Annotated in this window: 35 protein-coding genes (1 of these 35 running past the window's edge); 20 read left to right on the top strand and 15 right to left on the bottom strand. The window is 45.3% G+C overall.

Going from position 1 to position 57671, the window contains the following annotated elements:
* From L1D55_RS14600 to speA, 3 genes are all read right to left on the bottom strand, one after another.
* Positions 1-16218 carry the 5' portion of a retention module-containing protein gene (locus L1D55_RS14600; protein ID WP_239917932.1) on the bottom strand. The gene continues 1683 nt to the left of window position 1, outside the view, so the window shows 16218 of its 17901 coding nt (coding positions 1-16218); it begins with the start codon at positions 16216-16218; its stop codon lies off the left edge, out of view.
* A 655-nt stretch (positions 16219-16873) separates the two neighbouring features.
* A complete protein-coding gene (gene speB, locus L1D55_RS14595) occupies positions 16874-17803 on the bottom strand; it encodes an agmatinase (protein WP_239917931.1) in 930 nt (309 codons plus the stop codon).
* A complete protein-coding gene (gene speA / locus L1D55_RS14590) occupies positions 17803-19710 on the bottom strand; it encodes an arginine decarboxylase (protein WP_275665315.1) in 1908 nt (635 codons plus the stop codon). The genes speB and speA overlap by 1 nt, the downstream gene beginning before the upstream one ends.
* Before the next feature lie 424 nt (positions 19711-20134).
* Between speA and L1D55_RS14585 the strand changes: the two genes are divergently transcribed.
* The 5 genes from L1D55_RS14585 (at position 20135) to L1D55_RS14565 (ending at position 26513) form a co-directional block, all read left to right on the top strand.
* The gene (locus L1D55_RS14585) at positions 20135-20839 is read left to right on the top strand and encodes a class I SAM-dependent methyltransferase (RefSeq protein WP_239917930.1); all 705 of its coding nucleotides are present in this window, start codon (positions 20135-20137) and stop codon (positions 20837-20839) included.
* A 232-nt stretch (positions 20840-21071) separates the two neighbouring features.
* Positions 21072-22508 carry a coniferyl aldehyde dehydrogenase gene (locus tag L1D55_RS14580; RefSeq protein ID WP_239917929.1) on the top strand — a complete coding sequence of 479 codons (1437 nt, stop codon included), beginning with the start codon at positions 21072-21074 and terminating at the stop codon, positions 22506-22508.
* Positions 22505-23092, top strand: coding sequence for a TetR/AcrR family transcriptional regulator (locus tag L1D55_RS14575; RefSeq protein ID WP_239917928.1), 588 nt, complete (start codon positions 22505-22507; stop codon positions 23090-23092). Before L1D55_RS14580 ends, L1D55_RS14575 begins: the two co-directional genes overlap by 4 nt.
* A 492-nt stretch (positions 23093-23584) precedes the next feature.
* A complete protein-coding gene (locus L1D55_RS14570; RefSeq protein ID WP_239917927.1) occupies positions 23585-25159 on the top strand; it encodes an ATP-binding cassette domain-containing protein in 1575 nt (524 codons plus the stop codon).
* Positions 25160-25274: 115 nt separating this feature from the next.
* The gene (locus tag L1D55_RS14565; RefSeq protein WP_239917926.1) at positions 25275-26513 is read left to right on the top strand and encodes a leucine-rich repeat-containing protein kinase family protein; all 1239 of its coding nucleotides are present in this window, start codon (positions 25275-25277) and stop codon (positions 26511-26513) included.
* A gap of 185 nt (positions 26514-26698) precedes the next feature.
* Here L1D55_RS14565 and L1D55_RS14560 read toward each other — a convergent pair whose 3' ends face one another.
* From L1D55_RS14560 to thrS, 6 genes are all read right to left on the bottom strand, one after another.
* Entirely contained in the window at positions 26699-27148 is a 450-nt protein-coding gene (locus tag L1D55_RS14560; RefSeq protein WP_239917925.1) for a hypothetical protein, read from the bottom strand.
* Positions 27149-27198: 50 nt separating this feature from the next.
* Positions 27199-27513 (bottom strand): N(4)-acetylcytidine aminohydrolase, encoded by a 315-nt coding sequence (gene yqfB, locus L1D55_RS14555; protein ID WP_008224694.1) that lies wholly within the window; start codon positions 27511-27513, stop codon positions 27199-27201.
* A 207-nt stretch (positions 27514-27720) separates the two neighbouring features.
* Positions 27721-28074: a 50S ribosomal protein L20 gene (gene rplT / locus L1D55_RS14550; protein WP_004733517.1), complete on the bottom strand. Its 354-nt coding sequence runs from the start codon at positions 28072-28074 to the stop codon at positions 27721-27723.
* 42 nt (positions 28075-28116) lie between these two features.
* The gene (gene rpmI, locus L1D55_RS14545; RefSeq protein ID WP_004738430.1) at positions 28117-28311 is read right to left on the bottom strand and encodes a 50S ribosomal protein L35; all 195 of its coding nucleotides are present in this window, start codon (positions 28309-28311) and stop codon (positions 28117-28119) included.
* A gap of 104 nt (positions 28312-28415) precedes the next feature.
* The gene (infC, locus tag L1D55_RS14540; RefSeq protein ID WP_080566530.1) at positions 28416-28967 is read right to left on the bottom strand and encodes a translation initiation factor IF-3; all 552 of its coding nucleotides are present in this window, start codon (positions 28965-28967) and stop codon (positions 28416-28418) included.
* Positions 28968-28969: 2 nt separating this feature from the next.
* Positions 28970-30898 carry a threonine--tRNA ligase gene (gene thrS, locus L1D55_RS14535; RefSeq protein ID WP_239917924.1) on the bottom strand — a complete coding sequence of 643 codons (1929 nt, stop codon included), beginning with the start codon at positions 30896-30898 and terminating at the stop codon, positions 28970-28972.
* Between the two features lie 420 nt (positions 30899-31318).
* Here thrS and L1D55_RS14530 point away from each other — a divergent pair, with 420 nt between their 5' ends.
* Positions 31319-32251: a DUF3187 family protein gene (locus tag L1D55_RS14530; protein WP_128162611.1), complete on the top strand. Its 933-nt coding sequence runs from the start codon at positions 31319-31321 to the stop codon at positions 32249-32251.
* Between the two features lie 110 nt (positions 32252-32361).
* Here the strand turns inward: L1D55_RS14530 and L1D55_RS14525 are convergent, their stop codons facing one another.
* Positions 32362-33105 (bottom strand): sporulation protein, encoded by a 744-nt coding sequence (locus L1D55_RS14525; protein ID WP_004738449.1) that lies wholly within the window; start codon positions 33103-33105, stop codon positions 32362-32364.
* Between the two features lie 181 nt (positions 33106-33286).
* Between L1D55_RS14525 and hutC the strand changes: the two genes are divergently transcribed.
* The 6 genes from hutC (at position 33287) to L1D55_RS14495 (ending at position 40606) form a co-directional block, all read left to right on the top strand.
* Positions 33287-34000, top strand: coding sequence for a histidine utilization repressor (gene hutC / locus L1D55_RS14520; RefSeq protein ID WP_239917923.1), 714 nt, complete (start codon positions 33287-33289; stop codon positions 33998-34000).
* Positions 34001-34113: 113 nt separating this feature from the next.
* Positions 34114-35358: an imidazolonepropionase gene (gene hutI / locus L1D55_RS14515; RefSeq protein WP_239917922.1), complete on the top strand. Its 1245-nt coding sequence runs from the start codon at positions 34114-34116 to the stop codon at positions 35356-35358.
* Positions 35345-36370 (top strand): formimidoylglutamase, encoded by a 1026-nt coding sequence (hutG, locus tag L1D55_RS14510; RefSeq protein ID WP_239917921.1) that lies wholly within the window; start codon positions 35345-35347, stop codon positions 36368-36370. Before hutI ends, hutG begins: the two co-directional genes overlap by 14 nt.
* Positions 36371-36430: 60 nt before the next feature.
* Entirely contained in the window at positions 36431-38125 is a 1695-nt protein-coding gene (hutU, locus tag L1D55_RS14505; RefSeq protein ID WP_128160195.1) for a urocanate hydratase, read from the top strand.
* 14 nt (positions 38126-38139) lie between these two features.
* Positions 38140-39672 (top strand): histidine ammonia-lyase, encoded by a 1533-nt coding sequence (gene hutH / locus L1D55_RS14500; RefSeq protein WP_239917920.1) that lies wholly within the window; start codon positions 38140-38142, stop codon positions 39670-39672.
* A gap of 208 nt (positions 39673-39880) precedes the next feature.
* Positions 39881-40606: a DUF3581 domain-containing protein gene (locus L1D55_RS14495; RefSeq protein ID WP_239917919.1), complete on the top strand. Its 726-nt coding sequence runs from the start codon at positions 39881-39883 to the stop codon at positions 40604-40606.
* A 127-nt stretch (positions 40607-40733) separates the two neighbouring features.
* On the opposite strand, the gene L1D55_RS14490 is transcribed toward L1D55_RS14495, so the two are convergent.
* The 3 genes from L1D55_RS14490 to L1D55_RS14480 form a co-directional block, all read right to left on the bottom strand.
* On the bottom strand, positions 40734-42389 hold the full coding sequence (locus L1D55_RS14490; protein ID WP_239917918.1) for a trypsin-like serine protease: 1656 nt from the start codon (positions 42387-42389) through the stop codon (positions 40734-40736).
* Between the two features lie 145 nt (positions 42390-42534).
* Entirely contained in the window at positions 42535-42996 is a 462-nt protein-coding gene (locus tag L1D55_RS14485; RefSeq protein ID WP_239917917.1) for an isoprenylcysteine carboxylmethyltransferase family protein, read from the bottom strand.
* 67 nt (positions 42997-43063) lie between these two features.
* Positions 43064-46099, bottom strand: a complete 3036-nt coding sequence (locus L1D55_RS14480; protein WP_239917916.1) for an FAD-binding and (Fe-S)-binding domain-containing protein — start codon at positions 46097-46099, stop codon at positions 43064-43066.
* 222 nt (positions 46100-46321) lie between these two features.
* On the opposite strand from L1D55_RS14480, the gene L1D55_RS14475 reads away from it, so the two are divergent.
* From L1D55_RS14475 to L1D55_RS14445, 7 genes are all read left to right on the top strand, one after another.
* Positions 46322-47005: a DUF3334 family protein gene (locus tag L1D55_RS14475; RefSeq protein WP_128160185.1), complete on the top strand. Its 684-nt coding sequence runs from the start codon at positions 46322-46324 to the stop codon at positions 47003-47005.
* A 208-nt stretch (positions 47006-47213) separates the two neighbouring features.
* Entirely contained in the window at positions 47214-47903 is a 690-nt protein-coding gene (locus tag L1D55_RS14470; protein WP_239917915.1) for a DUF2786 domain-containing protein, read from the top strand.
* 116 nt (positions 47904-48019) lie between these two features.
* Positions 48020-48685, top strand: coding sequence for an OmpA family protein (locus L1D55_RS14465; RefSeq protein WP_061032747.1), 666 nt, complete (start codon positions 48020-48022; stop codon positions 48683-48685).
* 154 nt (positions 48686-48839) lie between these two features.
* Positions 48840-49913, top strand: a complete 1074-nt coding sequence (locus tag L1D55_RS14460) for a J domain-containing protein (RefSeq protein WP_239917914.1) — start codon at positions 48840-48842, stop codon at positions 49911-49913.
* A 165-nt stretch (positions 49914-50078) separates the two neighbouring features.
* Positions 50079-50267 (top strand): hypothetical protein, encoded by a 189-nt coding sequence (locus L1D55_RS14455; RefSeq protein WP_004738475.1) that lies wholly within the window; start codon positions 50079-50081, stop codon positions 50265-50267.
* A 377-nt stretch (positions 50268-50644) separates the two neighbouring features.
* Complete coding sequence (locus L1D55_RS14450) at positions 50645-51052, top strand: SulA-like leucine-rich domain-containing protein (protein WP_239917913.1); 408 nt, start codon at positions 50645-50647, stop codon at positions 51050-51052.
* Between the two features lie 237 nt (positions 51053-51289).
* On the top strand, positions 51290-52393 hold the full coding sequence (locus L1D55_RS14445) for a phosphoribosylaminoimidazolesuccinocarboxamide synthase (protein ID WP_102425879.1): 1104 nt from the start codon (positions 51290-51292) through the stop codon (positions 52391-52393).
* 110 nt (positions 52394-52503) lie between these two features.
* On the opposite strand, the gene L1D55_RS14440 is transcribed toward L1D55_RS14445, so the two are convergent.
* Together L1D55_RS14440 and L1D55_RS14435 are read right to left on the bottom strand one after the other, a co-directional pair.
* Positions 52504-52881, bottom strand: a complete 378-nt coding sequence (locus L1D55_RS14440; RefSeq protein ID WP_004738481.1) for a hypothetical protein — start codon at positions 52879-52881, stop codon at positions 52504-52506.
* Positions 52882-53084: 203 nt separating this feature from the next.
* Positions 53085-55481 carry a helicase-related protein gene (locus L1D55_RS14435; protein ID WP_239917912.1) on the bottom strand — a complete coding sequence of 799 codons (2397 nt, stop codon included), beginning with the start codon at positions 55479-55481 and terminating at the stop codon, positions 53085-53087.
* A gap of 184 nt (positions 55482-55665) precedes the next feature.
* On the opposite strand from L1D55_RS14435, the gene L1D55_RS14430 reads away from it, so the two are divergent.
* Positions 55666-57354 (top strand): NAD-dependent malic enzyme, encoded by a 1689-nt coding sequence (locus L1D55_RS14430; RefSeq protein ID WP_239917911.1) that lies wholly within the window; start codon positions 55666-55668, stop codon positions 57352-57354.
* The last annotated feature ends 317 nt before the right edge of the window (positions 57355-57671 follow it).

Here is a 57671-nt window from a genome sequence, read left to right as displayed (position 1 = left end):
GATTTCAGCACTGTCAGTTAAGAAATCATCGACACCGTTTGTCGTGCCGTCATCCTCAACGCTATAAGTGAATTTAACGTCGCCGTTATATTCATCCGCTGCGGTAAACACCCAATATGGGCCCGTAATCGTAGCATCATCAGCACCACCCACGTTTTCGAAGCGTTGCAGCGTTCCCTGGCCTTGATCGAGCACCAAACTGGTCACAGTAATTGCGTCATTGTCTGGGTCCGTGGTCGCCGCTATCAAGTCCTCTTCTTTGATGATCAATTGACCTTCTTCAAGCATTTTACCTAAGTCAATATCCGCCGCGACTGGCTGATCATTCACTTCGGTAACTTCAAGGCTAATTTCAGCACTGTCGGTTTTAAAATCATCCACGCCATTGGTTGTGCCATCATCGATAATGGAGTAATTGAATTTAACATCGCCGTTAAAATCGTTGTCAGCGACAAATAGCCAGAATGGACCGGTAATCGCTGCATTATCAGCGCCACCAGCATTTTCAAAGCGCGTTAACTGCCCCTGTCCCTGAGTCAGAGTGACGCCTGTTACCGTGAGATTATGGTTCTCAGGGTCAGAACTTGCTGCAATCAAATCACCTTCAACAATGACTATCTGACCATCCTCAGCAATCGAGCCTAAATCAACGTCTGTCGCGATAGGCGCGTCGTTTACTTCTGTCACCTTAATCGTGAAAGTCGTCTGGTTAGTCTGTGCAGTGTTCGGATCAGCTGGATCGATAAGACCATTGTTACCGCCGTCATCGAGCGTTGCGTTGATTGTTACCAGCCCACTCTGGTTGAGGTAGTTCTGGTCTGGGTCCGGCTTGAAGGTCACCGCACCATTGGCCAATGCCGTATTGATGTCAGCTTCTTTACCCGTGATGACCAGTGAACCGTCAGGTTGCAGAACAAAAGTCACATCTGGAGAGCTTGTAAACTCAAAGACGCCCTGTGCTCCTGGCAGTGTTTGGTCAATCTCCAACGTCAGCGTATACGGCGCATCTGGGTTATCAAAACTTGCGTCTACGTCGTAGATGCTGAAGTTGTTAATCGCGACACCAGCTGAGTCTTCTTGCGTTTCAATATTGGTAACGTTGACGAACGTTGGTTGATCGTTGATAGGATCAATCACTAAATCAACATCGAAGCTGGTTGGAGTACCCAGGTATTCAGTGTTGTCAGCATCAGTGTCCACAGAGCGAACCGTGATTTGCAATGGACCTGTAATACCCAGCGCATTACCTGTATCGCTATTGTGTTGACCAGAGTTGAATACGATCTTATCAAGTGACTGAGCAGGCACATCCAGCGTCCAAATCTGTGTCACTGGATCGTAGCTCGCCAAAGTCGTGCCGTCTGGATAGTAGATAGAGGCATCTTGAGGTACACCAGCCACCTCTACACGAAGTGTCTCTGGCGCATTTTCGGTATACGTGCCGCTGCCTGTTGCAGATAGCTCTTTATCCAAGATAGTCGCATTGATTTCGATATCAATGTTTTGGCCTTCATTGCCAGTAACAGAATCGGTTGGGTTGGTATCAACATCATCACCCACCGGCACCACGTGCAGCTTAAAGCTTGGCAGATTCGATGCTGCAGTTGGCACGCCTAACAAGGATTCTTGAGTAAAGACAGCAACGCCAAATTCCGCCGTACCACTGAAGTTTTTAGGCGGTAGGATCGAAATCTCACTCAAATCAAATGACAACCCTGATGCTTGAGGAAGCTGAACACTCCACTCACCACCACCATTGTTCTTCACTGTATATGCGGAACCCGGATCTGCACTCATTAAGAAGCCATCTGGCACACCAGTGAACTTAATCGAAACGAACTGCTCTGAGCCGTCTAGGTCAGTGAGCGCGATGGAGACAGGCCTTGTTCCAGATAGAGAAATAGCTTGATCTTCATTGCCCGTGATCTCAATGACATCAGGATCACTACCCGGCCCTGTTACAAGAACATCATCAACCACAGGGACAACTTCAAAGCTAACACTGGTATTGAACGTATCAGTATCGGTTGCCGTTCCGGCTGGAGACGAGGCGTCATTGTAGGTAGCAGTATCGGTTATTGTTCCGCTGACATTCACTTGTACTTGGTTAATGTCGTTACCCGTTGGGTAATTGGGAGCAGGACGGAACAATACATTGTCCAAAGCACCGGCATTAATTTCCGCTTCATTGAAGGTCACAGACGTACCAAGCGATACACCCGCACTTGTGTAAAACGCACCGACACTTGTGTCATCCAAAGTCAGCGTAATAGATGCGAATTTTTCGTCACCACCCTCAACTCCACTGACTTGGTCAGTAATGATTGTGCTGAAATCAAGCTGAATGTAAGTATCTTCGTAACCCACCGGATCTTGTCCAGGTTGACCATCAGTATCGACAGGATTAAACGAGTCATCGAGCGAACCTACAACCGTAACATCAATGTCCGGGTTACCTTCAACGTCAGGAGCGACTTTAATAACGACATCGGTCACCAAGGTTTTCTCATCACCAGACAGTGTATCTTTGGTTACTATTGTGATTGGTAACCTAAAGTCGCCAGAATAGTCTGCCGGCAGATTAAGTAGCAGGCCTGAGAAATCCGTTGGAACACCCTGATCGACGGTTGTTTCAAACACATACTTCCCGTTTACGAAGTCAACATCACTGCCTCCCCCTAAACTGATTGGGAAAGTTATTCCTGGCGGGATGGTCACAGAGTCATCAATAATGATAGTTACTTGGTCTGTTGAAGCGTCTTCACCGGAGAATGTGATCAGACTATTTAGAGCAGTTCCCAAGTCTAACTGTGTATCCTCTACAGCATCGACAACGCTATCTGGTGTCATCGTAATATCTGCAGCCACCTCGTTCCCACCAACAAGCACTTCTGGGAATGACAAGTTCACTTCACCTTCCCTCTGAACCGCAGCTGATGACTCAGTTTCAGCGCCATCACCTCGATCAATCACGGTACTGTAGATGGTCATCTTGATGTTATTGAAAACGCCTGGAGCGCCAGAAACTGGCGGAAACGCAAGACCGTTTGGTGCACTAATACTAAACAGGTCTTCATTGGTTACCACCCAACGGCCATTGCCTTCATAAGCGGCACCAATAACAAGTAACTGATTGAGGACAGCATCTGATAACGCCGAGTCGTCCAAATTGGTCAGTTGAATAACTAGCTGGTCAACTTCTTCGATAGCAGACGAAGCATCAGTTTCTTGGTATCGAATAACGAACTCATCCGTAACCGATGTGTTATCACTGTTGGTTGTGAATTTGAGAACACCAGTTAGAGCATCCGCGACCACTGTACCCAAGTCTGTAAGACCTGCGACCTCATCGACCACCAGTTTGTTGTTAGCATCTTCAGGCTCAACCACAGGTCGCACACGAACATCAATCGAGCCAGTGATTGTTGCTGTTGCAATACCCTGACCTGGGTCAGTTGCATCAATATATTCATGATCGCGTTCTTCAATCATGACAACCGTATTAAGCGTAAAGTCGGTGCTCGAATCTTGTTCCGGTGTTATCTGAATAAAATTATTGTTCAGTGCTATCTGGGTGAACGCTTCTGGAGTCTGCCCACTCTTAGGTGTGATGGTTAGCGTTCCGGCTACAGCATCGTAGTTCCAAATCACATCACCGTTTACAACCACACTTGCAACACCACTTGGAATACCACTGATAACGATTGAAGTGAAATGCTCATCATCGTCAATGTAATCAGTGCCCTCTGGGTGCCAATCAATGTTGATGGCCGTATCTTCATCCCCACGAGTCACCGTATTGTAGGTTGCAGAGGTATCTATCCTAGGCTCAACCAATACTCGAACTTCTTGGTCAAAGGTAAGCGTGTGACCATCATTTTCGGTCACGATAACTTTACCTTGGATATGGATGTTCTCTGTTGATGAATCAACAGGTCTAATACGGATACCTGAAGTTTTCCCCGCTTCAGTGATGTGCGCTTCGTAGATAGGTTTAGAGAGATCAGGGCTACCGCCCGGTCCCGTCTCATAACCAACAAAGTTCAAGTCAATCACGGTACCATCGCCATCTTCCAGAATAACGCCGTCAGGGATGCCAGAAAGAATAACCGTTATCGACTCTGAGCCATCGTCAGGTAATGGTGTTGTTCCGCTATCTGGTCTTCTCTCGCCAGACAATACAGTGAAGTCGAGTTCAGCGAAGCTATCGCCATTTTGACTCTCTTGAATTGTGGTTTGAACACCTGATGTTGTGCCATCGGTGATTGCTGTCCAAGCTGTACCGTTGATACCGCCATAAGGAATATCGGCAACACCTTTAACCTCAACGTTTACCGTTTTCGTACCTAAGATTTCTTCATCAACCTGAGGCCCAGAAGAAAGGTTCGCGGTATCTTTGACAACACCGGTAACCTCAAACGTGAAGTCAACATTGCTGTGTTTAGCCGGAACGATCTCTACATTGGCTAAATCGGAATACGCCACTTCCTGATAATCGACACCGTTGATGGTGATTGTAGGAACCGGTGTAGTGGTTCCTAGGAAATAAAGTACCGCACCTTCAGTTATATTGCTGATGCGAACAAACAACTCTTCGGAGCCATCAGTGTCCACCGAGCCATTCATGGTGATCACTTCATCCAACGTGAAGGCATCTTTGTTCGCTAGAGGACCTAAGTAGTCTGGATCATCAATATTGTCTTCATTAATACGAATTCGGTTAACGCTGAACGAGCCAGGGTCCGCATCGGCTGTCACATCAATGATAATATTTTGCTCTACAGAGCGAGCCGTTGTCTTATCATTTGCCCCTCCGTTGGCTGCGTCATCGTATGGATTACGCGTCTCTTCCGTAATCGCGGTTGCTTTGAACTCAATTTGCCCAGAGAAGTTATCGATTGGATTAACCACGGTGCTATTGATATCTGCGGCAGCAATCGTGTAGACACCATTGACTGGCGTTAACACATTGCCATTTTGATCCAACAGCTCAAACTTCCCGTCACCTTGAACGGCTTCTAGCTCATAGGTAATCGTCTCAGTATTACTGTTATCTTGCGACTCTGCATTCAGCTGAAGTGTCACATTGTCTTCATCTTCATTCACTTGATATTGATACGTACTATTCGCATCATCCCAAGTGGCAATATCCGCTACCGCTTCAATCTCAATTCTGAAGTTTGAATTTACTGTATGGTCAAGCGTACCGTTGTTATCAATTTCAAGCTCGTAGTTGATTCGCACACCATTGTCATTTGAACCGTAGTTTTGGTCTGGAACAAAGAACAAGTTATCGATCGTCGCGATGATGTCTAATGGCTGGTTCGTGCTTGGAGCAAAGCTCTGCTGCATTTGAGGCGGACCAAACAAGATATCACCGTTTGGTTCAGCCACTAACTTGTGATATTCCACGCCATCAAAGTAATAGAACGTCCCTCTGTGATTACCACTTTGAATCGTCAATTGGCCGATAGACTCGTTATTATCTTGGTCCTTCAGGTTAACCTGCAGCGCAATTTGTGCAGGAGCATCAGGCAAACCGCTTTGGTTATCTTGAATATTCTCTAGGCTTGGAGCATCACCCGTTGCGTAAGGGATTGTCGAGTCTCTCCCCGCATCCTCAAACGTAGTTACCTTAAGCGATACTGCTGATGACTCTTCATCGGTGATCGTGATGTTCAAAGGCGTTGATGAAGTATCCAAATCACCGTCTGTCGCAATCACATTGATCGAGAAGTCGATGGTGTCTCCATCATGATCGAGATAGTTTGTCGCTCTGAACTCCACTTCACCATTTGAATTAATACGTAATCTACCAAGCTCACGAGTATCGATACCGCCACTACCATCATCGGTTTGTTCATACACTCGTACTTGCTGGACACCACTGTTTAAGTCAAAGCTGCTACTGTATGGCCCATTGTTTCCTGTTCGGAACACGATGTCTGCGCCATTGCTGGTAATGCCCTCTATGCGAGTCAGCGCTGCATCATCCGCACCCACATCCGTCGCATTGGCAAACATGTTAACTTTGGAGTTGCCATAACCTTGACCCTCAACTCGCGTGATCGATTGAGTGGTCACCAATGGAACATCATCCGTTACCGTAATAGTCAGGTCGATCGCGTTCGATTTGTCTTGGTCAAAATCTTCAGCCACGACAGAGAAATCAAGCTCTATGGTATTTTCATTTGCGCCATCAGGGTGTTTAAGTGGTTTAAAGAGCTCAAATTGATAGCTGTTGTTTGAGGTATCAAAAATGATTTCAAACACAGGCTGATTGCTGGTTACCGTCTGTGCAACATAAGTGAAGGTTGTACCGCTTTGTGAAACAGGCAGCCACTCTAGGCTTTCTCCATCAGAAGTTAAGCCTGCAATCACTAAGTTTTCATCAACCAATTCGAACTTAACAACACCATCAGCACCTTCATCAACGGTGAATAGCCCATTAATAATGGTATCTTCGGATTGATCCGATCCAATCCCAGCAAGATCATCTTCATCAACCACCGTCTCACCCGTTGGTGCACTCATGACTGGTACATCATCGAGCACTTCGATTGGTAATACATATTGATTAGAGTCATCACCGTCGCCATCAACCGCAACGACATCAAATGGAATCGTTAAGGTGTTGGAATTCGGGCTTGTTGGATGGTTCAGAGGACCTAGCAACGTAAACGTATAAGAGCCGTCATTCGCTAGCGCGAGCGTGAAGATAGGAGTTCCGCTTGTCGTCGTACCTTGATAGGTCGTTGTGTTCGCAGCTCCAGTGACTTCTGTAATAGAAATCGCTTCAGTTCCAGAGGTCAATGTCGCTTCAAGAGCAGAGATATTACGCAGTTCGTAAACCTCTACTTGGTCAGCACCTTCTATGGTAACAAATGCACCTGTTGCTTGAGAAACCACAGATCCAAGATCATCTTCATCAACCACAAATGTGCTGGTCACTGTCGTGTCGGTAATGACAGGCACATCATCGGTGATAGTAACGGTCAAAGGTTTCATCACAGAATCAGTATTGTCTTGATCGACCGCGATCACTGGCAGAGTGAATACTTGATCGTTGTTGCCTTGTACAGGAAGATGATCGAGCTCTTCCAATAAAGTGAAGGTGTATTCGCCTAGCACTACACTACTAAAAGTGATGGTAAAGATATCCGTTTGAACACCCCCACTTTCAACGAAGCCAATATAGGTTCCGCTGTTGGCTGGATCTTCTTTAAGCTGAACTACCAAGCCATCCGATTTCAAATCACCAGACGTGTTGAACTGAGTGGTATCAATACGGAAATGGCTCACATCATCACTTCCCGCAGTGAAAGTAATGGTTTCAGTTTGGCTCACAGGTAAGCTCGGAGATGAGCCATCCACAAGATTCGCTTCTTCCAATGCAACCGTTGGTACCGTATCAATTACCGGTGGCGCACCATCTGAAATCGTCAGCGTCACTGTCGAAGTAACAATATCGCCGTCTTTGTCTTCTGATGTCACGGTAATAGTCTTAACGATATCACCACCAGAATGATTCAGATTTCGATTAGGCTCAAAGCGCACATCGCCTTCAAGCGTGATAAACAACGAACCTTCCGTAAATACGAACTCTTGCTCACCAGTGTTGGTTTGCACCAGAGACTCTTCAGGCTGACTACCATAAGTAAATTTAGTTATGGTAGCGCCATCAGCACTTTGCGCAGGCATCACATCAAATGTCGTTGTGGTAGGCGTGCCCGTGCTTGGCTCTGTGATGCTAAGAGCACCAGATTGCATTAATTGAACGTCATCACTGATGGTCACAGAAAGCGGTTTAGACGGTGAAATATCGCCATCGGTATCTTGCGCATATACCGACAAGTCAAAGCTGAGATCGTTGTTTCCTAATCCGTCGACATGATCCAAACGCTCTAACAAAGTAAACGTGTACTCACTCGGGTTGGTGTTATCAAATTCTAGGGTGAAGATAACTTTCTCAACCCCCGAGCCATCCGTTGTGAATGCTATGTAGTCACCTGAACCCGCAGGCTCTTCACGCAAGCTCAATTCAAGGCCATCAGACTTCAATACACCGCTGGTATTAAACAGCCCTACTTCGACGACAATCTTCTCGATGTCATCACTGCTTGCAAGTGAAGTAATGGTCTGGGTCACGCTGACTGGGCTGCCACTCGGCGTTGAACCATCAGCAAGTAAGCTTTCAGACAAGCTAACACTCGGAACGACATTCAACGTTGGTCCATCACCATCAACGATAGTGAGTGTGACCGTTGAAGAAGAAATATCCTTATCAAAATCAGATGAAGTGAATTCAATCAGCTTAACTATGTCGCCTGCAGAGTGGTCAAGATTACGATTTGGTTCAAACCTTACATCACCATCCAAGGTGACAAACAGCGAGCCTTCAGTGAAAACGAATTCCTGCTCACCGCTGATGCTTTGATCCAAAGTAATCGCAGAGCCACCGTCATAGGTGAACTGTGTAATGGTTGCCCCATCAGCACTTGGCGTAGGCAATACATCAACGGTCGAGGTAGTTGGTGTGCCAGTATTTGGCTCTGTGATGGTTAACGTACCATCTTGCATTTGCTGGAGGTCATCTTGAATGGTGACAACAACATCACGCTTAACGGAGTCATCACCATCAGTATCAACCGCATAAACAGGCAAGTTGAAATTAAGGTCGTTATTAAGCGCCCCATCAAGGTGATCGAGTGCCTCAATCAGCGTGAAGGTGAACTGGCCTTTGTTGACACTATCAAAATCAATGGTGAATACATTAGTTACGTTACCGGCCCCGTCATCAGTAAACCCGATGTAGTCGCCAGGTGACGCGGGATCTTCTTTTAGCTGAACAACAAGACCGTTTGATTTCAGCACATCACCTGGGTTGAATTCGTTGGTCGCGATTCTAAAGTGGCTTAAGTCATCACTACCCACGGTGTAGGTAATGGTTTGTGTTGAACTCACCGCAGAACCACTCGGCGTTGAGCCATCTGCTAGGTTCACTTCCGATAAGTTCACGCTAGGAACAACATCGATAACCGGATCAATCCCATCTTGGATCGTCAATGTGACATCCGCGGTATCAGTATCGTTATCAAAGTCGCTGGTCGTTACCACAATCGTTCTAACAATATCACCCGCTGAATGATCCAGATTTCGATTTGGCTCAAAACGAACTTCGCCTTCAATCGTGATGTACAGTAAACCATCGGTTACGGTAAACACCTGCTCTGTCGTTACATTCGGATCCAAGGTGACAGCAGTACCACCATCGTAAATAAATTGGGTGACCTTTGCGCCATCAGCACTTTGAGTCGGCATAACATCAATGGTTGGCGTAGTTGGAGTACCCGCCACGAGATCAGCCAGTGAAGGCTCAACAATATTCAATGACCCGTCTTGTACACTTTGTACATCATCGGTAATGGTCACTGTCATTGGTGACATCGCAGACTCATCACCATCGGTATCCACCGCGATAACAGGTACATCGAAGTTTAAGGTGTTGTTCTGCAACCCATCCGCATGGTCTAACGCTTCAAGCAGAGTAAACGTGTATTGCCCTAAATTGGTCGTTGAGAAACTGATTGTGAAGACGTTGGTTTCTACGTTAGCACCGTCTTTTACAAAGCCAATGTAGTTTCCAGAGTTCGCTGGCTGCTCTTTAATCTCAACCTCTAAGCCATTCGACTTCAAAGCCCCTGAAGTGTTGAACTGAGCAGGATCAATTCTGAAATGACTAACATCATCACTACCCTCGGTATAGGTAATCACTTGAGTCATCGATACTGGATTGCCCGTTGGCGCAGAACCATCAGCCAGATCGACTTCAGAAAGACTCACACCAGGAATGACATTGATAATTGGTAGATCGCCATCCGTAATGGTTAGCGTGACTGTCGAAGTCACCACATCACTATCAGAGTCACTTGAACTGACGACTATCGACTTAACGATATCCCCGCCCGAGTGATTAAGATCGCGGTTTGGTTCAAAGCGAACATCGCCTTGCAGCGTGATATAGAGCGAGCCTTCAGCAACCACAAACTTCTGCTCACCCGCATTACTCTGGTCAAGTGTAAACACTGTGCCATCGTAATTGATTTGGGTAATAGTTGTGCCATCAGCCCCTTCTTGATCAAGAACATTGACGGTCGTTGTTGTCGGCGTACCCGCGGCTAAGTCAGCCACTGTCGGCTCTTCTATGCTGAGAGCACCATCCACCATGACTTGAATATCATCGATAATCGTTACAGCCAGAGGCGACATCAGAGAGTCATCGCCATCACTATCGACCGCATACACAGGCAAGTTGAATGTTAGGTCGTTATTACCTTGAATTGGTGTATGGTCAATCGCTTCTAAAAGCGTAAAGGTGTACTCACCTAAAGTCGTGCTGCTAAACGCAAGTGTGAAGACCGTGGTTTCTACATTTGAAATATCCGTAGTGAAGCCGATGTAGTTACCCGACCCCGTAGGCTCTTCTCGGATCTCAATCACTAAGCCATCAGACTTCAGAGTACCGCCAGTATTAAACTCACTCGGCTCTAAGCGGAATTTTACAACATCATCACTTTGGTTGGTAAAAGTGATGGTTTCTGTTTGGCTAACCGCACTGCCACTTGGTGATGAACCATCAGCCAGATCCGCTTCTTCAAGAGCAACACTCGGCACCGCATCGATAGTCGGGTTATCGCCATCGGTTATCGTCAGAGTAACGGTTGCAGTGACCGGATCGTTATCAAAGTCATTGGATGTCACGACGATGGACTTAACAATGTCTTCGCTCACGGAATGGTCTAAGTTACGGTTGGGCTCGAAGCGCATCTCACCTTGAAGGGTGATGTACAACTCACCTTCTGTGAAACTGAATTGCTGTTCGCCTACGATGCTCTGATCCAACGTTTTAACGATGCCACCAAAAGAAAACTCAGTAACCGTTGCACCATCAGCACTTTGGTTTGGCATTACATCAATGGTATTGGTTGTTACCGTGCCATCTGCCAAATTCGGCTCAACGATATCTAGCGTGCCATCTTGCATGATTTGAACATCATCGCCGATGGTTACATTCAGTTGAGACACTAAAGAATCATCGCCATCGCTGTCTACCGCATAAACCGGAAGATCAAAGCTCAGATCATTGTTCGCTAGACCATCTGCATGGTCTAACGCTTCCAATAAAGTAAAGGTGTATTCACCAAGAGTCGTGGTCGAGAAGCTAATCGTAAACACTGGAATTTCAGCATTTGAACCATCAGTAATGAAGCCGATATAAGTGCCCGGGTTCGCTGAATCTTCTTTTATCTCGACCGCAAAACCATTCGATTTCAGTGCACCACCAACATTGAACTCAGTAGGTTCAATACGGAAACGGGTCACATCATCACTTTGATTAGTATAAGTAATCGTCTCAGTTTGACTTACAGCACCGCTACCTGGTGCAGAGCCATCAGCAAGATTGGTTTCAGACAGAGTAACACTTGGCACCGTATCAATGGTCGGGATATCACCATCGGTAATCGTCAGGGTGACTGTCGAGGTCACGGTGTCCTTATCGAAGTCGCTTGAGGTAACCTCGATCTGTTTAACGATATCTCCACCAGTATGGTCGAGATTACGGTTCGGCTCGAAACGAACGTCACCTTGAATAGTGATATACAGTGAACCTTCAGCAACTACGAACTTCTGCTCACCAGTATTATTCTGGTCAAGCGTTAATACAGCCCCGCCATCATAAGTAAATTGCGTGATGGTCGCGCCGTCTGCCCCTTCTTGATCAAATACATTAACGGTAGTTGTCGTAGGTGTACCCGCAGCCAAATCAGCAACCGTTGGCTCGACAATATTTAGAGCTCCGTCTTGCATGATTTGAACATCATCACCGATGGTCACATTCAACTGTGACACCAATGAATCATCGCCGTCGGTGTCTACCGCATAAACAGGAAGGTCAAAGCTAAGATCGTTGTTCGCTAAACCATCCACATGGTCTAACGCTTCCAATAACGTGAAAGTGTATTGGCCGAGGGTAGTACTAGAGAAACTGATCGTGAACACGTTGGTTTCGACGTTCGAACCATCTGTCACAAAACCGATATAACCACCTGGTGTGCTTGGGTCTGCTTTTAGCTCTACCACCAACCCATTTGATTTGAGCGCCCCACCAACATTGAATTCTGTCGGTTCAATACGGAAACTCGCCACATCATCACTTTGATTCGTAAATGTAATCGTCTCTGTTTGACTCACCGCAGCACCACTTGGCGTAGAACCATCACTCAAATTAGTTTCAGATAAAGTAACACTCGGTACATTATCAATCGTCGGGATGTCACCATCGGTAATAGTCAACGTCACCGTAGAAGTAACAACATCACTATCTGAGTCGCTTGAAGTCACGACTATCGACTTAACAATGTCTCCACTTGTATGGTCGAGGTTACGATTTGGTTCAAAGCGCACATCACCTTGCAGCGTGACATAAAGCGAACCTTCAGCAACCACAAATTTCTGCTCTCCCGTATTGCTCTGGTCAAGCGTAAACACTGTGCCGTTGTCATAATTGATTTGGGTGATGGTCGTGCCGTCTGCCCCTTCTTCATCAAGAACATTCACAGTCGTGGTTGTCGGCGTACCCGCTGCTAAATCAGCGACAGTCGGCTCTTCAATCGTAAACGCGCCATCTACCATGACTTGGATATCATCGGTGATCGTCACAGCAAGTGGCGACATTAGAGAATCATCGCCATCGCTATCAACCGCATACACTGGCAAGTTAAACGTTAGGTCGTTATTACCTTGAATTGGTGTGTGATCAATCGCTTCTATAAGCGTAAAGGTGTACTCACCTAAAGTCGTGCTGCTAAATGCAAGTGTGAAGACAGTGGTCTCGACATTTGAAGTGTCTGTGGTGAAGCCGATGTAGTTACCCGAACCCGCTGGCTCTTCTCGGATCTCAATCACCAAGCCATCAGACTTCAGAGTACCACCAGTATTAAACTCAGTCGGCTCCAAACGGAATTTTTCAACATCATCACTTTGGTTGGTAAAAGTGATAGTTTCTGTTTGGCTAACCGCACTGCCACTTGGTGATGAGCCATCAGCGAGATCCGCTTCTTTAAGTGAGACGCTCGGTACCGCATCGATTGTCGGATTATCGCCATCGCTAATAGTCAGAGTAACCGTTGACGTTACTGGATCTTTATCGAAATCACTTGAGGTAACCTCTATCAACTTCACGATATCTTCACTCAAGGAGTGGTCTAGGTTACGGTTTGGTTCAAATCGCACCTCACCTTGCAGCGTGATAAACAGCTCACCCTCTGTGAAGCTGAATTGCTGCTCACCCGTGTCATTTTGATCAAGCGTTCTCAGTTGACCGTCATAGGTGAACTGAATAATCGTCGCGCCATCAGCACTTTGGTTTGGCATCACATCAATGGTGTTAGTGGTCACCGTGCCATCAGCTAGATTAGGCTCAACAATATCTAATGTGCCATCTTGCATGATTTGAACATCATCACCGATAGTCACATTCAGCTGGGACACAACAGAATCATCACCATCGCTGTCTACCGCATATACCGGAAGATCAAAGCTCAGATCATTGTTCGCTAGGCCATCGGCATGGTCCAACGCTTCCAATAGAGTAAAGGTGTATTCACCAAGCGTGGTGGACGAGAAGCTAATCGTAAACACTGGAATTTCAGTGTTTGAACCATCAGTAATGAAACCAATGTAAGTACCTGGATTCGCCGAGTCTTCTTTTATCTCGACCACAAAACCATTCGATTTCAGTGTGCCGCCGACATTGAACTCTGTAGGCTCAATACGGAAGTTCGCCACATCATCACTACCAGAGGTAAAAGTGATCGTATTGGTGGCGCTTACTGCACTTCCACTTGGTGCAGATCCATCAGCTAGATTGATTTCAGATAAAGTAACAGGTGGAATCAGATTGATTGCCGGGTTTTGACCATCGGTAATACTTAACTCAAGTGTTGATGTATCAGTGTCGCCATCACCGTCTTCGGCTAAGAATGAAAACTGTTTGATGATAGTTTCGCTACTTGAATGATCGATATCACGAGCAACCTCAAAACTGAAATCACCGTTAAGCGAGATAGTAACCACGCCCTCAGTGAAACTGAAGGTTTGAGGAGCATCAGGCAGTAAGCTTTGATCTAGTGAATAATCAACACCGTCGTAGTTGAACGATTGAATTGTCGAACCATCCGCACCTTCGAAATTAAACAGGTTATACGAGACGACAGTATCACCGGCTAAAGTCGGCTCAGTGACAGATTCAACCTTATCAACCAGTTCAACGACATCATCTTTAACGTTGATAAGAATCTGGGCGGCTTCTGGAGTACTTGAACCACTGGATAACGCCGATCTATCGCCATCAGCATCTACCGCATAGATAGGCAGTGCAAAGGTTAAAAGTGCGTCTTCAGCACCTTGATGCGATAATTCTTCATAGAGGTTAAATTCATAGCTACCCAAAGATGGGCTATCAATTTTTACATCAAAAACCGTAATTCTTGCGCCATTAACCTCAACATAGCCTTCGTACGTTCGCACACCATTGGTTTCATCAACCAATTCGAGTAACACAACCTCGTCGTTAGATATCAGTGTGCCACCGGTATTAAACTCTGCAGGTTCAAGTTCATGATGATCGATAATGTCACTATCAAAAATTTCTGAGGTGACACTACCACTTCCTGATACCGTTGCCGTCCCCTCTTGAGAACCGCCAACAATGCCAGCTTCATCAACATCAATACTGTCGACATTGGTAATGACTGGTTTATCACCATCAGAAATAGCGAGGTTGATGGTATTGGTTACGACATCTTGGTCAAAATCGGTAACCGTGATTGGCAAAGAGAAAGCAAGCGAATCAGTGCCGACTTGCTCTATTGGTCTCAACTGCTCAAATCGATAGGTACCGTCAGTATCTAAGCTAACGGTTAAAATAACATCGCTGCTACCTTGGATTGACAGTGTGATGGTACTTCCATCAGCAGACAAAGATGCAACGGTCGCCTGATTGTCACTGAGCACACCATCAAATTGAGCAAGTGCGCTTGAGTCAAAAACAGCTGACTGTAGATTATCACTACCAATATTTGAAAAGGTGCCTTCAATTGCAGCACTGCTTGTTTCAACGTTATCGATAGACACGCTTTCGGCAGACGGATCTACCCCATCAAGGACGGTTACTTGCGCATTAATTGGTGTGACGAGCTGATTACCTGCGGTGTCTTGGCCCTGTATGTCAAAGGCGATGTTAATTTGGTCACCCGTAAAGGAAACCTGTCCGCCACCAATCGACGGAACATGATCTATCGGCTGAGAAATGGTTGTGGTCAGCGACAATTCAATGTTATTTCCAATACTTACGGCATCAATATCGATGCGCAGCACTTCATCTGTACCTTGAACACCAATAATCGAATTAGAGGCTGAATCATACGTAAAAGTAACCGGTTGGCCACTAGAGGTAATGTCGCTGTTGAGTTCACTAAGGAGCGAGACGAGAGAAAGTGTTTCTGGAGCAAAAGAATCTGGGTCAAGCGCTAAACTACCCGCAACAACGGTATCAGTAACCGTCACCGATTGAGGATAAGTATTTCCGAAAATGGAACCTTCGGTCAGTGTTTCAGCGATGGATTGACCACCCGATGAGAGCGTGATCGATCTAAGCTCTTCCCTATCTTCATCGACAGATTGATCTTCTAGGCCTGAAGTTTCAAAGAAGGTTGAAGGACGAGTTTCTGTATAGTTGTAATCAATGGTGACAAAGCCTGCATTTGCAGAACCTAAACCGCCACCAGCTGCGGTAGCTTCTAAAATTTGAGTTGGATCGGCACCACCTAAAATGGCTTCTTGAATCGCCGCAAGATCTTCATCAGTGAATGAATCATCAACAGCTTGCGCCAAATCGATATTCACCTCTCCGGCGATCGGTGCATCTGCCCAAGCCAAGTCTTGATCGACACACCCAACACAATTGCCTTCAACCTCAACAGGGCCGCTAGGCAAACCTATTAGGAGTTCAGCATCATGCGCGGTAATAACAATCTCATTTTCACGGATGATATCGCCAACCGAAACTTTTCTGGCACTGCCGTCAGGCTTAACTACAACCACATCTCCACTAGTAGCTTCAACTACCACAGTCTGACGCGAAACTTCGATATCCATATATCCCCCGATGTCACAAGTCGCTTCTAAAAGCGGTGAACATTGTTTGTAAAAGCAATCTCAGGTTTTCATTAACTTATATCTCGCTCTTCGGAACACATTCAAACGGTTCATCGAAGAGGTACAAAAAGAGAATAAATTTCGCCTGTTTTTTTATAGTTTACTTACCTTTAAGCCTAGTCTTCCCCTTAAAAAATGCCATATCTGCATGAGTAGACCTCTTCTTGCAAATTTGTCTATTTTCCAAGGGTTTCCAGAACACTAGTTAAAAGTTAGTAGGGTGCTGATTTATATGCAAATAAACTCACAAAAATATACACCTCTCAATTTCATAAATTTATACCGCAATAAAGTTAACAAATCATTAGCGAAAATAAGGCATTAATTGAAGTGAGCTATGCATCAACAACTAAACAGCAACTATTCCCATCTTTGAGACAACACGCAGACTATCGCCTCTAGAAACCCACAAAAACACTATAAAATAGGTTGCATAATAGATGTTTAGCAGCAGATTACCCAACCTTCACCATCAGCATTATCACCTTTGCGATAGCTCAGTCAGTCAAGCGGTAGAAAAACAAAAAAGCCCACCAGATAGAACCTGGTGGGCTTTTAGATCAGATAGCAACGCTATGTTTATAACAACGACATTTTATGATTTAGCTAGACGATTCGCCGTCCAAACATAAAGCAGCTCAAGCGCAATCGTAGCACCTGCTAACGCTGTGATGTCACTTTGGTCATACGCTGGAGACACTTCTACAACGTCCATACCAACCATGTTGATACCCTGCAAACCACGGATGATTTTCAGAACTTTATCGGAGTTCAAACCACCACACACTGGCGTGCCAGTACCCGGTGCAAAAGCAGGATCAAGACAGTCGATATCAAACGTCAGATACACTGGCTTATCACCAACAATATCTTTCACTTGAGCAATAATCTCGTCCACACTCATGTCATTGGCTTGCATCGCATTAATGACGTTGAAACCATGACCTTCTTGTTTGTACTCAGTACGAATGCCGATCTGCACCGAATGTTCTGGCGAGATAAGACCTTCGTTTGGTGCATGGTAGAACATGGTGCCGTGGTCGTAACGGCTGCCTTGGTTGTAAGTGTCAGTGTGTGCGTCGAAGTGAATCAACGCCATCTCACCGTACTTCTTACCATACGCTCGTAATAGAGGCAGTGTAATGAAGTGATCGCCACCTAGACCTAACAGAGTTTTACCGCTATTTAGAATCGCATCAGCTGCTGCTTCCAAACGCTGAGTTAGGTCTTCTGCGTCACCGCAATCAAACACAAGGTCGCCAGCATCAATCACCGAGGTATGTTCAAATACATTGAAGTCCCACGGGAATTTCTTACCTTCCCACGCCAAGTTTACCGATGCACGACGAATCGCATCAGGTCCCATGCGAGCACCCGGGCGGCCAGATGTCGCCATATCTAGCGGCGCACCCAACACAACCACATCAGCGTCGTTGTCGATTGGGTTTTGCATCAATGGACGACGCATAAACGTCATCGCATTGGAGTACAGCGAGTAATCTGGTTTCGTAAATAGATCGTTCATTAAAAATCCTCAAGATAGGTGTAACCCATCAAGCCTTGCTCTAACTCTTCAAGTACGCTTTGCTGCTCTTGCGCTGGTACTTTCGCCGTTACCAATTCTTTGTAGTTTTGACGAATTAGGTCCATATCAATGTGAACGTAACGCATCATGTCTTCTACTGTGTCGCCTTCGTTGATGTAGTCAATGTTCGCTTCTCCGCTCTCATCAACATTCACCACAACACTGTGCGTATCACCAAATAGGTTATGCATATCGCCCAAGATCTCTTGGTACGCCCCTACTAGGAAGAAGCCCATCAGGTATGGTTCATCTGGGTTCCACGCTGGCACTGGCAATGTTGTTTCAATGCCCTGGCCGTCTACATATTGGTCAATCGTACCGTCAGAGTCACAAGTGATATCCAACACCACAGCACGACGCTCATCCGCATTATCTAAACCGCTCAGTGGCAATACAGGGAACACCTGATCAATACCCCAAGCGTCTGGCAATGACTGGAATAGTGAGAAGTTCACGAAGAACTTGTCCGCTAAACGCTCGCTCAACTCATCCAAAATTGGACGGTGGTAACGGTTCTTAGTACTCATACGAGTGCTTAGCTCGTAGTTGATGCGCAAAGACATCTGCTCAGCCCAAGCACGATGCTGAAGGTTCAGCATACCGGTCGCAAATTGGTTGTGCGCTTCTGCAATATCACTCTGCGTGTCGTTGTAGATCTCAATCAACGCACGGTCGTCGTTACCAGCATCAAGTTCTAAGAAGTTCTTCCACATGTTGTTAAGCAACAGTGGTGCATCTGCTTCTGGCGCTACCATGTCTTCCGGTGAGTAGCTTTCAGTACCAATCACGTTGGTGATCAACACAGCATGGTGCGCTGTCAGTGAGCGACCAGACTCCGAAATGATCACAGGTTGTGGCTGATTGTAGAGCTTACAAATGTCTCCTACCGTCATCACGATGTTACGAGCGTACTCAAGCAGGCCGTAGTTCATTGAGTTTGAAGATTGGCTACGTGTGCCGTCGTAATCGACAGCTAAACCACCACCAACATCTAAGAACTTCAGTTGAGCGCCAATATCACGCAGTTCACAGTAGAATCGAGCCGCTTCACTCACACCATTGCGCACATCACGAATGTTCGCCATTTGCGAACCAAGGTGGAAGTGCACGAGCTCTAGAACATCCAGCTGGTCTTCTGCTTTCAAGCGCTCGATAACAGTAAGCACTTGTGATGCAGACAAGCCAAACTTCGACTTCTCACCACCACTTGCTTGCCATTTACCTGCACCTTGAGAAGCAAGACGGATACGTAAACCCAAACGAGGTTTCACACCCAAAGCTTTCGCTTCAGAAAGAACAAGATCAAGCTCAGACAGTTTCTCTAGAACGATAAATACCTTGTGCCCTAGCTTTTCGCCAATCAGTGCAAGGCGGATGTATTCTCTGTCTTTGTAACCGTTACACACGATCACAGAGCTCGCTTTTTGAGCCAACGCCAATACCGCTAATAGTTCAGGCTTGCTGCCCGCCTCTAGGCCTAGCTGCTTTTGCTCTAGTTGAGCTTGGCTCGCTAAGATCTCATCAACCACTTCTTTTTGCTGGTTAACTTTAATCGGATAAACAAGTAGGTAACGGTTGTCGTATTGATATTCTTCGATCGCTTGGTTAAATGCGTTACAAATATTGTGCACACGCTGATGCACGATTTGAGGAAAACGCACAAGAGCAGGTAAACCAATGTTTCTTTGCTCTAACTGTTTTACGATCTTACTTAGTGGGACTTGATGATCCGTTTCGCTCGGTGATACATACACTTCACCGTTGTCATCAATGCCATAAAAACCTTGGCTCCAGTGCTTTACGTTATACTCAGCACGGATGCGTTCCAAATTAACCGAATTTTCCAATTCTAGAGACCTCACACTATAGGGCCATCGACAGAAGATACCTCTTTGGAATAGCGAGGTATAACCCAACAAAAAACGTTCGAATACGATTTGTTGGCTGCATTAACCGATATTATTAAGAGCGAGTCCAACCATTGATATTTGTGGTTACGATTACGTTTTTTTACCGACAGATCGACTTAAAGTGACAACTAAGGAATTACAAGGTTTTAGGGCAAAAAACAGACTGAAGTGCATTAAAAATAAAGCACTTTCTAACAAAAATTTAGGTGAATAAAATAGCAATGACGCATAAAATTCTTGGCTAATTTGGTGATGTTAAGTCAGGGTTGTGACAAATATCGGCACTTCACTATCACAACTCTCGCTATCGCCAAGATAGCCAGTATTCTGTTCTTCCATACCTATTGATGAGTGTTAAATCATGTCCGAAATGTACACCACCTACGCAAAGCAATACGACTCTGCTGCTCGCGATAATATTTATAATGCACTACTAGAACGCCCATCAACCATAGCCTTACTAGACGATGTTAAAGGGCTCGATATTGTCGACCTTGGTTGCGGCTCAGGTATATACGCACAATGGTTTATCGACCAAGGTGCCAACAAAGTTACGTGTACCGACCTGTCTCAAGATATGGTTGACCTAGTGAACGAAAAACAAATCCCCAATGTGACCGCATACGCGCAAGATGCAGCTCTTGGTTTACCTAAGGAAGCTGATAACAGCGCTGATGTCATCGTGTGCCCGTTGGTGCTGCACTACATTGAAGATCTAAAACCTGTCTTTGATGACGTGTATCGCGTTTTGAAACCGGGCGGCTACATCGTGTTTTCCACTCATCACCCTTTTGCGGATTTTGAGTGCACCCTTTCAGGTAACTACTTTGAGCGCGAATTCATTCAAGAAGAGTGGAACACAGTTGGAACACCCGTTCAGGTAAGCTTCTACCGCCGTTCATTAACCGAGCTTTGCCAAACTGTCAGCCAATCTGGCTTGCTGATTTCACAAATCACTGAAGGCACAATCGACGAGAAAGCCAAAGCCATCTCTGAAGAAACGTACGAGCGCCTATCAAAAAACGTTAACTTCATCTTTATGCGTTGCGAGAAAGTCTCAGCCTAATCCGTAAGCACATCGCGTGTGCCTTTAACTACACCAAAGGCACACGATCACTTCTCGCAAACCTGTCATTTCTTCCCTAATACCCGCTTTACGTTGTTGGGCCCACTTAGCTCAATTGCCAGTTCATTGCACAAAAAATAAACTTTTTTCGTCCATATCTTGTATTCGACCATAACTTCTTGTAATTTTAACTGACCAACCAATCGGTCAGCCTTCGAATTTAGGGGATACTATGAGCCATAATCTAGACCTTGAACCAAACACGTCGAGCACCAACGACATGGTTCAAATATTCAACCGACAACAAGAGCACTACCGTAACAACGTTAATCCAACACTTGAGCAGAGACGAAATGATCTCTCAGTCTTGAAAAAACTATTAATGCGTTATCAAGAGCAGTTAATTGAAGCGGTATCTGAAGATTATGGCCATAGAGCAAAGCACGACAGCTTAATTGCTGACATCACCCCTTCTCTACACCAGATTAATTACAGTGATAAAAATCTTAAGAAGTGGTTGAAGCCTTCACGTCGTAAAGCCGGCTTGATGCTAACACCAGCCAAGATTACTGTGCATTACCAGCCTGTAGGTGTGGTTGGCATCATCGTGCCTTGGAACTTCCCAGTAATGCTCTCTTTGGGCCCTCTCATCACAGCATTGGCTGCAGGTAACACTGCAATGCTCAAGATGTCTGAGTTTACCCCTGCAACTAACCGTGTTTTGAAAGCGATGTTGGCTGAAGGTTTCAGTGAAGAGCAAGTGGCAATCATCGAAGGTGAAGCCGACGTTTCTGCTAAGTTCAGCCAGCTGCCGTTTGACCATATCCTTTTCACAGGCTCAACCTCTGTTGGTAAGCACGTAATGAAAGCCGCAGCTGCTAACCTAACGCCAGTGACACTAGAACTTGGCGGTAAGTCTCCAACCATCATCGCACCAGATTTCGATGTCGCAGACGCGGTTGAACGTATCTTGTTTGCCAAGAGCTTAAACGCAGGTCAAATCTGTGTCGCACCGGATTACATCTTGCTGCCACGAGAGAAAGTCGATGCATTTATCACCGCTTACAAGCGTTACTTCAAGAAGCTCTATAAAGCAGGAATTGAGAGCAAAGACTTAACCTCAGTGGTTAACATGCGCCAGTACAATCGATTAAATGGCGTAGTTGAAGATGCGAAGTCAAAAGGTGCAGTGATACATACCGTTACCGAGCAAGCACAAGACGACGTGAACCACAGAATGACACCGCACCTTCTCACCGAAGTGAATGATGACATGGTGGCAATGCAAGAAGAGTTGTTTGGCCCTGTGCTTCCTATCGTGCCTTATGATTCGATTGACGAGGCAATAAGCTACATCACAACAAAAGAACGTCCACTTGCCTTGTATCTAATGAGTCACGACAAGAAAACCCAAGACAGATTCCTATCGGATACACACTCTGGCGGTGTTTGTATCAATGACTCTTTAGTACATGTGGCAGCGGAAGACGCACCGTTTGGTGGTATTGGCCCTTCAGGCATGGGACACTACCACGGCATTGAAGGCTTCAAGACCTTTAGCCATGCAAAAACCGTATTGACTCGAGGCAAAATCAACTTCACTAAGTTGATGCACCCTCCATACAACAACCCAATCAAGAAAATGATGTTCAAAGTACTGAATCGATGATTACAAAAAGGCAAAAAATCCTAGATGCTGCGCTCCTACTCTTTTCCCAACAAGGGTTAGAGGGCACATCTACAGGGCAAATAGCGAAGACCGCTGGTGTAGCAAAAGCGACACTGTTTCATCACTTTGAGAACAAATCTCTACTGATTGATGAGCTGTTTCGTGAACTGAAAGTAGAGCTATTTTCTACTCTGGCTCAACACACAGAAATCGCTGAACAAAATCGCTATCAAGCCTTTAAATTCATGTGGATGACCGGAATTGAGTGGGCGTTAGAAAACCCAGTCGCCATGAAATTCTTCACCAATGTGCATTTTGACCCAACGACTCAAACTCGTGAAGTCATTGTTTCGCAGATGTTTGCGTCACTCGATGACATCATTTTGAAAGGACAGCAAGCCGAAGAATTGATGGTGCTAGACATTAATCTCGTTAGACACTTCATCCATAGCCACTTTTTGATCTGTGCGAACTGGCTTGTTGATCAGCAAGAGCCGCAGGCAGAGCAGTCAGAAAAGTATATCAACGACAGTTTTGATATGTGCTGGCGTGCTATTGGTGGTCAAGCGCAGCCGTCCTGTTAGCTAGACTATCAGCGGGCTATAAGCTTAATACCCTACCATTAAGTAGCGTCAAGTTTCATTGGATCAATAAAAGCGTCTCATCGGCGCTTTTATTATTTGGGTACATTTTAATCACTTTACCCTGTTGACTTTTTAAGCCCTCATTCAGTACCATTCCACCATCATTTCAAAAGAGAATAACGCCATAATGAAGTACTAACATCCTGACATCCGATTTATTTTTTAAAAATCATTTGGACACTCGGGGTTAGTGGGCGTTACTTCGTCATCTATTTTCGCGACATATTAAGCTCTTAAAGATCCGCCGATTAACGGCCTGCATCTTCCAGAGCGCACTTAAAAGACAGAAACCATCTCAATACCGCTTTCTCTCTTTTATTGGTCACCCATCTAAGTAACGCTTATGGCGATCTGTTGTTAGCATCCAGCAGGATCTTGCACGAAAAGCGCCTAGCCCCTTTTACTCGTTTATACGTAAAGGGAGGTATTTTTATGCCTACTATCTTAGCCAATAATCTCTCATTCCAGCTAGATACTGGTGAGTGGCTATTTAAAGACATCACCTTCAATTTGAACTCGCGACTGACAGGCTTAGTTGGAAGAAACGGAGCCGGAAAGTCGTTGCTACTTTCATTACTCACTGGGCAAACGCAGCCGACATCTGGGAGTGTGTCTAGGCAAGGCTCGATTGGTTTCTACTCACAATTGCCCTCAGAACTTTTGGATAGCACGATCAGCATTGCTGATTTTTTAGATATCGCAAATAAAATCAATGCCTTGCATGCTATCGAGCAAGGCAGCTGCGAGCTTCAACATTTTGACATCGTTGGTGACGATTGGGATTTGCAAGAAAACACTCAGAGGCTGTTAGCCAATCTGAAAATAACCAGCGAGTTGGCCACGCCATGCAACACATTAAGCGGTGGGCAACTTGCCCTTTTACAGCTTCATCAACTGTTTACGTCAGACCACAACATACTGATTCTCGATGAGCCGTCGAATCATTTAGACAATGACGGGCGCAGCTGGTTAATAGAACAGTGCCAACAATTTGAAGGCAAAATACTGATGGTTAGCCATGACCGAAGCCTGTTGAGACACATGGAAGGGATCTACCACCTCAACAGTTTGGGGTTACGTTTCTATAAAGGAAACTACGATGACTACTTCAAACAAATGTCGAATCAGGCGGATGCACTAGATAAACAGATTGCTCATCACCAATCAGAAAAGAAACGACTGGAGCGCCAAGCTCAAGCCAATAAAGAAAAAGCGCAACAACGAGAGGCGCAAGGAAACCGACTGCGAAAATCCGGCAGTCAGCCAAAGATCTTAATGGATGCGATGAAAGACAAAGCCGGACGAACACAAGCAGCATCAGCCACTAGCCAAAATAACTTAAAGGAGCAAAATCAAGATAAGCTTCAATCTCTTAAAGAACAAAAAGAGCAACTGAAACCGCAGGCCTTGTATCTAAAACAGAGTAATAGCAAGAAAAAGAACGCGCTGTTAACTGTTGAAGATTGCCGACTTGAATATGGGTCTGGTACTGCTATCAATTTTTCTCTGTCACAAGGTGAACGCTGTTATCTAAGCGGTGCAAACGGCTGTGGTAAATCGACACTGTTGAAAGCGATTCACAACGAGCACTCACACTACACTGGTACCATCAAACGCTTAGGATCTACGGTATACCTTGATCAACACTTTGGTTTATTGGATACCCATAACACCATGTTCGATAGCCTCATAACGCATAGTGATGGGCTAACAGAGACTGATGCTCGGACATTGTTAGCAGGCATCGGCTTTAAGCGTGATTCCGTGTACCGCAAAGTCGCTCACCTAAGTGGTGGAGAGAAAATGAAGCTAGCGATGTTGATTGTCAGCCATAAGCAAGACTCCCCATTACTGCTGCTTGATGAGCCAGACAATCATTTAGATATCGACTCTAAGCAGATACTAGCGTCAGCTTTGCGTGAATACCGAGGCGCTTTTATCTTAGTCAGTCATGACGTGGATTTTGTTGAGGAGGTTGGCGTTAGCCCAAATCGTATTCAGCTTTAACCTTGATACTAACTACCACTGAGCTTAGATAGGCGAGTATTGTTGCGGATACTCGCCTTTCTCGATTGAGACAAGTACACTACGTGCCTCGAACATCTAATCATAAGGCTAAGGTTTGCATACTCTAGAACAATTAAAATCAGGTCAACTTAAAGGTATTAAGCGCTTAAAATTATCAGAAGGCCTCACTGAGTTTCCATTAGAAATCTTGGACCTCGCCGATTCACTAGAGATTCTCGATCTTTCGGGGAACCAGCTATCAAACTTACCTGAAGAGTTATCACAGCTCACTCACCTGCGTATTATCTTTGCGTCGAATAACCTGTTCACGCACCTTCCTGATGTTCTTGGGTCACTTCCTAAGCTTGAAATGATCGGTTTTAAGACCAACCAAATCAAAACCGTGAGCGAAGCGTCTCTGCCACCTCAATTGCGCTGGTTGATCCTGACCGACAACGACATCGAAGTTCTACCGAATTCACTAGGTGAAAGACCACGACTGCAAAAGCTGGCACTCGCAGGCAACCAGATTCGCGCTTTACCTGAGAGTATGGAAAAGCTATCCAACCTCGAACTGGTCCGCTTGTCTGCAAACCAATTGACTGAATTCCCAGAGTTCCTTATCAAGCTACCAAAACTGGCTTGGCTAGCGTTTGCGGGTAACCCGTTTTGCAAACACCCTAGCAGCTTAGATAGCGTGCCTGCGGTTAGCTCTCAAAGCTACTCGCTGAATCAAGTACTTGGCCAAGGTGCATCTGGCGTGATCTCTCATGCAAGCTGGCTAAACAGCGACTTTGATTTCCCACAGGAAGTGGCGGTTAAAGTGTTTAAAGGTGAAGTCACCAGTGACGGCTACCCACATGATGAACTGGAAGCGTGCCTTCAAGCTGGTCACCATAACAACTTAGTAAAATCCATTGCCCAAGTAGAGGAACAAGATTACCTAGCTTTGGTGATGGAACTCATTCCAAGCAGCTACTATAACCTAGGGCTACCACCGACGCTCGAAACTTGCACACGTGATACTTTCCCTGAAGGTTTCGAACTTCCAATCTCGCAAATCGACAACATCGTGACTCAGATGATCGATGTATTTGATCACCTGCATGACAACAAGGTTTGTCACGGTGATTTGTACGCGCACAACACTTTAGTCAACGAGCAAGGTCAGATGATCTTTGGTGACTTTGGCGCTGCAACTATCTATGGCTACCTAACTGAAGAACAGCAACAAGGCATTCGTCGTATCGAAGCTCGCGCATTAAAGTACTTTATTGATGACCTGCTAACGGTTTGTGCCAATCAAGATGTTGGGAGTGAACTGCACTCACGCCTAACAAACTTTGAAGCATAAACGCAGCTGATAAACCGAGTTGATAGAATGCTAACGCTCGGTTAGCTTGCCAAGAAACAACAAAGCCAACAGTGTGATGTTGGCTTTTTGCTTTTTGCTTTTTGCTTTTTGCTTTTTGCTTTTTGCTTTTTGCTTTTTGCTTTTTGCTTTTTAGAGGCTCGCTTAATCAAGCTCGGCGAAAAGAGTTAACGCTCAGTTTGCACCAACTTCAGATACGAATGAAGCTCGCCGTTCTTATATTCCACCGCAGAGTGGATATTAAGGTCTGCTCGAGCTACAACCGCAAATTCATATCGGTTATCGCCCTTAGTAATCTCAACGTGCAGTAAGCCGTCTTTTAACTGCCACCGCCCTACCGTCTTAAAGCGGTCAAACAAACGGTACTCAGTTAGAGTGCCATCCGCTTTAAAATGTACTTCAGTAATGTAGCCAGCCGGACAGCTCTTTACCCAAACACGACTTTCAATATCACGGATAACAAAGTCACGCTTAGTTTCGCGCCACGCTGAAAAGGCTTCGCTGTCGTAAAGAGAGGTGTCGAGATCTGCACGAGGAATTAACGGCTGCTCCATTTGTTCACGACAATAAAGCTGAAGCAAGATTTGCTGTTTAGTGTCGCTCGATAACTCAGTCATTAATCCTTCCTATCTATCCAAGAAAAGCACTACAGGTTCGTTGTTAGCGATTAAACCAGCTCGTAAGAAACAACGTAAAGCTGAGAGATACCTGGGTAGATATCTTGAATCACATCTTTCAACACTTGCAGAGTCATGTTCTCTTGTTGTGCATGGAACTCACCCAGCTCATCAAACAAAATCGGCTCTACGCTGATGATCTTAAGATTACAGAATACGCGCCCTTCTTCTAACGTTGATACTTCAACAACGCTACCAGGTTGGTAATCACGCTCTGATTCATCGCGAATGGTGATGGTCTTTTTGCCAGAAAGGATGTCAGCTTCGAAACGTTCGAAGAACGTCATAGTAGTTGGTGCGGTCATTTATTCAGTCGCTTAACATTAAAGGTTAGGTAGATGTTTATATACCAGAATGCTTGTTCAAGCGAATAAAAATTAGATGCGGAAGTTTACTCGTCATTCCCAAGACTGACGGAGGAAGGAGTTGGGAATCTCTAGAGGATAAATTACAGGCAATAAAAAAGGAGAACCGAAGTTCTCCTTTTCTTAAACCTTAAAGCTAACTCTAAATTATAGAGATGCTTTCGCTTTTTCAACTAGAACAGCGAATGCTGCTTTGTCGAATACTGCGATGTCAGCAAGAATCTTACGATCGATCTCGATAGATGCTTTCTTAAGACCGTTGATGAAACGGCTGTAAGATAGACCATTTTGACGAGATGCCGCGTTGATACGTGCAATCCAAAGTTGACGGAATTGACGTTTCTTGTTACGACGGTCACGGTAAGCGTATTGACCAGCTTTGGTAACTGCTTGGAAAGCTACGCGGTAAACACGTGAACGTGCACCGTAGTAACCTTTAGCTTGTTTTAGAACTTTCTTATGACGTGCACGAGCTTGTACACCACGTTTTACGCGAGGCATTATGCTTCTCCTAAACTAAACGAATTTATAAACTAAAAAGAATTAAGCGTATGGCATCATACGTAGAACTTGAGCAACTTCACACTTAGGAAGGATCGAGTTCGGACGTAGCTGACGCTTGTTCTTAGTAGTACGCTTAGTCAGGATGTGACGTTTACCAGCGTGCTTAAACTTAATACCACCAGCAGTTTTCTGGAAACGCTTAGCAGCACCTTTGTTGGTTTTCATCTTAGGCATGATGAATAACTCCGCATTGTTGAGTTGTTAATAACATAGTAATTAGGGCGAATAAAACCCCGCAACCAGAGGCTGCAGGGTTCAATTACTTGCAAAGCCGTTAATTACTTCTTTTTAGGGGCCAATACCATGATCATCTGGCGACCTTCAATTCTCGTTGGGAAAGATTCGACTACTGCAAATTCTTCAGTATCCGCTTTCAAACGATTAAGAACGTCAACACCGATGTCTTGGTGAGCCATTTCGCGGCCACGGAAGCGAATTGTTACCTTCACTTTGTTGCCGTCTTCAAGGAAACCAGTCAGGTTGCGTAGTTTTACCTGATAGTCTCCAATATCAGTTCCAGGACGGAATTTAACTTCCTTAATCTGAACCTGCTTTTGCTTTTTCTTCTGCTCTTTCGCAGCTTTGCTCTTCTCGAAGAGGAACTTACCGTAGTCCATCACACGACAAACTGGCGGCTCGGCGTTAGGGCTGATCTCTACTAGATCCATACCAGCTTCATTTGCAGCTTCCATCGCTTCTGCGATTGATACTACACCAACAGCTTCGCCGTCTGCGCCAGTTAGACGCACTTCACGAACGCCACGAATGTCACCGTTTAAACGGTGCTGGTTTTGTTTGGCCGGTTGTTGGCCACGTCTTCCGCCTTTAATAGCTATTCCTCCAGATTGAGCTTACGGCTTGAAACCTCAGCTTGGATGTATGAAATAAAGTCATCCACTTTAAACTTGCCAAGGTCTTTACCTTTACGTGTACGTACTGCAATTTCGCCGGCTTCCATTTCTTGGTCACCACACACAAGCATGAACGGTACACGTTTCAAAGTATGTTCGCGAATTTTAAAGCCAATCTTCTCATTTCTCAAGTCTGCTTTGACTCTAAATCCACTTTTTTGCAGTTTTTTCGTAATTTCTTGTACATATTCAGACTGTTTGTCTGTAATGCCCATTACAACTGCTTGTTCTGGCGCCAACCACGTTGGGAAGAAGCCAGCGTATTCTTCAATAAGAATACCGATAAAACGCTCTAGTGAACCTAAAATCGCGCGGTGGATCATAACTGGCGTGTGACGCTCGTTATCTTCACCTACGTAAGTTGCACCTAAACGCTCTGGTAATGCAAAATCGAGCTGCACTGTACCACATTGCCATGCACGGTCCAAACAATCATGCAAAGTAAATTCAATCTTAGGTCCGTAGAACGCACCCTCGCCTTCTTGAATCTCGTATGCAATCTCCATTGACTCTAGTGCAAGCTTAAGGTCAGCCTCAGCACGGTCCCACATTTCGTCAGAACCTACACGTTGCTCTGGACGAGTAGACAGCTTAACAACGATGTTTTCGAAACCGAAAGTTGTGTAAGTGTCGTAAACCATTTCAATACAAGCTTTAACTTCTTGTTGAACTTGGTCTTCAGTACAGAATACGTGAGCGTCATCTTGAGTAAAGCCACGAACACGCATGATGCCGTGAAGTGCGCCAGACGGCTCGTTACGGTGACATGAGCCGAACTCAGCCATACGTAGCGGTAGATCACGGTAAGACTTAAGACCTTGGTTGAAGATCTGTACGTGACCCGGGCAGTTCATTGGCTTGATAGCGTATTCACGGTTCTCTGAAGACGTTGTGAACATCGCTTCTGCGTATTTGTCCCAGTGACCAGAACGTTCCCAAAGTACACGGTCCATCATTAGTGGGCCTTTTACTTCTTGGTAATCGTACTCAGTCAGTTTTTGACGTACGAACACTTCTAGTTCACGGAAAATAGTCCAACCGTTGTGGTGCCAGAACACCATGCCTGGTGCTTCTTGCTGCATGTGGAATAGATCCAATGCTTTACCAATCTTACGGTGGTCACGCTTAGCCGCTTCTTCTAGACGAACTAGGTGAGCTTTAAGCGCTTTTTTATCATGGAATGCAGTACCGTAGATACGTTGAAGCATCTTGTTGTCACTGTTACCACGCCAGTAAGCACCTGCTACGTTTAGTAGTGTGAAGTGCTGACAGAAACCCATATGTGGTACGTGTGGACCACGACACATATCGATGTATTCTTCATGGTGGTATAGGCCTGGACGGTCGTCTTTAGAAACGTTCTCGTCTAGGATTTCCATTTTGTATGTTTCGCCGCGAGCTTCGAAAGCATCACGCGCTTCCTGCCAGCTAACTTTCTTCTTAACAACCTGGTACTTGGTCTTCGCTAGCTCTTTCATGCGCTTTTCGATCTTTTCTAGATCTTCTTGCGTTAGAGAGTGATCAAGGTCGATATCGTAGTAGAAACCGTTATCGATGGTAGGACCGATCGCCATTTTCGCTTCTGGGAAAAGCTGCTTAACCGCGTGGCCTAATAGGTGAGCACAAGAGTGACGAACGATCTCAAGGCCATCAACTTCATCTTTAGCTGTGATGATTTCTAGGCTTGCATCGTTTTCGATAAGATCACAAGCATCAACACGCTCGCCATCTACACGACCAGCAATGGTTGCTTTCGCAAGACCAGGACCGATTGATAGGGCAACATCTAGAGTTGATACAGGGTTGTCAAATTGACGCTGACTACCGTCAGGAAGAGTAATAATTGGCATTATTTGTCCTTTACAGTGGTGTTGCACACCAAGCAACACATGAAAATGTTTAATATATGTCTTTCAATCAACTAGTACGCTGATTGGGGATATATGCATAATAAATATACCCACGGAGAAGCAAATACAGATGCCTCGCTCGTGGGTATCAGAGCATTGTAACGAAATAATATGAAATAACAATGACGGAGGGGATCTCCCTACACTTCAGTCCCCTTTATCAGCCAGCTTACGTAGACTCGAATCGCCTCTTTTATGCCTCCACAATGTAAAGCGCCTTTCCACAACGAGCCAAACCAACATAACTACTTCGGTTTAGTCATTTAGAACTAAGCTATATAGGTGTGCCAAAATAAGGATGAGGTATTTATGGGAAAACGAGGGACTTTTCTATCGCTTACATCACCCCTGCCCTTCATAATGCTCACAGCGGCCTGCATACCGAGCGCTTGGGCCAATAAGGATTACGGGCCCTTAATCAGTTATACCCAAGCGCCACTGCAATCCGTTCGACTCACTCCAATGCTTCGCTCTGGTTTCCCACTCGAAGAGGACAAGCTCGAGCTGTTTACCTCTTTAACAGCCGCCAGTATCTGGGCTAACTCCCGCGACTATCATTTAGATTATTATCAAAACCAACTTCAAACAGGACTACGATGGCAATTAACACCTGAATGGCAAGTAGAACTGAATTACCGCTGGCTTTTCGCCGCCAACAACCACCTCGACAAAATCACCATTAACTTCCATGAACTGTTTAGCATCGACCAAGCCGGACGAGATCGAAAAGCCAGACATCAATTCGACATCTATGCTCCAGAGCACGATATCAGCATCCGAGACTTTTCTGGCGACACACTGACCAGCGCTTTCACTCTCTACACCCAATACCAAATCGTAGATAAAGAGAACCATGGATTATCTGTTGGTGTCTCGCTTTACCACAACAACGTCAGTCACGGAGCATTTAAAGGAAGCAGCACAGAACAAAGCGCTCAACTCAACTATGCATACCAACTCGATATCAATACCTTCTATTCGAGCTTGGGGTTTGCGAACCAGTCTAATCGAGATTCAGACAACGGCTTTACACATAAAAAGGTTACATGGTCTTGGTTGGGAGGCTATCAGCTGACACTCATTGAAAACCACGAATTGCATATAGAGTATCGATGGTATGAAGGCGCTGACTACGGTGACACTGAACTTTCGCAAGCAGCCAATGAAATGATGTTTGGCTATCGCTATGTGATGCCACGCTCGGCAGTCGAGGTCTCCATCATCGAGAATGTCTTTAACATGGACAACTCCACCGATGTCGCCTTTCAATTGGCTTACCGGCATCAGTGGTGAACCTAATTCAATTGAAGGTGATGGAATCAAAAAAGCCGAACAGTTAAGTTCGGCTTTGAAATCGTATTGTCTCTATTACATAGAGAGAGCTACGACTAACAGAGAGGCAACTACGCACTCATGATTCTTGAAACTGCGTTGCGGATGTCCGAGTCGGCTGCGTTTGCTGGTAGGCTGAACGAGATATATTGGTCACCACGGAAGCTTAGTGAGCGGTCAATTTCTGCCAAGCAGTGAACCATAGAACCATCTACGATGAATGACAGCTCGATTTCTTTGTTATTCATGAAGCCGCCGCTGCGAAATTCAATCTCTTGGTAACAACCCGAACGTGAAGCGAAGGTGTTCCCTTTCAAGTAGCCCTTCTCTACGTCTGCTTTCACCATTGCCATACCCGACGCTTCAACACCTTGAATGATTTTCGCGACTGTTGGTAATGGGTGAACAGAGATGAAATCACGGTCTTTAGGGTCAATCGCGAAGCCGATATCTAGGTTGGTTTCTACCCAAACATGGCACTGGTTCATTTTTGCATTCAATGCCGTTACTGGCGTTTCATCATTCAGCTTAAGACGGAATGGCACCAACTTAGTTTCGCCGGGTTGAATCACAAACGGCTCTACAGCTTGAATGCGGCCAAGTGAAAAGGTTTCGTAGCTGGTGCTATCTTCTGTTTCCACTTTAACTTCTGTGTTGAGAACCAAGTTAATCATGTCGATTTGTTGCTCAACATCGCCACCAATGATGTGAACGTTACCAGACAACTCGCCACCTTGGAAAACGTCAATATTATCTAAGACGGTATCGACCTTAGCTGCACCTATGCCTAGCGAGGCCTTTAATTTCTTAAACATATTCTTTCCCTTTCTAATCATCTGATTTACGAATAGTTGTTGCGTGACAATTTGCGACACTTGCCCCACAGAATCAAGACATTTGCGCTATCTATGTTGAACAAACTCACATCCTCTGAGGAAATGTTGAAATCGTGAAAAAATCCGTTACTCTATTTGTATAGTCAAATAAGGTTTCATTATGTCAAAAGCGCCGCTCTACCTGCAAATAAAACAGTTCATAGACGATAAGATCAGCAATGGTCATTGGCCGGTTGGCTATCAAATCACCACCGAACTCGAACTCACAGAACAGTTCAACGTGAGCAGAATGACGGTGAATAAAGCCATTCGAGATCTTGTATCTGAAGGTAAGCTCATTCGAAAACCAAGGCTAGGCACATTTGTCTGTGAGCCAGAAGAAAAAGCACAATCTCCCCTACTTGATATCAACAACATCGCACAAGAGATCAAAGACCGTGGCCAAACTTACACAAGCCAAGTGATCAAGCACGATAGCATCAAGGCTGATGAAAGCACCGCTACACGGTTAGGTGTGATGATCAATGCGGAAGTCTTCTATAGTGAAATCATCCACTTTGCCGATAACACACCGATACAACTAGAAGCTCGCTGGGTAAACTCGCAAGCAGCTCCCCAATACTTAGAGCAAGACTTTTCAACCTCAACACCGAATGAATACCTTTCCAAAAGTTGCCCGCTGAGTGCGATTGAGCACACAGTCGAAGCCATCATTCCAGACTCCAATATCCGTCATGCACTAAAGCTAACGGAATCAGAACCTTGCTTGCTTCTTAATAGAAGAACATGGAGCAAGGAGCGCCTTATTAGCTTTGCATTACTCTACCACCCAGGCTCTAAGTACAAATTAAGCTCTAAGATAGTTTTAGATTAAAGAATATCATCCTGATCGCCGATCACATTTTTGCAACATCAACTTGATTCGGGTCAGTATTTAGCCTATTTATTTGTATATACATTTATTGTTTGGCAAAGATCTAGGTGATTATGAATTTGATCCTCAAAAATGCGCGAGTGGTCTCGATGAGCTCGGGAGCCGACGGTTATCAACCTTCTTCCCCGCAAGATATCGTTATCGAAAACGGTAAGATCGTATCCCTGTCTCACTCAAGCGATGGGTCACTTCATTGTGAAACTGCGAGTACTAGCCGCTCTGTTGATCACATCATCTACGACTGCAAAAACAAGCTCGTTACCCCAGGGCTGATTGATTGCCACACACATCTGGTGTTTGCAGGTAATCGTGCCAATGAATTTGAACAACGCTTAAATGGTGTCTCTTACACTGACATCGCAAAACAAGGCGGTGGTATTTTAGCAACAGTAAAGGCGACACGATCCGCACAAGAAGCCGAACTGGTTGAGATGGCGCTGCCTAGATTAGACGGCCTGCTAAGAAGTGGTGTCACCAGCATTGAAGTAAAATCTGGCTACGGCTTAACACTTGATGACGAACTTAAGATGTTACGTGCTGCTAAAGCCTTAGAAAACCACCGTCGTATTAAGGTCACCACCACACTACTCGCAGCACACGCTGTACCACCAGAATATAAAGAACAATCCGATCGTTACGTTGATCTGGTATGCCAAGAGATCATCCCCAAGGCTGCTGTACAAGGGTTAGCCGACGCAGTCGACGTATTCTGTGAATCGATCGGCTTCAACCTAGAACAAACCGAGCGTGTATTTGCCGCAGCTAAAGAGCATGGGCTAGCGATCAAAGGCCACACAGAACAGCTTTCTAATATGGGCGGCAGTGCGCTAGCGGCTAAATACGGTGCTCTCTCTGTTGATCACGTTGAGTACTTAGATGAAGCGGGGGTAAAAGCGCTGGCGGAATCAGGTACCGTCGCCACCTTATTACCGGGCGCTTTCTACTTCTTGAAAGAGACTCAACAGCCACCTATTGCCCTACTTCGTGAGCACAACATCCCGATGGCAATCGCGACCGACTTAAATCCCGGCACATCTCCTTTTGCGGATTTAACGCTGATGATGAACATGAGCTGTACCCTATTTGGCACAACCCCAGAAGAGGCATTACGTGGGGTGACTTGTCATGCAGCTGCCGCCATTGGCGAGTTGCAAAACAGAGGAAAAATTGAAGTAGGTTACGCCGCTGATTTGGCTATTTGGAATATCGATCATCCTGCCGACTTAAGCTATCAAGTTGGCGTACCTCATCTGCATAAACGCATTGTTAATGGCGAGGTATGTCATGACTCAATCTAAATCCAACAGCATTAACACAGTATCCACTACTCACAACTTTGTATGGACGGGACGCAATGATCTTGAAGATGGTGAGCTCGGTACTCGACTTCATCACATTACCAAGCAAGTGCAAAGTACTGATTTAAATGACGGACTTAATGATAAAACTGTTGCGTTGGCTGGCTTTGCTAGCGATGCCGGTGTTGCAAGAAATAAAGGACGTGTTGGCGCAAAACAAGCACCTAATTTGATTCGCCAAGCATTAGCTAATATGGCTTGGCACAATGATGCACGCATTGCTGATCTTGGCGATATCGAATGTAACGATGATCAACTAGAAGTCAGCCAAAAGCAGTGCGCTACTGTGATTGCCAATGCGCTATCCACCAGCAAAGTGATTACCCTCGGTGGCGGGCACGAAGTGGCTTGGGCGTCTTTCCAAGGTCTCGCTAAGCATCTTCACAGAACTCAACCAGAGCACAAACCTAAGGTAGGCATCATTAACTTTGATGCTCATTTTGATCTTCGTGAATTTGAAAGCGACGTCGCTGACGTCAAGCCAAGCTCAGGCACACCCTTTAATCAGATTAGCGAATACTGCCACGCACATCAGTGGCCATTTCAATACGCTTGCCTAGGCGTAAGTGCTGCCAGCAATACCAAAGCGCTTTTCAACAAAGCCGACCAACTTGGTGTGTGGTACGAACATGACCGCGATATCACCCAAGTAAACCAAATTGCTCAACTGGTTAAGTTGCAAAAATTCATCGCTGATTGTGATTACCTCTATCTCACAATTGATCTCGATGTCTTTCCTGCAGCGACTGCACCGGGTGTCAGTGCCCCAGCGGCAAGAGGCGTTAGCTATGAAGCGCTCGCGCCGTTCCTAGAACAGATTTTTAAACATAGTGAGAAACTCATTATCGCGGACATTGCGGAATATAACCCAGACTACGACGTCGATGGCCAAACGGCTCGATTAGCGGCTCGTTTGTGTTGGGATATTGCCAGTGCAATGGCCAGTGAATAAGCCAGCTATATAGATAAATACAACTACAACGATATAACGTGAAACAGAAGGAATTTCAAAATGACGGAACACCACAACAGTGACCCTCGTCTCGACACGAATCGCGAAATTCGCGCACCTCATGGCACCACTTTGCGCGCAAAATCTTGGTTAACAGAAGCACCACTACGTATGCTGATGAACAACCTAGATCCTGATGTAGCAGAACACCCACATGCACTGGTTGTGTATGGTGGTATTGGTCGTGCAGCACGTGATTGGAAATGTTACGACAAGATTGTTGAAGTATTAGAGCGTTTAGAAGACGACCAAACACTGCTTGTTCAATCGGGTAAACCTGTAGGCGTGTTCCCGACCCATAAAAACGCACCTCGCGTGTTAATCGCTAACTCGAACCTTGTTCCACACTGGGCAAACTGGGAACACTTCAACGAGCTCGATAAAGAAGGCTTAATGATGTACGGCCAAATGACCGCAGGTAGCTGGATCTACATCGGTTCACAAGGCATTGTTCAAGGTACTTACGAAACCTTTGTCGCTATCGCGAAGAAACACTTCCAAGGCGAAGCAAAAGGTAAATGGGTACTTACAGGTGGCCTTGGCGGCATGGGTGGTGCTCAACCTCTTGCAGCAACCATGGCTGGCTTCTCAATGATTGCGGTTGAATGCGATGAATCACGAATCGATTACCGTCTGCGTACTGGCTATGTCGACAAGAAAGCCACCAGCTTAGATGAAGCGATGGCTATCATTAAAGAGTCTGACACTCCTATTTCTGTTGGCTTATTAGGTAACGCTGCGGATGTATTCCCTGAGTTAGTAGAGCGCAACATCACGCCAGATGTCGTCACAGACCAAACCTCTGCTCACGATCCTCTGAATGGCTACTTGCCTCAAGGTTGGACGATGGAGAAAGCAGCACAAGAGCGCACCATTGATGAAGCGAAAGTCGTTAAGGCAGCTAAGCAGTCAATGGCGATTCAAGTTCAAGCGATGCTAGACCTACAATACCGCGGCGCTGCGACAGTGGATTACGGCAACAACATTCGCCAAATGGCACTGGAAGAAGGCGTAGAAAACGCATTTGATTTCCCGGGTTTCGTTCCTGCATATATACGACCTTTATTTTGTGAGGGCGTAGGTCCCTTCCGTTGGGCTGCACTGTCTGGTGACCCAGAAGATATCTACAAAACAGACCAAAAAGTAAAAGAGCTGATTCCAGACAACCCTCACCTGCATAACTGGCTGGATATGGCTCGTGAACGCATTCAGTTCCAAGGTCTACCTGCTCGTATCTGCTGGGTAGGTTTGAAAGATCGTGAACGTTTAGGTCAAGCCTTCAATGAAATGGTGAAAAATGGCGAGCTGAAAGCACCAGTCGTTATCGGTCGTGACCACTTAGATTCAGGTTCGGTTGCAAGCCCGAACCGTGAAACAGAAGGTATGATGGATGGTTCAGATGCCGTATCAGATTGGCCTCTATTAAATGCACTGCTAAACACTGCAGGCGGCGCAACTTGGGTTTCTTTACACCATGGTGGCGGCGTTGGCATGGGCTTCTCGCAACACTCAGGTATGGTGATTTGTTGTGACGGCAGTGAAGATGCATCACAGCGTATTGCTCGCGTACTTCACAATGATCCAGCAACAGGCGTTATGCGTCATGCAGATGCGGGTTACGACATTGCTAAGCAGTGTGCGAAAGAACAGAAACTTGATTTACCTATGCTAAACGAAGAACTTCGTCGCCTTTAATGTCTGGAGAGAACATGTTGAATTTATTACTTAAACCAGGACATCTAGGTCTATCTGAACTGCGTAAAATCAGCCGCAGTCCGGTGAATTTGTCGCTCGACCCTGCAGCAGTTCCAGATATTGAAGCGAGCATGCAAGTTGTAGAGCAAGTGATCGCTGAAGACCGCACTGTCTATGGCATCAACACGGGCTTTGGCTTACTGGCGAACACCAAGATCGCCCCAGAGGATCTCGAAGTTCTACAGAAAAGTATCGTACTTTCTCACGCAGCAGGCATTGGCAAGTTCATGTCTGACGAAACCGTGCGCTTGATGATGGTACTCAAGATTAACAGCTTGTCTCGTGGCTACTCAGGTATCCGACTCAAGGTGATCAATGCCCTTATCGATCTAGTGAACGCGCAGGTCTACCCTTGTGTGCCACAAAAAGGCTCAGTGGGTGCCTCTGGCGACCTTGCTCCCCTTGCCCACATGAGTACCGTTCTACTTGGTGAAGGCCAAGCTCGTCACAACGGTAAAATCATTACTGGTTTAGAAGCGATGAAAATCGCGGGACTAGAGCCAATCACACTCGCTCCAAAAGAAGGTTTAGCGCTACTCAACGGTACGCAAGCATCCACCGCATTTGCCTTAGAAGGCCTATTCGCAGCAGAAGACTTGTTCGCGTCTGCGACGGTATGTGGTGCTATGTCTGTTGAAGCTGCGCTAGGTAGCCGCCGCCCATTTGACCCTCGTATTCACCGCGTTCGTGGTCACCGTGGGCAAATGGACGCTGCGCTAGCTTACCGACATCTGCTCGACCAGAAGAGTGAAATTGGTGAATCGCACACGTGTTGTGAAAAAGTTCAAGACCCTTACTCACTGCGTTGTCAGCCTCAAGTGATGGGCGCGTGTCTGCAGCAGATCCGTAACTCAGCAGAAATACTAATGGTTGAAGCGAACTCCGTATCGGACAACCCACTAGTATTTGCGGACGATGGTGACATCATTTCGGGTGGTAACTTCCACGCAGAACCCGTTGCTATGGCCGCAGATAACCTAGCCTTAGCTATCGCTGAAATTGGAAGTTTGTCAGAGCGTCGCATGGCACTGCTGATTGATAGCGCACTCAGCAAACTTCCACCGTTCTTAGTCGACAATGGCGGCGTTAACTCCGGCTTTATGATTGCTCAGGTTACCTCAGCAGCATTAGCAAGCGAGAACAAAACACTGGCTCATCCAGCTTCTGTAGACAGCTTGCCAACGTCCGCTAACCAAGAAGACCATGTTTCTATGGCAACCTTTGCAGGTCGTCGTCTTCGTGACATGGCAGAGAACACTCGTGGAATCTTAGCGGTTGAGTATCTAGCAGCAGCACAAGGATTGGATTTTAGAGCGCCAAATCTCTCTTCACCTCGAGTAGAAGAAGCGAAACAGATCCTGCGTGAGAAAGTCAGCTTCTACGACAAAGACCGCTACTTCGCACCGGATATCGAGCAAGCCAACTTATTGCTCAAATTGTCTGTGCACAACCACTTAATGCCTGAAGGTATTTTGTGTAGCTTCTAAGTCGTGAAATAACATGTCATATAAACAAGGGCTATCGATTAGCCCTTGTTGCATTGAGCCAGTCACCATATCCCCTGTAAAACTGCCGCATACCATCCAACGTATTTATCTAATTGACTGATATATAAGCGAAGTTAACTGGATAGACCATTAGATCGAAGTTAGTTAGCTATAATCCATCCCAGATTTGATGACTAATAGCGATACTATGTTTCTGACACCTTACTTTTCTACTGAAGACAATCAATTTCAATTCACTCGTGAACAAGCAAGCCACTTTGCTAAAAAAGTAGCTGGCGATTTCAACCCAATTCACGATGAAGACAACAAACGCTTCTGTGTTCCTGGCGATCTTTTATTTGCGGTTCTTCTGCAAAAAGAAGGCATCAGCCAAAAAATGCGTTTTGATTTTTCAGGTATGGTTGGCAACGGTATTGCGTTAAGCGTTGATAACAAGTGTGAAAAAGAGAGCTCACTTATCGATGCAAATGGTAAAGAGTACCTACACATGTCTTGTGAAGGTGAAAAGAGCCACGATCAAGCATTCATCGAGCACGTAGTAACAAACTACGTTAAGTTCTCTGGTATGAACTTCCCTCACATCATGGTTCCTCTAATGGAAGAGCAACAAATGATGATCAACTGCCAGCGTCCTCTTGTGATTTACGAGAGCATGGAAGTTGAGTTTTCTCGCCTAGACCTTTCTCACCCAGAAGTTGAATTCTCTAGTGCGACTTTTGACGTTGAAGGTAAGCGTGGCATCGTGACACTGAACTTCGATTTCAAAGAAGATGGCGAAGTTGTCGGTAAAGGCGTGAAGCGCATGGTAGCAAGTGGCCTTAAGCCATACGACCAAGCTTCAGTCGACGACCTAGTAAACCGCTTCAACGAACGTAAAGAGATGTTTCTAGCTCAGTTCGCAGCGGCAGCTTAATCAGCATCCTTATTTACACCACGTGATGTAAATAACTCTAGAACAAGATCAATAAAGCCCAGCTTGATACCCTCAAGCTGGGCTTTTTTCATTCTAAACAATAGATATTGGCTTAAGGCACAGTTATTTACTGAGTCCCTATCCTCTTCAATGACGAAAGTGACTTACGCATCATCGCGCCACCCAACAGCATCGCCAACCAATACCAACCCATTGAACCACCTATCTTTTTGATGGTTGGATCCTCCACCAAACTTAACTCTCTAATCTCATTACTATAAGCAAAGTTCTTAATGGTCACTCTGTCATGCCCTGCAGACCCAACCTCATCTTTGCTGTACGCAATCATGAAGCTGTTGTCTTTAGCTCTCGCCATTGGCAGTTCAACAGTCCCAGATAATTGCCCCGCAAACGCGCCTACTTCAAAGCCGTTAATGTAGATCTCCATATAGTCATGCTTTTCTTCAGAAAATACGGAGAGCTCCAAAGACACGGTACCAGCGGGGATACCATCAACAATGAATGCGGTGGACTGGCTATTACCAATATCCGGTGAAGCGATCGTATTCCCTTCAACATCCCAAGCTTCTGTGCTGTAGACAGCATTCTTAGGTATCGTGACGAGTGAATTCACCGTATCAGAAACCTCATTCGCGCCAATAGCATATGCTTTTGATGTCACTACACCCGCTAGTGAGTCGGTTGACAACTTGATACCAAAATCATGGTTACCCACTGAGTCTATGTTGTAGCTTACAACCACATCACAGCCTTCATTCGGTGATAACGTCGCACAATTATTGCTCTGTATAATCGCACTGCCATTGTAGGTTATAGGATCGTTTGTACCGACAGCCAAAGATACGTTGGTTACGCTAATCTCTTGATCAGATTTGTTCGTAAATTCAAATTTGTGTTCAATTGGACCCAAAAGTCGAGCGCCTAGCATCGCTTTAGTTTGGTAACTAAAGCCTGCCGTCTTCTTACCAATCCACTCGGCAAAGTGGCTAATATTGGTGTAAACACCGTATGCCTTTGGCTGAGCGCAACCTTCTCCCCAACTCACAAGACCTAGCTGCTCGTAGTGACCATTGGTGGATAACATGATTGGGCCACCGCTATCCCCGCTACATGAATCGCGGCCGCCTTCTCTGTAACCGGCACAAAAAGCATCAGCGCCAATATCTGAATATCCATCTCCTTGACCAAGGTTACAATCTCTCTGACTAACTAACGGAACATTCACTTGATGCAACTGGCTCGTGGATGAGTATTGCTCTTCTGATGAATTCTGGTCACCCCAACCTATGACGGTTAACATCTGACCTGCATTTAAGTTATCACGGACATAACCATCGACAAGACTGACGGTAGGTTCCGAAGGTTTGTCGCTAAGCTCAATAATGGCGATGTCATTACTCGCAGGCTCTTGAGTATAACTTTCATGAGCATAAATTTGCTCAACAGAATAGCGGTGCTGATCTACGTCGGGCGAAGAAAGATCAGAGACACCAATGACAACCTCAAAATCTTGGTTGCTGCTTGCTTCGATACAGTGCGCTGCTGTGAGTACATATCGCTCACCAATGAAACTTGCACCGCAGAACTGTCCTTCGTAGGAATCCATATTTTTTGAAACAAGCGCGACCATAAATGGCCAGCTACCTTTTGCTGCTTCGTTACCGTTGATAATTTGAGGAGAAATATCTGCCAACACTGGCATTGAAGAAAGGCCAACCGCATAAATACTTAATGGCAGCCATTTTGTCTGGATAACTTTCATTACCTAACCGTTCATTTGTTTTAATAATGACGGGCAGGTTATTTGATAAAAAATAAATATAAACGGTAAGCACATMAAAATATGGCTTACCTTGAAAACGTAACGGATATTAGTGGTTGGCTAACTCATCACCGCCACAAATTAATCAGACCCAACGCCTAACCTTTTGTTTGTAATCAACATATTCGGCACCGAATAATTGCTCTAGTACTCGTTCCTCTGGTTTGATTTGGAACTGATTCATGTAGATAACAAAAGCAAAACTCAGCAAGATGCTGAAAATATTCTGGAAGAAATAACCAAAGCAGAACAGTAAAATGAAAAGGCCCAGATACATTGGGTTTCGCGTGTATCCAAAAATCCCGCTATCAACGACGGTAGAAGCAGTTTCGACTTTAATTGGATTAACGGTGGTTTTCTGTTTTCGGAACTCCCAAACACCAGCTAATCCAATAACGCCACTCAATGCGATTCCAACACAGAGAACAATCAGCTTAAACGGCATTCCTATCGCGCCTGCACTCAACTGTTGCGCACTGAAATAAGAGGCGACTAAAACCAATATAAACAGAGCAACTGGTGGGACTTTCAACTCAAGAAATTTCATAACTTTCCTTATTAACAATTCCATTGTTAGTTTAGAAAAAAGCCCAGCAATTGCTGGGCTAAATAGTTTAAAGAATTTGTGCGAGTGCCTGTAATGGGTGGGCGAGCTTCTCACCTTCAAAACGCTTCACTTGGCTACGGCAAGAGTATCCTGTTGCTAAACAGCGCTCTTTCGGTAAGTCTTGAATCCTTGGCTTCCAACTTAAGCCGTAGATGTCTTTCGACATTTGTAACTTATCGACTTCATGTCCGAACGTTCCCGCCATGCCACAACAGCCAACAGGTACGCTAGTAAGTGCTGCTCCGAAATGTTGGAAGATAGCACCCCACTCTTTTTCAGCATTTGGCATCTTGGTTTTCTCGGTACAGTGAGAGAACAAATACCACATCTCTTCACTTGCAGAGCGCGCTTCATAGTCACCGAGCGATGGCAATAACCACTCATGAACAGTGAGCACATCAAAGTCACCACGCTTATCCGCTAAGATCTCGACATACTCATCGCGATAGCAAAGTACCAAAGCTGGATCCACACCTACTAGCGGAATACCTATATCTGCAACCATCGACAAGAAATCAGAAGTGGATTTCGCCTCGCGGGCAAAACGACTTAAGAAGCCCTTGATATGCAAAGCTTTACCATTTGGTTTAAACGGCAGTAGCACAGGTGTTTTGCCAAGCTTTTGAGCCAGAGTGACAAAGTCTTCAACCACTTCCGCATCATAAAAACTAGTGAACGGATCTTGGACGATCAATACATGCTGCTTCTTCTCTTCAGAAGAGAGCCCTTCTAGATATTGAATATCGAAGAGTTGTAGCTCTTTGCTCGCCAGACGATTTTTCAGCGTAGGTACCGACATTAGCGGCGCATCAACATAACCGACCGTTTTCGCTGTAGCAGATTGAACCCACTTTTGACCCAATGCCGCATTGATAACTTTCGGCGCTTTCGCCATGAGTGGCAGCATGGTTTCAATGTTAGCCACCAAGTAGTCTTTGGCAGGGCGTTGGTAGCGTGAGTAATAGATGTTTAAGAATCGTGAGCGGAAGCTTGGCACATCAACTTTAATCGGACACTGGCTTGCACACGCTTTGCATGCAAGACAACCATTCATCGCTTCATGTACTTCGTGCGAGAAATCGTACTCATGGCGTTTGTTCATGGTATTGCGAACTCGCTCAACCATGGTTTTGACCGGAGTATCATCTTTTAGTGCTTCTTGCTCTAAATCGAGAATATCCACGCCCTGCTCAGTCAACTGACGCAACCACTCTCTGACTAAACCAGCACGACCTTTTGGTGAATGGCGACGATCAGCAGTGACTTTCATTGATGGACACATTGGCGAGCTGGTGTCGTAGTTAAAGCACAAGCCGTTGCCGTTACACTCCATCGCTTGCTTAAAGCTGTCACGCACTTGAACGTCGATCTGGCGGTCATAGAAACCGCGCTTGGTGTCGGTCACTTTCACCAACTCAGCATCACTTTCTAAAGGTGTACAGATCTTGCCTGGGTTCATCTTATTATGTGGATCGAATGCCGCTTTAACACGTCGAAGCTCGGTAAACAGTTCTTCACCGAAGAAGTCAGGACCGTACTCAGAGCGGAAGCCTTTACCGTGCTCACCCCACATTAAGCCGCCATATTTCGCCACCAGCTTAACCACTTCGTCAGAGACTTCGTGCATCAAGGCTTCTTGCATTGGGTCACATAGGTCAAGAGCCGGGCGAACGTGTAGAACACCCGCATCAACGTGACCGAACATGCCGTAATTCAGCTCTTTCGAATCAAGTAACACTCTAAATTCAGCGATGAAATCAGCCAAGTTTTCAGGTGGTACACAAGTATCTTCAGCAAAAGCGACTGGCTTGGCACGGCCTTTCGCCGCACCTAATAGGCCTACCGCTTTTTTACGCATGTTGTAGATTCGGCCAATGCTCGCCAAATCACTGCATACTTGAAAGCCAATCACGCCTGCTTCTTCGCTCTCAACCATAGTTTCAAGTTTGGCTGTCAGCGCTTGAACTTGCTGTTCAACTTCCGATTCATCTTGGCCCGCAAACTCAACCATGTTGATGCCAAGCATCTCTTTGTTAGGAACGTCCGTCAGCAGGTCGCTCACGGTATGCCAAACAATGTCTTGCTTCGCTAAGTTCAATACTCGTGAATCGACCGTCTCTACCGAGAGAGCCTTCGCTTCAACCATGAACGGTGCATTACGCAGCGCAGAATCAAACGTGTTGTATTTCACGTTAACCAGAGTTCGCGCTTTCGGGATTGGGGTTAGATTTAGCTTTGCTTCAGTAATGAATGCTAAAGAACCTTCTGCGCCACATAACACGCGAGTAAGGTCAAAGCTGTCATCGTCATCATTGATAGCATTCTTAAGGTCGTAGCCCGTCAAGAAGCGGTTCAATAGTGGGAATTTATCGAGGATTTGAGTGCGTTTTTCTCGACACACCGCTTCGGTAACCGCAAGCGCATGATGAGCGAACTCACCCTCTTCCGGTAAGCCATGTGATAAATCAGACTCTAAACAAGAACCATCGGCGAATACCGCTTGCAAAGACAACACGTGGTCAGACGTTTTACCGTACTTCAATGACCCTTGACCTGATGCATCCGTGTTGATCATGCCACCAAGTGTCGCTCGGTTACTAGTTGAAAGGTCGGGAGAGAAAAAGTAACCATAAGGGCGCACCGCGTCGTTCAATTGGTCTTTAACGATACCCGACTGAACTCGTACCCAGCCTTCCTTCTCATTAATCTCAAGAACCTGATTCATGTAGCGTGATAAATCAACCACAACCCCTTTCGTTAAGGATTGGCCATTGGTTCCGGTACCGCCACCACGAGGAGAAAAAGTTACGCGTTCATAAGCAGATTTAGAACCTACTTTACCGATAAGAACAACGTCGTGTGTTGTTTTGGGAAGAATGACAGCCTGGGGCAGTTGCTGATAGACACTGTTATCAGTCGCGACCGCCAAACGGCTAGAATATTGAGATTCAATGTCGCCAGTAAAGCCCGCTGTTTTTAGTTCATCTAAAAAGCGTACAACAACTGGATCGACATCAGCATTGAGTTGAAGTCTTGGTAACATTTGCTTCCTGCCCCTACTTCGCTGATCCTATCAGCATTGGGTTATCTGAGATTTTTAATAATTTTCTTTGAATTTCGTCACTTTACTACTATTAAGATCATATAAAAAGGTGATCAAATCAGAATCTCAGTGCAAGAATGGAGAAATAGTCACTTTCGTCTTAATTCAGTAACAATATATTGAATAACATTTTGTTTAAGACATCTCCACGAGCACATCACAATGAAAAAAAATAAAACAGTCACCACTGAAGACATTCTTCTTAAGCTTTGCCAATCAGTCTCGAGCGTACTTACTTCAGCGACGGCTTCTCAGGTGTCCTATTCCGCTATGGTGCAGAAGATCAACAAGACAAGCCTAAAGCCAGATTTCGGTTGTTTTGTTCTTTTTGACGGCGGTTTTTCCGGCCTTGTTGTTATCAATTTTACGTCGAAAGCCGCATTAGAGATCTACACCAATTACATGCGTAACATGGGCATGCCTGAAAATGAATTAGCAGTGCTGCATACATCTGATGAGGTAGGTGATGTTCTAGGTGAGCTAATGAACCAGCTAGTTGGTGATTTCACTAATAAGATCCGCAAAGAGCTGCAAACCAACATCACGCAAAACCAACCGAAAATGCTGGCACTGAACAAACAAGTAAACCTGTCTGTTGATACCAATCTTGATCGCCCACAGGCTCGTCGTGTGACCTTCTCAACTGAAAACAACAACATCTTCTACCTTGAGCTGGCTATGGACAAAACAGAGTTCATCCAACTAGAAGAATTTGAGATTGCAGAAGACGAGTGCCCAGACAGCATTCTTGAAGCAACTCAGAAAAAGATGCAGGAAGGCAATAAGCCAGCACAAAGCTCAGGCAACGATTCAGCAGCCGATCTGCTTGATGAACTGGGTATCTAGTTTACGAATGCTCTAGTCATTCTAAAAACTTTGTCACGAACGCCATCTATCCTATTGATGGCGTTTTTGTTTAAGCCCCAAAGTCCGTTTTGCTTAATTAATTGTTACCAACCCAACTCGCCCGCAGAGTGAGTTTTGCTTTCTGTTACCCGCCAAAACATGTAAAATGTCGGACTTTTCAAAATTTGCGGTAATGATTAAGTAGTCGATGGATAAGAAAAAAGCCCTAAAGAAAATAGCTAAGTGTCTTGAGCTTGGTAATTCTGCTAACGTCAACGAAGCTGCCAATGCAATCAAAATGGCGCATAACTTGATGCTGAAATATGGTCTTGAGAAAGACGATATTGAATTTATCAAGATGGGCAAGACTCAATCCACACACCTGTTACCCACAAATATCAGCTCAACACTGCTTCGTGTTATCCGTGGTATTAATACTAAGTTCGGCGTAGAAGCTGTACTGCTCAACCACAAAGGCCTTAAACGCGTAGAGTTCATCGGTGAAGCCGATCGTGCCATCTTTGCAGCCTTTGCTTTCGATATCATCTACCGTGAACTCAATGAGCATACAGGCCAGTTCCGTAACAGCTTTGCGGGGTCTGGTACGGGTACATTAGAAGTAACCCGTCGCGTAAATTCATTTGTATCAGGTTGGGTTGAAGGCGCACTTGAGAAGCTACCAACGATCACACCAGACGAAGAGTCGAACAACAAGATCAATAACTACATCGATAAAGAATTCAAAAATATCGACCGCGAAACCTTCAAACAACAGCTTAAAGAAGCGATGAAAAATCTCACTGCTGATTACGAGGTTGGTTTGAAGAAAGGTCGTAAATTGTCTGTTAATCGACCAGTTGCCGGTGCACAGGCACCTAAAAAGATATCTAAATCATAGAGCGTCTTTACATTGCTTCAGCGTATTGATAAAAACCATCAATAGGACCTATAGGACTATATGTTTGTCATTCGTAATCCATACGTTTGACAGAAGTACATGATGGAGAAAATACGTTGAAAAAAATCACACTAGCCCTAGCGCTTACTGTCGCACTTACGGGTTGTCAGGCAACTCAACGCCAAAACGCTACTACTGGCGAATCTGAGACTAACTCTGCAACTCAAGGCGCTCTAATTGGTGCAATCGCTGGTGCCGTTGCTGGTGCTGCTACCGGTGACTCTAAAGACCGTGGTAAACGTGCTCTTATTGGTGCTGCCGGTGGTGCTGCTGTTGGCGGTGGTATTGGTTACTACTTTGACCGACAAGAAGCTGCACTTCGTGAAGAGTTGATGAACTCTGGTGTTCAGGTAGAACGTGTTGGCGAAAACCAACTTCTACTTCGCCTTGAAAACGGCATCGGTTTCGATTCTGGTTCTTACGCGCTTGAATCAAGCATCCACAATACACTTCGTGGCGTTGCTCGTATCCTAGTTGAATACCCAGACACTAGCCTAGTGATCGAAGGTCACACTGACAGCACTGGCAGTGAGTCGACTAACCAAATCCTTTCTGAGCGCCGCGCTGAATCTGTTCGTGCATTCTTGATCTCTCAAGATGTAGCTGCAGGTCGTGCCATTGCTCGTGGTAACGGTGAGCGTTACCCTCTATGTGACAACAACACGTCTCAAGGCCGTGCTTGTAACCGTCGCGTAGAGATTCAAATCTTGCCACTTAAGTAGCACGATTAAAGCCCAGTCTCCTTTATCTATTGAAATAACCGCTATATAGTGGCTTGTCAGTCGTATGGCTTATTTAAAGCAGTACGACTTTATTGTTCACTACATAGCGTCTTGATACTGATATCGGCACTGGGCTTTTTACGAGACTTATCTTTTGCTTATCCTATCCAACTTTCGATCACCATCGCCCCTGAGACCTCTGCTTCTGACCCTTGTTTTATTGCTTTCCTCCCTCGCCCACGCGGCAAATAAAAGTGAAGAAGGTAACGCAGCAGATTCATCACCTAAAGATTCAGCATCACAATACCAATTAGCACAAGCGTATGAATTAGGAGTTGGTGTCCCTCAGAACATCGATGATGCATTCTATTGGTATTCACAATCCGCAGAAAACGGCAATGCGAATGCACAGTTTAGATTGGCTGAACTTTACTTAGCAGGAACGGATGGAAAACCCGACAACAAATTGGCTTTGGAATGGTTTATCAAAGCCGCATTGCAAGGGAACAAGCGAGCGACAGTAGAAATCGCCAAGCTTTACGAATCTTCCCCAGAACAAGCGCTACTCAGCCCGCTAGACGCGGCACAACTTTGGTATGAAGCAGCATTACCAGACAACCCAGACGCAGAAGATGGCTACAACCGTGTTCTTGAAGCACAGTTCAATCAACAACGTGCAAAACAGATCTCTTCAATCGAGCAGCTCGACGAGGGTATCGGCTCTGAAGTAGAAAACAGTCAGAGATTGTCTCAGCAAATACAATCTAACCAAGTGCAGTCTAACCTATCCAGTTCTAACCTAAGTGGCTCTGACTATATGATTGGTACGGCATTGGCGTTACTGATTGTTATCGTGAGTATCGGCGCGACTCTAGTGATCTCGCGAAAAAGAGAGATTCTGAAATCCAGTGACTTGGGAACGCAGAAGCAGGAGCTCGAAACTCAACTGAGCGAGAAGAACCGCACCATTAAGCAGCAAAAGCGTCAACTGCAGACCATGTTCAACGAATTAAAGAAACAAAAAGGCCAAAAAAGTTCGAACAGTTTACAGCTAGCCTGTGCGCTATTTGGCTACACGCCGAGCTCTATTCCTAACCAGAAAAGCATTAAGGTGAGATATAAACAACTATCAAAAATTTATCACCCTGATGGTCAAGGATGTGATGAAGAAATGAAACGTTTGAACAGCGCGCTAAAAACCATCTTACAAAGTGTTACGAAATCGTAAACAATTACACACCTTTATCTTTCCATCTCACAGAGATATCGATTTTATTGGTGTTGCAATCGATCACCTTCTCAAAAACGAGTAACAAACTATTAACCAATAGGTCTCTGTTGTGTCATAATTTGCGCCGAAAATACACCTGACTTAAACAGGTGAGGAGAGAATATGTTCACAATAGAAGGCGTTTGTGATTGGTGCAAAAAGCCAAGCCTAGTAAAAAAGCACGACTACCTAGATGGTAAGTGCCATCATGCATGTAAAGACTGCAATGATATCGCGACCATGGATGTTCGCCAGTTCAATATTGGTGAGATGGAAATGAGAGCAAAACTCTCCCAAGCAACACTGAGATAAGTTACACCGTTGAAATATAAGAAAGCGCCTTAGGCGCTTTTTTTGTGCCCAGCGTTTATCTTCTTATCTTCTTATCTTCTTATCTTCTTATCTTCTTATCTTCTTATCTTCTTATCTTCTTATCTTCTATACAGGTGTATACAGTGGTTTTGACAGAAAACTACTGTATACACCTGTATAAAGCTCACATTTTTTCCATTTCTGAGACAAAATAGCAAAATCATTCAAATTTAATTTATCTAATAATTTCAATGCCTTAATTGCAAAAATCTAATTTCAACATAAGAAATCGTCCAATAATCCCGCAAAAAACGCTTGATCTTATAAGCAACAAAAACTACTGTATACACATACAGCATGTATATAAGGGCAGCAAAATGATTCAAGCACACGTTAAAGCACAACACTCTAGCCCGCTAATTCACGGCGCATTTGCATCAGCTTCTCGCTCAGCTCATCATTCATCTGATGAAGCGTTATTTGCAAAAATGGCGTTGCTGTCCAATCAACATCAATGGCTACTATTTACGGCGCAAACACCAAGACCATCCGCTAAGCAACTGCAGAAACATAACGTATGCTGCGACCGCGTTATTCATATGAAAGCTTCTCACCAAATGACCGAAGCTGAAACAGTAGAGAAAGCGATCCGCTCTAAGAATGCGAGTGCGATCGTTGCTAGCGCATCGATTGATCAATTTAGCCAACAGTACTTAAGAACATTAGGTTTGCGTTTCCAGTGTGAGGTTTTCTTCATGGATGCCAACTCAGAGCGCATTCACTAAGCAACATCGCTCAACTAGATAGCCCAGTAATATAGTCCAAATATACTGCCTTCCCCTGCCCTACGATTCGCCTTAAATTTGGTGGATAGTTAGGCAGGGGTTTTTATTTGATCAGCAGATTTAGCAAACGTTTGCTTTTTCTCTGGAAGCAAACGTTAGATTGGGTATAATGCCCGTCTAATCATGTGCACATTGCACTTCTCTGTATGACGTTTGATAAAAGATAGGAATGTCTAAATGAGCCTCGCTGATCAAGTTCTTGCCGTAAATGATGACCTCCCAATCCGCACTGATAAACCTGTCCACAGTGGCAAGGTTCGTTCGGTTTACTGGTTAACTGAAGAAGATAGCCAACGACTAATTAAAGAGAAAGGCTACGACGTAGCACCTGATGCTCCTTTAGCTATCATGGTGATCAGTGACCGTATCTCTGCGTTTGATTGTATCTGGCGTGGTGAAGGCAACCTGAAAGGTGTTCCTGGTAAAGGCGCAGCGCTTAATGCTATCTCTAACCATTGGTTCAAGCTTTTTAAAGACAACGGTCTTGCTGACAGCCACATTCTTGATATCCCTCACCCATTCGTATGGATTGTACAAAAAGCTCGCCCAGTAATGATTGAAGCGATTTGTCGCCAATACATCACAGGTTCTATGTGGCGTGCGTACGCAAATGGTGAGCGTGAATTCTGTGGTATCGAAATGCCAGAAGGTCTAGAGAAAGATAAAAAACTACCAGAGCTTCTTATCACTCCTTCAACTAAAGGTATTCTGAAAGGCATTCCTGGTGTACCAGAAGCGGACGATGTAAACATCACGCGTCAGAACATCCAAGATAACTTTGCAGCATTTAACTTCTCACAAGAGAGCGATATCGCGCACTATGAGAAGCTATTGAAAGAAGGCTTTAACGTCATCAGTGACGCTTTAGAGAAAGTCGATCAAACCTTCGTGGATACCAAGTTTGAGTTTGGCTACGTGAACGATGCACAAGGTAACGAGAAGCTTATCTACATGGACGAAGTGGGCACACCTGACTCATCTCGTATCTGGGATACAGAGCAATACAACAATGGCAACATCGTTGAAAACTCAAAAGAAGGCTTCCGTCAGTTCCTACTTAACTACTTCCCTGACGCTGATATTCTACTGAACAAAGAGCGTATGCCAGAGCGTGAAGCGCTAGCGCGTGACAATGAATTGCCATTGGATGCACTGATGTCTCTTTCTCGCACTTACCTTGATATCGCAGCAAAGATTACCGGCGCTGAGATTGTACTGAGCGAAAACCCTAAACAAGAGATCATCGACGTATTGCGTGCTGACTACGGGCTGATCGACTAATCATCTTGTCGATTTAAACACCGTCACAATACAAAAAGGGCCTCAATATTGAGGCCCTTTTTACATATAATTTCAGTCTTGTTTGAGCATTGCTCTCACTGGTACAAGGCTTACAGTCGAATAGTAAATTCTTCTCCAGTATTACCTGCAATCACTAAATGACTACGCGATTCGATGTATTCGATCTGCTCTTCTTCAAGAGAATATGGCATCACTACTTTAAGCTCATTGATGCCTTCTAATTTGGCAAGCTTAAGCAAAGTAACGATGTTCGATTCATCACTTTTACGTGTAGACATCGATTTTAGTGCCATTTGCCATAAGCGATCTTCTGGGCTTGCTAGCTCTTTGATGCTGTCTCGCCAAACGGTACTGAACACTGGAGCGATAGTGGTAAGTGCTTCCAAAAAAGTCCATTTTTTACTGCACGAGGCGCCAAGAAAAGTTGTGTAATCAAACTCTACACGCGTCTCTTTCTGATTATCCATGATGTCCCCCGACACTTTGGCAACACAATATACTCAATATCTATCAACTCTTTCTTTATAGCAATAGGATATAGAAGAATGGTCTTTTATGACCTTTTGATTGGTTAAAATGGCATATAAAAATCAAATTTGTAACATAATCACCACTGAAAAATCATATATGCGCCTATTTGATTAATATTTTGAAGATAAAACTTATCTATCTATTTTATATCAATAATTCGGCTCGCCTTTTTGTACTGAATACGCCAGCCAGACCAAGTCGGTAACTCCCATCGTTTCGGCGGCGATTTTCTACTACCCGACTGATAATGAACGTAAACCAGCTTTCTTCCGACAAGGTACTCAACCTCCAAGTTCAAGTCAGCAAGAGTGAGTGAGAACGGGTACTTTTCAGCGAACTCTGTGTATAGCCAACTAGGGATACCTTCAAAAGGAATGTCCGAGGCATCAAACATTTCAAGCTCAGTGACATCAGTAACTCCTAGCACTTCAAGCTGCTCAATAAACCACGATTCAAAACTCAGTTGCTCGATATCGGAGGTAAACTTGGTTTGCTCATCCAGCCCAAGTTTGACGTACAGCTGCCAATGCTTGATCTCTCGAGTGCGAGCCTCAGCAAAACCAGGAAGCTGAGTACCAGTTACCACCAGATCCACGATAGGCTTTAAGGACAACTTACCTTCTGCTGCAACCAGTTTTGTCGTGATTGTGCGACCTGCGTACACCAAATCCATCTCGGTAAACACACCATCATCATTGACCACGGTTTCGCCCTGTTGCCATTCGCCAAGTTCCGCTTCGACCATCAGCTCAAGCGCAATTGGTGCTGTGGTCGTTGCGAGAGTCAATGTCTGCTTAACTCCTTGCCCGGGAAGGCTGTGTGTATCAAACACCAACATAGCCTGCGCATTATCAGGAAAGCGATTTTGTCGACCAAGTACTACCTCTAGTGACCCGTTAGCAAACGCCTCTCTTCTTTTTAAACGACGCACAAACACCAACTCAGGATGCAGCTTAATAATGGTTTCAAGTAGGGCTGTTCGTTGATAGCGAGAGGCAACTTCCAACTGAGGAAGCTCAAACACTTCACGCATTTGCTCGGCAAGCCCTTGTGCTTCCGCCAAAGCTTGTTGATCGATTTCTAGATGTGGGTAATCACGACCACGCACAATCTGTATCAACAAGGTTAAATCACAGCCCTCTTTTTCTTGCTGAGCGAGCGCTTCCAAATGTTCAGGATTATTGGGTAACTGATATAAACGAGCGGGCACAGACAATGCAGCCGTGAGATCGACCATCGCCTCTTTCAACGCTTTGGTTTTAATGCGGGTAACAATGTCGGCATACAAAGCATCTATCGGTAGTGGGTAAAGCTTTTTTCCGTGCTCGGTAACTTGATGATCGTCGTCAATCGCTTCCATCGTCAGCAAAGTGTGTGTTGCGCTGTGTAGCGATTTTTCTGGAATCGGATCAAGGAAAGACAAACTCTCCAAAGTGAAACCACTGCATGCCGCCGCCAACATCGGCTCAGTCAGCTCTTCTCGCTGCAATTCAGGTGGCGTGACTAACTCTAATGCTGCATGTTCGCCATACAAACGAACGCAAACACCGTCCATTACCCTGCCCGCACGGCCTGCTCGTTGCTTGGCACTCGCGCGCGATATGGATTTCAGCATCAACGTAGTTCTGCCATTACGCTGAACCGTTCTTCTTTCCAATCCAGAATCGATTACCACACCAATATCGGGAATGGTTAGCGAGGTTTCAGCAACGTTAGTCGCGAGAATGACCTTACGCAAGCCTCTGCTATCGTTTCCATCGCCATCGTCCTTAGCCACATTGCGACCAGATAGCGCGAGATCTCGCTCCTTGTTACTCACCGAGGCATGCAATTTAACAACTTGCAGATCCGGATGTTCTGCCAACGCTTGCTCACACTGCACAATCTCTTTCTTGCCTGGAAGGAAAATCAAGATATCGCCGTGCGATGCAATAAGTTGGTGATTCACTTCTTCAGCGATGCGTTGCTCTAGATGTCGACTACCCGGCAAAGCCCTAGATTCATTTGCTCTGTGCTCGATATCAACCTGATAAGTTCGCCCCTCACAACTGATCCTGTTCGCTTCTAGGTAGTCAGCGAGACGCTCCCCTTCGATGGTTGCCGATGTGATGATCAAACGATGGCTCGCCTTCTGCTTGAGGATCGCCACCAGCAAGTCGATGTCCCAACGCCTTTCGTGAAACTCATCCACCACAATCACATCAAAGCCGGCTAGCCCATCTTCCGCTAGCCAACGTAAGGCAATACCGGGTGTGACAAACACTACATCAGTCTGCTCGTTGTATTGCGCTTCAAGCTTGATGGCGTAACCCACTTTGCTGCCCAGCGTCTCACCCGATTCTTTCGCTAGAAACTTAGCTAACGATGTACAAGCGATTCTTCTTGGCTCAACCACCAGCACACGCCCATGTTGAGATGCCCAAATTGGCAAGCGCGTTGATTTGCCCGAACCGGTTTCAGCTTCTACAACAAGGTGAGAATCGGCGATCTGTTGATGGAAAGTACTTTGATAGCTATCGATGGGAAGTTGAGACATAAAAAGAGAGAGCCGCGAAAAAATGTGAGCAAAGTATAACGAATTATGACGTTAGAATTCGATAACTGTGGGATAGGAGAAAGAATATCATTTTGTTTGCCAAGATCGGGGAGAAAGTATTTACAATTGAATAACTAAACCGTTATCATTTTTCAGTTACCCTTTCTCCCATATTAGGCATCCAATGAACAACGATAAACGCCCTCTATATATCCCTTATGCTGGTCCTGCTCTACTAAGTACACCCCTTCTAAACAAAGGCAGCGCATTCACTGCTGAAGAGCGTAGCTCTTTTAACCTTGAAGGTTTGTTGCCGGAAACAACGGAAACAATCCAAGAGCAAGTTGGACGTGCATATAAACAATATTGTAACTTCGAAAGTGATATGGATAAGCATATCTACCTTCGTAACATCCAAGACACTAATGAAACGCTTTTTTATCGTTTAGTTCAAAACCACATCTCTGAAATGATGCCTATCATTTACACGCCAACAGTTGGCGCAGCATGTGAGAACTTCTCAAATATCTACCGTCGTGGTCGTGGTCTGTTTATCTCTTACCCGAACCGCGATCGTATCGATGATCTACTGAATAATGCGACAAACCACAATGTTAAAGTTATCGTGGTTACGGACGGTGAGCGCATTCTTGGTTTGGGAGACCAAGGTATCGGTGGCATGGGTATTCCAATCGGTAAACTAGCACTGTACACAGCGTGTGGCGGCATCAGCCCAGCTTACATGCTACCAATCGTACTTGATGTTGGTACAAACAACCCTCAACGTCTTGCTGACCCAATGTACATGGGCTGGCGTCACCCTCGTATCACAGGTGCTGATTACGATGCATTCGTTGAAGAGTTCATCCAAGCCGTTCAACGTCGTTGGCCTGATGCGCTAGTTCAGTTCGAAGATTTCGCGCAGAAGAACGCAATGCCTCTACTTGAGCGTTACAAAGATCGTATCTGTTGTTTCAACGATGATATCCAAGGTACAGCAGCGGTAACGGTTGGTTCTCTACTAGCAGCTTGTAAAGCAGCAGGTAGCAAACTGTCTGAACAACGTGTGACCTTCCTAGGTGCAGGTTCAGCTGGTTGTGGTATCGCAGAAGCGATCATTGCTCAGATGGTGTCTGAAGGTATCAGCGACGAGCAAGCGCGTTCTCAAGTTTACATGGTTGACCGTTGGGGCCTACTACAGGAAGGCATGCAGAACCTGCTTGATTTCCAACAACGCCTAGTTCAAACAAACGCGAACACGAAAGACTGGGAAAGCGACGGTACAGGTTTCTCTCTACTGGACGTTGTTCGTCACGCTAAACCAACAGTATTGGTTGGTGTATCTGGTGCACCGGGTCTATTCAGTAAAGAAGTGATCAAAGAGATGAACCTTCACTGCGAACGCCCTATCGTGTTCCCACTATCGAACCCAACAAGCCGTGTTGAAGCAACACCAAACGACATCATTCGTTGGACCGATGGCCAAGCACTAGTAGCAACAGGTAGCCCATTTGAGCCAGTGGTTCACAACGGCACAACTTACCCAATCGCTCAGTGTAACAACAGCTACATCTTCCCAGGTATTGGCCTTGGTGTGTTGGCTGTGAACGCTTCACGCATCACTGACGAAATGCTAATGGAATCGAGCCGTGCGCTTGCAACGTGTTCTCCACTAGCAATCAATGGTTCTGGTGCTCTACTTCCGCCATTGGAAGAGATCCACACAGTATCTAAGAAGATTGCTTTTGCTGTTGGTAAGAAAGCGATCGAACAAGGTGTTGCACTAGAGATCACTGAAGAAGCACTACAACAAGCGATTGACCAGCACTTCTGGCAGCCGGTTTACCGTCGCTACAAGCGTACTGCATTCTAATAGAGCGTACTTGTTCTCAAATACCACTCTTACAAGAGCCCCTGCMATKGCAGGGGCTTTTTTTTGGTTCATCGCGGATTAGCGGGAACTAAAAACAAAAACGGTAGTAAGTGATATGGTTTAGTCGCCAAACAAAAATCATACACAAACTACCGTTTTCATGCCGAATCATACTTTCCTATCTTCATTCTGGGAAGGCTTTAAAATAGTAAAGTCTCACCAGACAGCATCACTTATTACACTGACTCTTAAACCACTGACTCTTAAACCTAACTCTGAGGCTAAATGCCTTTGCGGTCTTGAAGCCGAGGCTATCC

The organism is Vibrio sp. Isolate22 (genome assembly GCF_022398115.1).
Classification (GTDB): Bacteria; Pseudomonadota; Gammaproteobacteria; order Enterobacterales; family Vibrionaceae; genus Vibrio.
Note: the sequence above shows the minus strand (reverse complement) of the source record. Positions and strands in the feature narration are given on the sequence as shown.

Excerpts from the sequence above, each read along its gene's own strand:
- speB (WP_239917931.1), bottom strand. The coding sequence starts at position 17,803 with ATGAACGATCTATTTACGAAACCAGATTACTCGCTGTACTCCAATGCG.
- L1D55_RS14490 (WP_239917918.1), bottom strand. The coding sequence starts at position 42,389 with ATGAAAGTTATCCAGACAAAATGGCTGCCATTAAGTATTTATGCGGTT.
- L1D55_RS14450 (WP_239917913.1), top strand. The coding sequence starts at position 50,645 with ATGATTCAAGCACACGTTAAAGCACAACACTCTAGCCCGCTAATTCAC.
- hutH (WP_239917920.1), top strand. The coding sequence starts at position 38,140 with ATGTTGAATTTATTACTTAAACCAGGACATCTAGGTCTATCTGAACTG.
- L1D55_RS14475 (WP_128160185.1), top strand. The coding sequence starts at position 46,322 with ATGAAAAAAAATAAAACAGTCACCACTGAAGACATTCTTCTTAAGCTT.
- hutI (WP_239917922.1), top strand. The coding sequence starts at position 34,114 with ATGAATTTGATCCTCAAAAATGCGCGAGTGGTCTCGATGAGCTCGGGA.
- hutC (WP_239917923.1), top strand. The coding sequence starts at position 33,287 with ATGTCAAAAGCGCCGCTCTACCTGCAAATAAAACAGTTCATAGACGAT.
- L1D55_RS14445 (WP_102425879.1), top strand. The coding sequence starts at position 51,290 with ATGAGCCTCGCTGATCAAGTTCTTGCCGTAAATGATGACCTCCCAATC.
- L1D55_RS14570 (WP_239917927.1), top strand. The coding sequence starts at position 23,585 with ATGCCTACTATCTTAGCCAATAATCTCTCATTCCAGCTAGATACTGGT.
- L1D55_RS14560 (WP_239917925.1), bottom strand. The coding sequence starts at position 27,148 with ATGACTGAGTTATCGAGCGACACTAAACAGCAAATCTTGCTTCAGCTT.
- L1D55_RS14455 (WP_004738475.1), top strand. The coding sequence starts at position 50,079 with ATGTTCACAATAGAAGGCGTTTGTGATTGGTGCAAAAAGCCAAGCCTA.
- rplT (WP_004733517.1), bottom strand. The coding sequence starts at position 28,074 with ATGCCTCGCGTAAAACGTGGTGTACAAGCTCGTGCACGTCATAAGAAA.
- L1D55_RS14525 (WP_004738449.1), bottom strand. The coding sequence starts at position 33,105 with ATGTTTAAGAAATTAAAGGCCTCGCTAGGCATAGGTGCAGCTAAGGTC.
- L1D55_RS14495 (WP_239917919.1), top strand. The coding sequence starts at position 39,881 with ATGTTTCTGACACCTTACTTTTCTACTGAAGACAATCAATTTCAATTC.
- hutU (WP_128160195.1), top strand. The coding sequence starts at position 36,431 with ATGACGGAACACCACAACAGTGACCCTCGTCTCGACACGAATCGCGAA.
- L1D55_RS14530 (WP_128162611.1), top strand. The coding sequence starts at position 31,319 with ATGCTCACAGCGGCCTGCATACCGAGCGCTTGGGCCAATAAGGATTAC.
- L1D55_RS14440 (WP_004738481.1), bottom strand. The coding sequence starts at position 52,881 with ATGGATAATCAGAAAGAGACGCGTGTAGAGTTTGATTACACAACTTTT.
- hutG (WP_239917921.1), top strand. The coding sequence starts at position 35,345 with ATGACTCAATCTAAATCCAACAGCATTAACACAGTATCCACTACTCAC.
- L1D55_RS14435 (WP_239917912.1), bottom strand. The coding sequence starts at position 55,481 with ATGTCTCAACTTCCCATCGATAGCTATCAAAGTACTTTCCATCAACAG.
- yqfB (WP_008224694.1), bottom strand. The coding sequence starts at position 27,513 with ATGACCGCACCAACTACTATGACGTTCTTCGAACGTTTCGAAGCTGAC.
- L1D55_RS14575 (WP_239917928.1), top strand. The coding sequence starts at position 22,505 with ATGATTACAAAAAGGCAAAAAATCCTAGATGCTGCGCTCCTACTCTTT.
- L1D55_RS14485 (WP_239917917.1), bottom strand. The coding sequence starts at position 42,996 with ATGAAATTTCTTGAGTTGAAAGTCCCACCAGTTGCTCTGTTTATATTG.
- L1D55_RS14580 (WP_239917929.1), top strand. The coding sequence starts at position 21,072 with ATGAGCCATAATCTAGACCTTGAACCAAACACGTCGAGCACCAACGAC.
- thrS (WP_239917924.1), bottom strand. The coding sequence starts at position 30,898 with ATGCCAATTATTACTCTTCCTGACGGTAGTCAGCGTCAATTTGACAAC.
- L1D55_RS14470 (WP_239917915.1), top strand. The coding sequence starts at position 47,214 with ATGGATAAGAAAAAAGCCCTAAAGAAAATAGCTAAGTGTCTTGAGCTT.
- rpmI (WP_004738430.1), bottom strand. The coding sequence starts at position 28,311 with ATGCCTAAGATGAAAACCAACAAAGGTGCTGCTAAGCGTTTCCAGAAA.
- L1D55_RS14430 (WP_239917911.1), top strand. The coding sequence starts at position 55,666 with ATGAACAACGATAAACGCCCTCTATATATCCCTTATGCTGGTCCTGCT.
- L1D55_RS14585 (WP_239917930.1), top strand. The coding sequence starts at position 20,135 with ATGTCCGAAATGTACACCACCTACGCAAAGCAATACGACTCTGCTGCT.
- L1D55_RS14480 (WP_239917916.1), bottom strand. The coding sequence starts at position 46,099 with ATGTTACCAAGACTTCAACTCAATGCTGATGTCGATCCAGTTGTTGTA.